Here is a 48,321-nt window from a genome sequence, read left to right on the forward strand (position 1 = left end):
GGTATCTAAGCCCAGTTAACTTTGAACAACAAAATGTCGCTTAATGGAGTGTCCAGTCTGGCTGGAGCAGATCATACCTTACGGGAGCGCTTTCCCACAAGGAGTAATATGTGATTGTAGTAGCAAGGTTTTCTTTTCCTCATGAAGCTCATATTGCGAGAGCAAGCCTAGATAGTGTCGGAATAGAAAGTTACATCGCTGACGAGCACACGGTAAATACTCAGTGGCTTTATTCAAATGCAATTGGCGGCGTCCGTCTGATGGTGGCCGAAAGTGATGCAGAAGATGCGAAACAAATACTTAGTAGCGATTTCTCAGAATCATTGGGAAATGAAGTTGACGTTGATGAAGAAAAAGACGTTTGCCCTAAATGTGGTAGTAAAGATCTATTTGCATTTACAAAAGGTAAACGCCCAGCTTTCTTAGTTTTTATTTTACTGGGTTTTCCACTGTTTTTTTACAAGCATGGTTATAAGTGTAAGCAGTGTGGGGAGTTTAGTGAAAAACTTTAAATCTTTAGATAACAAGGTATTAAAGAGATAATTTGTACTCGTAGTATTTTTACGATGAGTTATGTCGAGTGCTTATACAAGAAGTCAGAGTTACTGCTTGCTTACAAGCAAAGCATTATACGATAGTGAAGGAATAACATTGAATGAGTGAAATTAAAACAATAGAGCAGTTAAAAGAAATTTACGCAGAGCCAAGTGCGAGAGCTAAAAATAAAGCTCTGCCTGTGCTGGATGTTCATGCGATTACATTAATTAATAACTGCCATTTTGCAGTTCTAAGTACCGCTGATTCACAAGGGTATATCGATCTTTCTCCTAAAGGAGGGGAGCCTGGCTTCGTAAAAGTTTTAGATGAATCAACATTGTTGCTCCCTGATAGCTCGGGGAACAATCGTATCGATAGTCTAAAAAATATCATTAGTAACCCCAAGGTAGGGTTGTTATTGATGGTAAATGGTATTGATGAAGTGCTCCGTATTAAAGGAATCGCAAGTATTCACACCGACGCCAACTTGATATCTGCTTGCCCCGATGGAAGTAAAGATCCTAAGGTTGTTATCAAAATAGTCATAGAGAGTATGTATTTTCATTGTGCGAAAGCGGTGATGAGAGGGAAACTTTGGTCTGATGACTATAAAGTAAATCGCTCAATTCTCCCTTCATTAGCTCAAATCTTTAAAGATCAACAAAAGTTAGAAAGTAAAGCGCTTAATCAAGAAGAGATGTTGAAAGACTACCAATCTAGCCTTTAGAACAAGCGTGGTAATATATTGAAAAGATAGCAAAATCAGGTTCGACCGTGCTTTACGGAAGTATGGATTAGGTTTAGTGGGGATGTTACTGTCTCAATAATGTTAGTTCACCAATAAGCAATTGTTAGTCCAAATTTTAAAATGAAAAATGCAGAAAAATTTACTCTAGAAAATTACGTTTTGGCTAGTCCGGGAGTTAGGTGTGTTGGACAAATGATTGATCTTTTTGTCAGTTTTAGCATTTTTACTCTCGTTTTATGGGTCGGCTTAGAAATCGGTATTGAAAAAGAGCTTGTGCGCGCTACAGCAGTAACTGCGACTGTATCGTATTACCTTTTTTCTGATTGTTTACCAAATGGTCAAAGTGTGGGAAAAAAACTTTTGGGCATTGCAGTTATAAGTGCAAGAACGGGTAAAAAGTGCAATATTTTTCAGTCGCTCTTTCGAAATGTTATTACTCCATTCTTCGGTTTTATTGACTCAATTTTCATTCTTGGTAAAAAGAGGCAACGGCTCGGTGATAAGTTAGTGAGAACGGTGGTGGTAGTTCACTAACTTGTTGAAAAAATTGATAGCGCTGAGGACTTGGGTTCAAGTTGGGCTTTGTTTTCGTGGTGAAATAACCTCGTTTAGGTGGTAGCGTTACTCACATACTTAATGTAGCGTTGTAAGAAAATTGGTATTGGAGTCCAAGTTTTATGTCAGAAAAAGAGAAAATATTAGCAGGTGAGCTTTATGACCCAAGTGATGAAGAGTTATTAAAGTTAAGGTTGAGCGCTAGGTTACTAACTGAAAAATTGAATGCCACGTCTGTTGAGCATAAACAAAAGCGAGTTCAAATAACTAAGCGCTTGTTCGGCACAACAGGTGACGATATTCATGTTGAATCTTCTTTCAATTGCGACTACGGATCCAACATTCACGTTGGAGATAATTTTTACGCTAATTTTGGTTGTGTGATTTTGGATGTTGCGGAAGTTAAGTTTGGTGATAACTGTTTACTTGGGCCTCAAGTTGGCATTTATACTGCGACTCATCCCTTAGATCCTATCGAGAGGAACAGTGGTTTAGAGCTAGCAAAGCCCATAAACATTGGTGACAATTGTTGGATAGGTGGCCATGCCGTAATCAACCCTGGCGTAACACTTGGGAACAACGTGGTGGTAGCCTCTGGCGCAGTCGTTACAAAGAGTTTTAGAGACAATGTCGTTGTTGGTGGCAACCCAGCCAGAGTACTGAAGGAAATCGTCACTAAGCGATAATAAAGTATATGGACTATTTTGAGCCTGAGTTTAGGACTTATGATCAACTCACCCCAAGCTTTGATGCGTTCAACGGTTACTTGTTGACGCACTTGAATGTCTAAAATTTGCTTCAATATAGAGTCGTTACACGTGGCGCTTTTACCGTGCGTTGAGCTTGTTTAAAAGTCTCATACGAAATCATTTGTATTACGTGTCTCATACTTTTATTGGATTTTCGTCACCAATAACAAACCAAAAGGCTGACTCCTAAATGTTAGTAACAAAGATTGAAACGGAACGATTAATTCTAAGAGAGCTAGTTGAAGATGATGCAAGCGAATTGTTTGACATCTTCTCAGACCATGAGGTCATGAAATATTGGAACTCTGGCCCTTGGGTTTCAATTGAAGAAGCGCGGACATTTATAGCCAAGAGTACACAGGCCATGAATAGCAATACAGAAGTGACACTAGGCATCTTCCTAAAGAGCAATGGCCAACTTCTGGGTAAGATAATGCTGTTTAATCACGTGAAAGAGTCTAGGCGCGCAGAAATTGGCTTTGGCGTGAGTCGTCATTTCTGGGGTAAAGGCATGGTATTAGAGGCGGGAACTGCATTAATCGAACACGCATTCAAAACACTGAATCTACGTCGAATCGAGGCTGAGATAGATCCAGACAATGCTTCTTCAGGTAAAGTCTTGGAACGGTTAGGTTTTATAAAGGAAGGTTTCCTTAGGCAGCGTTGGGAAGTGAATGGAGTAGTCTCAGATTCAGCTATTTACGGGTTGTTAGCTAAACCCCTGGACAGCGTTTAGTACCCAGCCTTAAAAGCATCTAATAGATCTAGCCTGCTCGTACTCAATACACAGCCTTACACTTGACGGCGAAGTTTCTTGAATTGACTTGGTGGTCACTGAATGTACTATCAAGGATAGGACTTGCTGCAAGGATAGCAGCATGAGCGAGAAATTATTTTGGGTTAATCCCTACCAAACAGAACTTAACTCAAGAGTGACCAATGTAGACGGAAATAAGGTTGAATTGGACCAGACTATCTTCTTTGCAGAGTCTGGAGGCCAAGAGAGTGATAAAGGAACGATTAATGGTATTCCGGTTTTGATTGCTCAAAAGCTAGGTGTTCGACTTATTTACACATTGGAATCCTCTCCCAATTTTACTCTTGGTGACATTGTAACTACGAATATTGATTGGAAGCGTAGATACGCCTTAATGAAGCTACACTTTGCGGCTGAAGTGGTGCTCGAGATGTTTTATCAGCGTCGGGAAGGCATTGTTAAGATAGGCGCGCATATTTCTGAAAATAAGAGTCGCATAGATTTCGAGTGGTCTGAAAGTATTGGCCCGCTATTGAAAGAAATTGAAACTGATGTGCAAGATTTGATTAACTCTGATTCAGTTATTATTAGTGACTTTTCCGATCAAGAGAGCGAAAGAAGGTATTGGAGAGTGGATGGGTTTGCGCAAGTACCTTGCGGTGGCACTCATTTAAAGCGCACATCAGAAGTCGGCCAAATTCAATTAAAACGCAAGAACATCGGTAAAGGCAAAGAAAGGGTAGAGATAACCTTATGCTCGTAAGTCGATAGGGCATTAGAAATAGATTCCTAACACGTGGCATTTTAATTCATGTGAGATTCACATTTGCGATATGATGGTTGAGATTGAGGGCGTGTTGGCTACTTCTTAACGAAAGGTTACAGGGGCGAGAGGATGATATGTCGAAAGTAACATTGAAAGGCTTTATTTTAGTTCCGGAAAAGGATTTAGAATTAGTAAAACATGCGTTAATAACTCACAAAAGGCTCACGTTAGAAGAGCCGGGCTGCCTTACTTTTCTTGTGACTCAAAGCTCGACTAATCCTTTTCGTTTTGATGTCTATGAGGAGTTCGTCGACAAAGCCTCTTTTAAGCAACATCAGGAAAGAGTTCAAGCCTCACATTGGGGAAAAGTAACTGCCAATGTTAAACGTCAATACGAAATCTTTGAATGTGTGCATGACTAATCGAATCGGAGTGATTTAGAGCGTTTACGCTTTGTTTTTTAGGTTGTTCTACGCTCTACTATGTTGCTTTATTCATCTATTAACCTGGCTTAGTGTTCCTGATACTTTGCCGTATTAAATCTAGAAATTTTAATGGAAGTGTTATGTTTAGAGTTGTGTATGAATGGCGTGTGCCAAGTGAAAAAATGGATGAGTTTCAAAATATATGGCGTTCGACGACAGATTCAATTCATCAGTCAGTAGATGGGGCGCTTGGTAGTTTTATGCTTCGTTCTTACGATGTACCGGAAAAGGTTTGAACTATTGCCAAGTGGCGAACACGTGAAGACTGGGAGCGGTTTTGGGGAACTAGTAACCCAGAAAAAATGAAGAAGATGAGTGAAATTGCAGAGCGTATTTCAGTTGAACCATTCGATGAAATTGAAGATAGAACTAAGTAGGGCAATAGAAACGTTAAAGTGATGCCTAATGAACAGTTTGACGGACAATATGAAAGACAACCTTAATCAAGGAATAGGGTTATGCAGATTTTAATTGTTGGAGGTAGTAAGGGGCTAGGAAGGTTCTTGGCTACGAACTTACAGGGTACAGAAATTTATGCGGTTTCTAGATCAAAGCTAGTTGAGGAGGGAGTCGCTTCTGTTTGTATTGACGTTGATCCCGGTAAAAAGCCAGATTATACGTGCTTCAAAGGTGTAGAGTTTGACATCATAGTTTATTTGGCGTCGATGTGGGGAGAGTCTTCAGAATTGACAACAAGCGAACTGATTGAGTTTATGAATGTTGGTCCGATTGGGTATCTTAATTTAGTCAATGAGCTTAACGCTTTAGGTTCACTTAACGATAAATGCAATATTGTATCTATTGGCTCTACAGCAGAGCTTTCAGAAAGTAGTGAATACCCTGCATTCGCCCTCAGTAAAAGATTACTCAAAGATATTTCTAGCCAGCTGCAAAACGTTTATCGTGATTACCGCTTTACTCACTTTACAATAGGTGGGATCGGGCATGCTGAAGAGGAACGTATTGAGTATTCGAGTGTTTTGGAGATTATAAATATGCTAACCAAGCTTGATCCAAACACATACCTTTCAAATATGCATATAAAGTCCAAGCTAGGAATGTAGCTCTCAAGCTGTATTACGTACCTGCTTCTATGGTTTGACATCATGTGCATTCTTTTTATTGAGCTATGGTTATAACTCCAATGAAAGGAGTTTACTTATGTCATACATTGATGGGTTTGTCGCTGCAGTGCCGACAGCGAATAAAGAAAAGTATATCGCACACGCAAAAATAGCAGCAGAAATGTTCAGGGAGTTTGGGGCCTTAAAGGTTGTTGAGACGTGGGGGAGTGAAGTACCAGATGGTGAGATCACATCATTTCCCATGGCAGTTAACGCTGAAAGCAACGAAACCGTTGTGTTTTCGTGGGTAGTGTGGCCTTCAAAAGAAGTTCGGGACTCAGGGTGGCAGCGGATCATGGGTGATCCTCGAATGAGTCCAGACAATAACCCAATGCCCTTTGATGGAAAGCGTCTCATTTATGGCGGATTTGATGTTATTTTGGAGCAGTAAAATACCAAAGAATCTCAACTCGATTCGTGACACTTGGTGTTTTAATCAGTATTACGCTTCTGATGTACGTTCAATAGAGTATTCCGCGATAAGTGTTGATAAAACTCCATTTGGAGGCTTAGAGTAAAAATGGAAGAGATAAGTTATTCACTGATTGTCGTATCAGCTATCGCTGCCATCGCTAGCCCCGGACCTGCGACTCTTGCGATAGCAGGCACGTCAATGAACCACGGTCGACGCTTTGGTGGGTATTTGGCTGCAGGTGTTTTAACGGGGTCTTTATTTTGGTCAACCTCAGCCGCTTTTGGTCTCGCAACCATACTCTATAGCAATGTTTGGCTTTTTGAAATTCTTAGATATTGTGGGGCATTTTATCTTTTATATTTGGCTTTAAAGTCCGTACATTCTGCCTGCAACATCGAGCAGCTAAAGTTACCCAAAATATACGTAACGACAAAGAAGGGTAACTACTTAACCGGAGTGTTAATTCACTTAACTAACCCAAAGGCTATTCTGTTTTTCGGTGCGCTTTATTCGATAGGGGTTCCTCCTACGGCCAGTCCGTTGGAATTGTTGTCGGTCATTTTTGTTGTGGGGCTGGTTAGTGCTTTGGTTTTCTTTGGCTATGCTTTTCTTTTCGCGCATAAAAAGGTCAGACAAACCTATCTAAGATCCAAAGCAGTTTTTGAAGGCGTGTTCGCGTTATTTTTTGGTGTAGCAAATATTAAGTTGCTGCTTAGTGAGGCAGGAAAATGAAGCACAAAAGGCTTGAAGAAATAAGAATAGATAATCTATCTTATTTGACGGTCTATTAAGTATACTAAGTAGCCGATATGTTAACTTCCATAAGAGCTTCTGGCTGGAAAAAGCTTATAACCAAACGATGCTAAATATTATCATTCAAAGGGCTAACAAAGGCCCATAATTTAATTCGTATCACTGTTCATGATTGTGCTCTTCGTGCAGTGCTGTAGTATTAGTAACGTGTTGTTAATACTAAATATAACCAATTGAAACCTGGACGTTGCATTACTTGTAGTTCGATGAAATGTTATCCCGCAAGACGTTAATTTGGAGAAAAGAATGGATTCAAACTCACTATTATTATTTGTTGTCGCTTGTCTCGCTATCAACATGATTCCTGGACCTGATGTAATTTATATTGTTTCCAATACAATGAAAGGTAAATTATCTGCTGGGCTGAAAGCGGCTCTGGGGCTTGGTGTTGGTTACTTTTTTCATACACTAGCGGCATGTTTAGGTTTGTCAGCAATAATTCTGAGTTCATCTTTGGCTTTTAGCGTTGTTAAATGGTTAGGGGCCGCTTACCTAGTTTATTTAGGTGTTCAGTCATTACTGTCTATGTGGCGTGGAGAAAGTAAAATCGTTGAAAACAAAAATGTTGATAATAATAAAAATGTGTTTGTTCAGGGGGTTATCGTCAGCATCTTGAATCCAAAAGTAGCGCTATTCTTTCTCTCGTTTCTGCCTCAATTTATTGATACGTCTGCAAGCTCAACATCAATGCAATTATTAGTACTTGGCTTGCTGTTCAGCGTACTTGCGACGACATGTAACGTTTTGTACGCCTCTGTGGGTAATTGGGTATTTAGTCGTCCACACTCTCAGCGTTATTCAAGAACTCTTGAAGGTGTTTCAGGTATTCTACTTATCAGTCTAGCGAGTAAAGTGGCATTTAGTGATCGTTAGATACAGGGCATTTTATTCTCGTGATTATTATATGGCTAATGTTTGCTCAATCTATACGCTAAATGAGTGCTATTGCATAGGTTGAGTCACAAATTTCAAAAATACCAATAAGTGAACGTATTTATTTATAGTATGGTTGGCGCGATTTTATCGTAGCTAGGTTAATAACATGAAAAATAAAGTAATTCTGTGTTCCGCATTCCTTTTGGGTTTGTCAGGTTGTGCTTCTGTTCCTACTGTTGATTCGACAGTATCAAATCAAATGAAATCATTTTAAGCACCTCAAAAGGGGAACGCAGGGATTTACATTTACCGAGAAGATGCTTTTGTCGGAGCAGCGCTTAAAAAGTATGTTTACGTCGATGGGGAATGTATTGGTGAAACCGCTCCTGGTGTATTCTTCTACCATGAGGTCGAAGGCAATAAAGAACATCAAGTAAGTACAGAGTCTGAGTTTTCTGAAAATCACTTAACTATCTTAACGGAAGAGGGCCGTAATTATTTCGTTAATCAATACATTAAAATGGGTGTATTTGTTGGTGGTGCGGGCGTAGAACTCGTAGACGAAAGCAAAGGTAAAGCAGAAGTACTAAAAGTCGACATGGCAGAAAAAGGAAACTGTTCTTCGATCTAGTTTTACAAACAGACCGCTTTTTAGATTAAAAAACACATTATCAATGTAACCCAACGCTTGATGAGATCCATTCAGCGTTGGGTTTTGTATTTTTGGCAAACAGTATACCTATTTTAGACCGCATGATTTGCCACCTCCTAGCTTGAGCCAATTTATCGTTCAAAGTATCTACTTGTGAAACGTGAATTTTCGAGAGGATATCGTAGGGAGCAATCCTACAAACGCGATTAACTGATATGCCATTCCATCATTAACCTTGTCGAGTGTATTGCTAAACTAGGTAGCGGTGTGTTTCCTCTCATTAAACAAATAATAGGTATATCAGTTTTAGCTTCTATGCCTTTACATCATGCACTCGGAGCGCAATTTAAAATCAAAGGGCTAACACCAATATTAGAGAAAAATCTTGAAAGTCACCTTACACCACTAACGAAACTCTCTGTTTCAAACATTACCTCAAATCGACTAACGCAGATGGTTAATAATGCGTTAAACCCTTATGGCTACTATCATTCCGAGCTCAATGTTCAGAGATCAGAGAATGCTCTCATCACGCTTGAGGTTGACGCGGGGGAGGTTATGTTGGTCAAAAAATCTAATATTGCTGTGTCGGGAGAGGCCAGTAACGATCAAGATTTCATCGAACTAATTAATCAAGCTCAGCTTAAACAAGGGCAGCCGTTGCTTCATTCTGAGTACGACACGCTAAAACGAAACTTGATTTCATTGGCTCAGCAAAAAGGTTACTTGGATGGGCGTTTTATTGAATCGTCTTTGGAAGTCATTCCCAGTTTGAATCAAGCCCATGTGAATCTGCATTTCTCTAGTGGTTCTCGCTACCAATTTGGAGAGCTGTCTGTTCTTACATCGGGTATCGAAACGGCACGAATAGAAGCGATGAGAACATTTGAGCGGGGCGACGATTTTGATACTTTGAAATTGAGTCAATATCAGGCCGATCTTTCCAGTACTGATTGGTTTCGCAGTGTGATTGTGAAAGCGGATTTCGAGGAGATATCCGATGGTCATAAGGTGCCGATAGAAGTGCTCGCAGAGCCGAAGTCACGCAATATTGTGCAAGTCGGTGGAGGGTATTCGACAGACTTGGGATTACGCGCTTCGCTGAACTGGACCAAGCCTTGGTACAACGCACGTGGACACAGTTTTGAGGCACAAGCGTACGCTTCCAAACCGGAACAATCGCTATTACTTGGTTACAAAATTCCCACCCAAAATGTTCTAACCGATTACTACGGGATTCAGTTTGAATCTAAGCATGTCGACTATCGAGACACATCGAGTTTTTCTAATGATTTATCGTTTGAAAAACACTGGCAGTTAGACAGTGATTGGCAAAGCACCATGCACGTTCGTTATTTGCAAGAAAGTTATCGACAAGCGTCGGAGAATAACGAATCACAGTTGTTATTACCGGGGGTGACATTTTCACTGCTTGATCGCAAGAACGATCAATTAGAAGTAAAGCTCCGTCACGTCTACTCATTGGAATACTCAGAACCCATTTTTTTCTCCGATTCTCGTTTGCTGCGTATTGAGGGCAATAGTGTTCTGTCATGGGATATTAGTGAAAAACACAAGTTTCACTTTCGTTCTAATGTCGGTATTAATGTCGCTGACACTTTGAGCGATATTCCATCCTCGTTACGCTTCTTTGCGGGAGGTGATGGCAATCTTCGTGGTTATGGTTATGAGTCTATCTCTCCGAGAGATGAAAATGGCGATTTAACGGGTGCTCGTTACATGTTTACTGCTGGGCTGGAATATCAATATCAGGTCTACCGCCAATTGTGGCTTGGGGCATTTTATGATGTTGGTGATGCCTTCAACGATAGGGTGGATTGGAAAAGCGGTACAGGGCTGAGTTTGATATGGAATTCAAAATACGTGCCTGTCAAAGTGGACTTTGCTTATGGTTTAGATGCTCCGCAAGGAGACCAATTCCGCGTTCACTTTTCGCTAGGCACGCAGTTTTAGCGGGCATTAAAAAGGCTCTCATTCTTGCAGATAGAGAGCCTTTTTAAGCCTTGATTGTTTAGAGTTCGAACTCACCATTCAGTTTCTTGAATATCCAGTTAGGTGCCTTATGCCATCCACCATAGTTTGGATTCTTAGTATGGATCTCATTCATTGATTGCCACTGAGTTTGGCCTTGTTCATCTCGAGATACTCGCCAAAACAGTTCATCTTGTTGCCGAGTTAAGTAGTGCATGACATGTTCTGCAAAGGCTCTGCTTTGGACCAACACACCAAATTCCATATTGAGGAAATCCGATCTTGGGTCGAAGTTTGATGAGCCGATATAAGTCAGCCGATCATCGAGTATCACCGTCTTGTTGTGATAATAAGTATCTGCATGGAAGTAATGGTCATCATTTTTCGCTTGGTTTTTGTACTATAGTATATGAACGCCCTTATCCAACAAGGTTTGGCGATGCTCCTCGTAATAAGCCGGAATAAAGCCAGAATCATTAGAGGCAGACGAGTTCGTCATTAACGTGATGTCCGCTTTTTGCTCCATCAAGGTATCAATAAAGGCAAATTCACCATCACTCGGTACCACGTAAGGCGTTGATATCACTGCTTTGGATGCAGTGGTTATTTGTTGCCAAACTTGGTGTTCTGCACGTTTTCTAAAGTAGGGTTTGTTGTTTGCTAACTTGTTTAATGAGTCGAAAACGGGGGTGACTTGCGCAGCGATGAAGTCGGGACTGGTCAGTTGCTTAACTTGTTTTTCAACTTCCGCCAGAATGATGCTTTTGTCTTTCTCACCTTTATTAAGCGCTTTAGTAAACGCGGAATAGTTTGGGGTAACGTTAACGATGTTTTCTATCGGCGTAACATGCTCGCTGTCCCAAAGCTGTTGGTAGTTCTGGTCGAACGCTCGAATAATGCTGCCTTTGAACAAGACATCCATATCGAAGAAGTTGGCTTTGCGGCTGTAACCAAAATAGTCGTCGCCAATGTTGCGTCCACCTAGAATCATCCATTGATGGTCGACGTTGAAGTACTTCTCGTGTAGACGATTGTCCAAACGTTGCTGATGAGTAGAGAAGTTGACGGCGCGACCAATCCAACCTGACTTACGTGAATCAAACGGATTGAATAAACGGATTTTAATGTTGTCGTGAGCGCTGAGATCAGCAAGCCATTTTTCGTTAAACACCAATAAATCATCGAGAGTGAGTCGAACTTGCACGCCTCGATCTGCTGCTTGTTTGAGTTCATTGAGTAGCATCAAACCAAGCGTGTCACTTTCCCAAGAAAAATAAGTCATATCGATGCTTTGCTGAGCGTTTCTTACCAGTTCAACGCGACGAGCAAAGGCTTCTGGAGCGGTAGGAATTAAGTAAACTTCGGCTTGATGCTGAGTAGTTTGCCAATTGGCTTCAAAATCCGGTTCAACTTGAGGGTAGGGCTGGGCACAGCCAACCAATAGCACGCTGAAGATAAAGAGTAGCAGGGCACGAAGGGCGTTAGGAAACATGAGTAAACCTTCCTAATTATGTTCAAGGAATAAGGATGAAAAAAGCCAGTGAACTGGCTTTTAGGTATTTGGTAACGAGCTATTAGTGACTGAAGATAACGTTACATGTGACTCAGAATCAGCCCAAGTTCCTCGAGACCGTTGAGGCGACCTTGGCGCAGTTTTGGATCGATGCCTGAGTGATGAGCATTGTCCCAGTCTTGTGTGGATTGAATACCGCCATCGTTATCGATCAGCAATACTCGGTCAGTCGCGCTGTTGTATTGGAAGTCCTCAAATAAACGTTCGCTAAACCACATACGAGAGAGCTCGTTCATCATTGCTTTGTCTTTGCTACCTGGACGAACACTTGAACCATCAAGCTTTAATGCTTTATTAAACACAAATGGTAATTCCGATGCATTGCAAGCGCCGACAATACAACTGATGCTTTTGAGTAAATCGCCAACGTCGAGATCGCCATTTTCACCTTTGGTATTGTAAGTCCATACGTTGAATCCAGGTTTGTAGTCAAAGTAGTAGAAGCTTGGCGTTGCCCCTGTTGCTTCTTCAGTTGAAACTTTATGACGGTTTGGACCCGTGAAGAGCAAATCATGCAACGTGGTTTTGAATTGCTGCATGTTTTTGGTCGCACCATTTAGTTCGCTTTCATCGTTGGGGAAGAAGTCAGCCAGAGCAAGTAACTCCGTTGTTGAATCGGAGTTCCCCAAACCGAAGAACAACTTAGTCATCGCCTCATAAGCGGTGCTAGGCAGCAGTTCCAATAAGTCAGAAAGATCGAGTTCAATCGAAGCTGAATCGTTGAGTAATGAACGATATTCGGTGCGTAAACGGTTTAAGTTCGTTTCCGATTCTAGCCACTCCACCATGTATTCGACGATTAAGTTTTCGTCACCACTTTCAATGATTTCTGGCGCTTCTTGGCTCAAGATTTCAATAATAGTTGGGATCAAAAATGTCAGGCTCGGCAGCATGCCTAGAGTATTGCTTTCTGCACTGTTTGAGCCAATTACCGTCGGTACGATCCATTCACTCTCAATCGCTTGTTCAGTAAAGTGATAGCCTGGTACTTCTTTCACTAGAAACGCTGGTGGGCGATGCTCGATGTAAGGCGCAAATGGCATCAACGTAGCTAATGGGCTGTTGTCTCGTGTTGGACTTATAACCGGAATATTCGCAGCGGTCAGTACCCAGTTCTTAAGACGTTGAATAGGATCAAGCATCTCGCTCTGTACCTTCATGACCTCTTCAAGTGGTAGTAGCGTTAGATCTTCAACACTTTGCTCTGGCCTTTGGCTCTTGGCAACATCGTAACTTTTATATTCAAAGCCGTACGCGTTGCTTTGCATGATGGCACGCTGAAAGTGCTCACCTGCGATTGCAGCATCGCCTTTTGATTGCTGTAAAATTCCCACCGACATGGCACCCGCACCTTGCCCCATGAGTGTCACGTTTTGCGGATTGCCGCCGAATGCATCTATGTTTTGTTGAACCCATTCAAGCGCGTGTTTTTGATCGCCTAGGCCAAAGTTACCGCCCTCAGGGTTGTCCAAACCATCGACCCAAACACTGCCCAGCAAGCCCAAACGATAGTTAAAAGTAACAGCAATAAACGGGTTACCATCGTCAGCACCTTGTGCAACCACCATATCACCATGAATCAGCGGTTCTGAGCCCGCGCCGTATTCAAAGTCTCCACCGTGAATAAAGACATAAACTGGCAAATCTGCGTACGCTTCTGTCCCGGCTGGTCGCCAAATGTTTAGATTCAAACAATCTTCTGACTGCGTTTGTGTGGTGGTTTTTAACTGCGGACACGCATCACCGAACTGAGTCGCATCAATATCGCCTTCAAGTGGGGCCACAATGCTGTGTTGAAAGCGGTCTGCTTGCGCAAATTGGATACCTTTGAACGCCTCTACCGCTGCCAGTTTTTCATCCGCATCAAGGGGTGTGATGACAAGGGACTCTTTAGTGGCTTGAATGGTCGCATCACCAATTTCCAAAGAGATTTGCTCTGGCGGTAACGGTTGTAATGGCTCCGGATCGTAAGGAACGCTAGGTTTACTTGAATCATCACCACAAGCCGCTAAGGCAAGAGTGATGGTAATGGCTAAAGTTGAGCGATTGAGTAAAGTCATTGTTATGTCCAAAAAGTCATTTGGTGCGTACACCGAAAATGTTAAACGGCATCTAACAAGCGACGTCCTGACGCTTTGGCATTAATCCGTGAATGGTTGGATGGCTTGTTGAATTGATGGCTCAAATGGTAGGACATCGGCGACAGTTTCAGTAATCGCCTTTGTAGGATGCAGTCCTACCATCGTATAGGGGCGGGCTCTTCCTGAGAGCTAGAAACGGTAACCAAGATTTAAGGTCACTGACTCTCGAGTTTCCCCTTTGTTATAGAGAAAGGTCAGGTTGTAGTTTTTGCCGATTTGCTTATTGAAACCAGTCAAAAACGCCCATTGATTAAGATCTACACCAATGTCGTAATCGAATTCGATATCACCGCTTTTTACATGCCCGTCCATTCGAGCGTCCAGTCCTTGATATTCTGCTCCGACAAAGAACTGCGTGCGATAATCGACAAGTTGATAACCCAACATCGGCTGTACAGTAACAATACCATCGCCCCAATCATCTAAGCCCTTTAAGCGAGTTTGCGAATAGGTACCAGTGACAGAAGCAAAGAATTCTTTATAGCCAACCGAAAGGGTTGTACCTATACCACGAAGGTCATATTCCAAATGCAGCGGCACGTCTAGGCGTCCGCGACTACAAAGTGCAGATAAACCATCGCAAAACTTATCACCTAATCCTGGCAGTTTATCGTTCAGCTTATCTTTTATGTACTGGCCACCTTCACCCGTGTAGGCGGCATCAACATTGGCATCGACATTAACTTTTCCGATGTAACCAAATACATTCCAAAATGGCAGGATGTTTACATCGCCACGAAGCGTCATGCTCTCAGCACTCACGATGCCGACACTGTCTTCGGGATCAAACAGTTCATTAAGGCCGATGCCTTCAATCGTGAAATCATTAAATGGAATATTCATATCTTGATTTCGATACGCTAGCGATACACCAAACGGCAGAGGCAAATCGATACCTTGACGACGAACCATATCACCCATTAAAGGAAAAACGCGGTCTAGCTTAACACTGGCTTCTTGCATGCGTGGATCAGAGACCTCATTCAAGCGTTTTTCGTCTAGTACTTGCACGCCAAGCTTATCTTCATAAATCGCTACCGGTTTTACGCTGCTCATCATTTCGAGGGGGTTATTTTTCTTTGAACCAACTATCTTGGTGTTTTTACTGGCAATCGCAATTTTGCCTGATGTTAACTTCTGGAAGAGGATCTCTTGATCGTAAGAATCCACTTGGTAGTTGTGATGTGTGAACGGTTTATCGTTGGTAATGACCATACGTTTCGGTTCACCATTAACCAACTCAATATCAACGCTTAAAAAGCGGAAGTAGGCGATATCTTGAGGAAGACCGTATTTTGAGTAATTAAAACTGATGATCACATTACCGTTCTGATCCTCTTTGGCTCTTACTGATGACGGATCAAAACTCTCTGCGTAGTTTCGAAGGCGGTATTCTGTTCGTGTGAAAGCTTCGATCTCATCAAGTACTTTTTCATTTTCATCGAGTTGTTCAGGGTTGTACTTGATACGCAGATCAATGTTGCCTTTGTTATCGGTGTTCTTAACCAAGTAGACGGACGAATCGCGAACGCTATCACCGATTTTAACACTTCGGTGGGCATGCTCTACCAAATGCTCGCCTTGAACTAGAGAGCTGATGGCCAGTTTTGGTAAATCATGACTGATACCGTATTTGTCGAACAGCGCTCGGCCTTGCTCGATTACTTCGTTGTAGGTCGTCGTCTCTTCAGCGGCGAAGCCAAAAGTGGGGGTAGTAAGCATTAGTGCGCTCGCGAGCACAGTAAGAGAAGACGTCTTGCCGGCGCGTAATTCAAAAAAACTCATGACAGTTTCCACTCTGAATAGTCTCAAACCTTCGAGACTCAGACAGTTAATGTGTCACTGAACTTCTTGTTCAGTTAGATAGATATGTTTGCTGTGATTGACGTTGTGAATGCATGGTTTTCGATTGCATTTCGTGAATCAATGAGAGGATTTTATGAGGTGAAGAGAGATTCCGTTAATCGCTTTTGATGGATACTATCCTCGCTTTATGGGTGAGGCAGGAATAGGGTAGTGAACAAAGCAAAAAGCCCCGCAGAGCAAAAGCAATGCGGGGCTTTAGTTTCAAGAACGGAGGTGACGCTTAGACCGTAACGCGAACACGAAACAGATCAGTAAACAACTTGGCAATCATCAAAATGATCATAATGTTTACCAGCATCAGCAAGGGCGTTTCAATTCGATATGCTGGGGTTAAATTGAGCGCTCCTGATGTCAAGACAACCAATAAGTTAATACCTAGAATTCTGTGTACCATCAGCTTTGGTGTGGAAAATATCTTCCAAATTACGATGATGTTGATGAAGTAGAATAGCCCAAGCTGCCAAAGCTCGGTCATCATTGGCATTAGGAAAATGTATTGCAATAGAATCACCGTGCCAGTGCCTATCACACCAAAAAATGCATCTTTAATAATGCTTGGTGGCATAGTAGGAACGATTGAAGAGAACACGCCAGCTAGCATCGGAAAAATGAAACCTCCGGGTACGGGCAGATAAATCCAGATCAACAAAGAAGTGACGAACATGGATACACCTTGCAATACCTTTCTGCCGTCTTCATTCAAATGCTGGATAAACGTTCGATGCTCGTGATGCCAAACTGTGTTTTTCTCTCTTTGCATGACACAAGCAACGTGACCAATGAGCGAAGTACTTGGATTTCTAATATCAAAGCTTTGAAGTTGCTGCGTTAGCGTTGGCCAATCGATCTCACGACTTTGCGATTTATCTGCTTGTTCTAGCAATCGGTCTTGGATTTGTGCCATCTCATTTAAACGCGCACGCCATAGCTGACGATGTTCTTTCAAGTGGTAGCTGCCAGTAAGTGGTAAGCCGACCAGTTGGAACAACTTTTCTATATTGGCGCTGTTGGTCTCAAGAGCTTCAATATCTATATCATTGGGCGATTTCATAGCGTTAAGCATCGCCTCTCTGCTGGTCTCAAAACGTTGAATGAAGTTTTGTTCTGTACTGACTGGCCAGACTAATCGGTACACAACAGAAAACGTGATCACACCAAGAATCGTCTCTTGCATGCGAAGAACAGCGAAGTGGAACGTTGCTTGACTATCAAATCCTCCCATACATGCGATGATGGAGCACACAGCAAAACCGATAGAGAACACATAACCATACTTTTCGTCGCTCGACATAAAAATGCACGCACCTAAAAACAAGGTGAAGAAGGTGAGAAACAAAAAGCGATCTTGAGAAAACGTCGTGATGAGGAAAAAGGCATAACCGATGCCAAGGAGGGTTCCTAATAAGCGATTATGACCTTTGTTTATCGAGTGAGCGAAGCTTTCATTTAATGCCATTACCGCGACTGCGATCGCTGCCCAATACGGTTTCTCCCATTGAAACCATAAGGCAAGACAGATCGCGATAACGATAGAGAGCGCAGCTTTGATCGCTTCTTTGGTAGAGGCGCTGAACATAACAATCACCGAATTATTTAATGATTTTGATAGAAGCCGTCATACCCACGCGAAGTTGCAGATCGTCTGGCAGTTCATCCAGTTTTACTTTGATGGGAATACGTTGAGCCAACCGAATCCACTGGAAGTTCGGATTGACATTTGGCAGGAGGTCGTTGCCTGTGCTGCCATCTTGCTTTGCAATTCCGTAGCCGATGCTTTTGATTTCACCTTTTAGTTGCACATCGTTGTGCATCATCAAGGTTACATAAGCGATGTCTTCAGGATTGACGCCTACCAGATCTGTCTCTTTGAAGTAACCCTCTATCCAGAAGCTGTCTTCATCAATTAAGGCTACGACAGGAGAGTTAGCGACCACTTGAGAACCGACGCGTAAGTTCAAATTAGTGATGTAACCATTCGTTGGAGCATAAACTTTGGTGTAATCAAGGTTCAGTTTGGCTTCTTCAACATTGGCTTTCGCAATCTCTACGTTGGCAACCGCCGTTTCTACCGCATTGTTTAGGTTGTTCAATGTCAGTACCGGTACGGCTCCAGGTGTGCGCTTTTCTAACTTAAGTGCGCGTTGCTCTTCGTTTTTTGCTTTTGCTAACAGAGCGACCGCCTGCTTTTGAGTCGCCAACGCTTTGTGGTATGCCGCTTTGTAGATGCTAGGGTCGATTTCAAACAGTAAATCGCCTTGTTTCACTTGCGAGTTGTCTTCGACATACACGTTAATGACTTGTCCTGTCACACGCGGTGTGATTGAGACAATGTATGCACTGACTTGACCGTCTCGTGTCCAAGGACTGCTTGAGTACGACTGGTAATAGCTGAAAATCACACTGCCAGCGGCACAAAGCAGTAGCAATGTGATGAGATAACGTTTAATCACGGGGTTTGCCTCAAAAGATGGTAATGAATCGACCAATAACGCCAGTAAAAATCACAATTAGGCTCAGCTCTGCGAGTGCAGGAAATGCAACGTATTTGTGGATACCCAGTTTTGTAGCAATGGTTCCGACCAAAATGGTGAGCATGTAAGCCAATGCAATAACCAGCAACAAGGGTGGGAAGTAAACTTCGCCCCACACAAGTTCATGTGGCATTGAGTTCATGGTGTTTTTCTCTATTAACTTGATGAATGGAAAGATAAGGCAAATGATGGCATCCGTGATAATCGCTTTTGGAGGATCTAATCCATCAAACGAAAGGTGTTATGCGCTATATAGAGGGAATGATGCAACCAACCCGCTTTTTGGAGAGCGATAACAAAAATAAAATTATTTTCCGATTTATCTCGTGTCTATTTCAGAACACTAAGTTATTAAATTTTCGACAATTATTGTTCAATGTTTGCGTTTTAATATGCGAAGTGATGGTTTCGTCCTTCAAATAGGATTACGAGTTGTGAGTTTTTGTTCCTAATATTCGCTTCGAAGCAAACGAGATGCTTTTTAAATTAAATAATCCAACAAATATAAGTGACAGATTATTCGTTAGATTATTTGAGTTTTATATTTATTAGTAAGAGTAAAATTGTCATGGAAATTATTTCTAACCTTTTTGACATGGCACCATTTGTTGCTCTCTTTATTACGCTCTCTCTCGGTTATATGGTTGGTAAAATTACCATTGGTCGATTTGTTCTTGGCGGTGTTGCCGGAACATTATTAATGGGTGTAATTATTGGGCAATTTGGTGTTCATATTGATCCCGGCGTAAAAAGCATTTTCTTTGCGCTCTTTATTTACGCAGTAGGGTATCAAGGTGGTGCGCAGTTCTTCAAAGCATTGAACTTTAGAACCATCAACATTCTACTTTCTGCCGTGGTTATGACGGTTTCAGGTCTGCTTTGTGTGTTAGCGGCAGCTTGGATGTTTGATCTAGACAGAGGTACGGCAGCAGGTCTTGCAGCTGGTGGTTTGACTCAATCGGCAATCATCGGTACAGCGGGTGATGCGATCGCACGTCTTGGTGGTGTGACAGAAGAAGCGAAACACCTAATGCAGACCAACGTCGCAGTAGGCTACGCAGTTACGTACATCTTTGGTTCGCTTGGTCCAATTCTTATGGTGACATGGGTATTCCCAACACTGATGAAGTGGGATATCCGAGCAGAAGCGATTGCTCTGGAAGAGAAAAACTCAAATGGTAAGCGCGATCTTGCGCCGGGTGAATTCAACGCAGTAACCGCGCTGGTTACACGAGCATTTAAAGTGAGCAAAGATGGCGGACTAGCAGGCAAAACCCTAGCTCAGTTAAACCAACACGCTCTAGCTGCTTGTATTGAATTGATTCAACGTGATGGCAAAGTGCTAAAAGTGGACAAATTCACAGCACTGAAAGAAGGGGATGTCATTGTTGTAACTGGTCGTCGTAATGCGGTACATCAGCTGCAAGATGGTTTGGCTGACAACGAGATTGCACTTCCAGAAGGCTATGAAGTTATTGAAGAAAACCGTCAACTGATCGCAGACAACCGCAAACTGATTGGTAAGTCGCTGCAAGAGATCAAAGAGGCTTCGAACCAAGGTTCAATGCGCGGCATTTATGTGACGGATTACATTCGTGAAGGCAGCTCTATCGAAATGACGCCGGATCTTGTGGTGAAGAAAAACGATGTCATCCAGCTTACAGGTACAGCAAAAGACATTAGTCGCGTTGAGAAAAACATCGGTCAACGCATGGGCTCTGCAACCATGACGGACTTCATTGTGCTTGGCATGGGTATGGTGCTTGGTCTATTGATTGGTCTTATCAGCTTTAAGATTGCAGGCATTCCCGTCACCATCGGTTCTGGTGCTGGTTGTTTGATCTCAGGTTTGATCGTCGGTTGGTTGCGTAGCCGCAATCCCCACGTTGCTCAATTCCCAGAAGGTGCGGCGAACTTCATTCGAGATTTCGGTTTGGCAGCATTTGTGGGCATTGTTGGCCTAGAGGCAGGCCCTCAAGCAGTCGACACAATCAAAGAACACGGTATGTCTCTGTTGTTCCTTGGTATGGCTGTGACCATTATTCCTCAGTTTATTTCGTTCTTCTTCTCATACTTTGTATTGAAGATTAAGAACCCAATTGAAGCACTTGGTTGTGTTACAGGTGGACGAAGTGCGAACCCAGCATTCGCGGCTTTAATGGAAAAAACAGGCAACGCAACGCCAGTATTCTCATTCACCGTGACTTATGCAGTGGCTAATGTACTGCTTACCCTATGGGGTCCAATTATTGTCGGCATTATTACTTTAAACGCAGGCATGTAATTTAAATAAATTTGAACACGCTTATCGCCTAATTAAATAGGTGGTAGGGGAAGTATTATCCAAATTTCATTAAATAATAGATTCAGGTAAATATTATGACTACGCAAAACACAACAATTGATTTTTCAAAATTTGCAGATTTAAGCCCATTTGAATTAAAAGATAAACTTATTGAAGTGGCACAAACTGTTCCTGACCGCGCTTTATTAGATGCTGGTCGTGGTAACCCTAACTTTCTAGCGACACTACCTCGTAAAGCGTTTATTCGTTTGGGTGAATTTGCAGTATTGGAAGCTGAGCGCACTTACTCATACCTAGATGGTGGCTTCGGTGGCATTCCTGATGGTGTGGGCATTGTTGAGCGCTTCGACACGTTTGCAAACGACAATAAGAAAGACCAAGGCGTGCAGTTCTTAGAAAAGTCGTTGAGCTACGCAAAAGACCGTTTGGGTCTAGAGAAACAAGCTTTCTTGAATGAGCTGGTTAACGCATACCTTGCATGTAACTACCCAGTGCCACCACGCATGTTGACGAACATCGAAACCGTTGTGAAGCAATACATTGCAGAAGAGATGTACGGTCCAATGCCAATGACGACAGACTTCGATCTGTTTGCAACTGAAGGCGGTACGGCGTCTATGACGTACACCTTCCAAACTATGTTCAACAACGGTTTGTTGAAGAAAGGTGACAAGGTAGCGCTAATCACTCCAATCTTTACGCCGTACCTAGAGATTCCAGAACTGAGTGAATACGAACTGGAGATCGTTGAGCTACGTTTGGATGAGACAACATGGCAACTGCCGATGTCTGAAATCGAAAAGCTTGCAGATACAGACATCAAACTGCTTTGTGTCGTGAACCCAGCAAACCCTGCGTCTGTGAAGTTCTCGGATGAAACTCTGGATAACCTATCAAACTTCGTGAACAACGAACGTAGCGACCTGTTCATTGTGACTGACGATGTATACGGCACATTTACGGACGACTTTGTCTCACTGTTCGCGAAACTGCCATACAACACGCTTTGTGTTTACTCGTTCTCGAAGTACTTCGGTGCAACAGGCTGGCGTTTAGGCTCGATTGCGATTCAACACAACAACGTGTTTGACGATGCAATGCGCAGCCTTCCTGAAGCGCGTCAACTTGAGTTGGACGATCGTTACAAAACACTGACTCCGGAACCTCGTGAGATCAAATTTATTGACCGTATCGTAGCAGACAGCCGCAGCGTAGCGCTTAACCACACAGCAGGTTTGTCTCTTCCTCAACAAGTTCAAATGGCGCTGTTCTCTTTGAACTGCTTGATGGACTCGGAACAAAACTACAAAGAAGCATGTAAACGCATCATCCGCGAGCGTTACAAAACTCTGTACAAAAACATGGGTGTAGAAATTGAAGAAAACAAAGATCGTGTGGACTACTACACACTGCTTGAGCTCGACACTTTGGGCGGCAAATTGTACGGACCAGCCTTCGTTGAATGGTTCAAAGCGAGCGAGAAGGGCAAAGACTTCCTGTTCCGCCTTGCACATGAAACCGGCGTTATCCTGCTTCCAGGCCAAGGCTTCGATGTAGTGCACGCATCAGTTCGAGTTTCGTTAGCAAACCTTACTCACCACGAATACGAGCTTATCGGTCGTGCAACACGCAAAGTGTTGGATGAGTACTTTGCTGAGTTCCACGGCTAATTAATCCAGCCTGATTAAGAATAAGCCTCGGCGTTGTCGAGGCTATTCCGACCAAATAAGCACAGTGCGCGATATTGTGTTTATTTAGTCGCCAAGCTAACAAACTTCTCAATTAAGAGTGACTTATGAAAAGCATTATTTCTATTCAATCTCATGTGGTTTATGGCCACGCCGGAAACAGTTCTGCAGTCTTCCCAATGCAGAGAATGGGCCTCGAAGTATGGCCAATTCACACGGTTCAGTTTTCAAATCACACTCAGTACCAGCAAGGTTGGACTGGACAGAAGTTTGGGGCAGATGAAATTCATTCTCTAATGAGAGGCTTAGATAACATTGAGAAGTTAGGCGAATGTGGCGCGATACTGTCCGGTTATCAAGGCAGCGCAGAGCAATGTCGAGCGGTGGCCGAAGCGGTAAGTTTAGTCAAATCGCGTAACCACAGCGCGCTTTATGTGTGTGACCCAGTTATGGGTGATCCAGACAAAGGTTGCATTGTGGCAGACGGTGTCAAAGAAGCGATAAGCCATAGCTTGTTGCCCATCGCTGATGTGATTGTTCCTAACCAGTTTGAACTGAGCGAGTTAACAGGTGTGAAAATTGACTCTCTTTATGATGCGGTCACTGCATGTAAAAAAGCCCTAGAGCTGGGACCGAAAATGGTATTGGTGAAACACCTGCATGCACTAACAGATGACGCCTTCAGTATGATTTTAGCCACGCCGAAAGCAAGCTATTTGGCCCAACGCCCTAGTGTTGAATTTGCTATGCAGCCAGTCGGTGTCGGTGATTTGATTTCTGCGATTTTTACTTCTTGTTTGGTGAAGAAGATGTCTCCTGTCGCAGCCTTTCGTCATACACATAACGCCGTTTACGGTGTATTGGAGATCACCAAAGGCTATGGCACATGGGAGCTACAGACGATCAATGCCCAATACGAATTTGTCGAACCGACGCATGAGTTCAACGTCGTGAAAATTGCTTAGCGCAGTACCTAATTAACGGAGAAGCGTAAAGTTAGCATATAGAAACTTGGCATAATTGCTTTGATGGATCGCATCCTACAATCGCGATTATGGGGTTTAGCCGTGCCTAGCTATAGTAACTCCACACAACGAAACGGACTTCATTTTGACCCAATTAACTTCAAACTGAGTCTCTGGTCATACGCCAGAGAACATTAAATGAGACTGATTATGAATCGTTTAATTTCCTCTGGTGTGACGGTTGCACTTTCGCTGCTGATAGTAGCTTGTAGTTCACCTCATACGCTGGATGTTCGTGTTTCTCAAAGCAACTATAAAGATGTCGAGATCGCGAGTTCGACACCAAATGAGCCACTTCGAATGTGGGCCAATGAAGCGCCGGATTTTCTCTACTCAGCGCACAATCAAACCACACCGATCAAAGTAGAGGGTGAACAGCTCAATATTTTGGCCTTATCGGGTGGTGGCGTAAACGGCGCATACGGGGCCGGCGTTTTGATGGGGCTACAGGAAAAGGGGGAGCTAAAAGATTATGCCATCATTACTGGAGTCAGTGCTGGTGCCCTAATCGCTCCTTTTGTTTTCATTGGCGGTGATGCGATGCCAAAGATGAAAGAAGTCATGCTCAACATCAATGATAAGAATATTTTGGGTAAGAAGAACTTCTTAAATACCCTGTTTAAGGACGCGTTTACCGATGGTGAGAACCTCTATGATTTCATCGCAGACGCTTACCCTGAGCCCATGATTGAGGCGATGGCGCAGCAACACCGCAATGGTAAACGCCTCTTTATTGGCAGTACCCATTTTGATTCAGGCGAACTGGTGGTTTGGAATATTGGTGCGATTGCGAACAGTGATTTAACGGACAAATCTGAACTGATTTACAAGGTGCTTGCTGCGAGCGCATCGATCCCTGGTGTTTTCCCTCCACAATTTATCGATGTTGAACATGATGGAGAAACACTTGAGGAGTTACACGTAGATGGCGGTCTCGCAGCGCAGGTGTTCTTTAATCCGTCTAACTTCAACTATCAACAAATCTCAGATGCTTTGGGGTTAGAAAAAGCGCCTCAGCTGGATGTGATTCGCAATGGTGCGTTAAAAGCGCCGTATCGTCCACTAAAAGACAAAGGTTTGGACTTGGTATCGAAAAGTGTCTCAAGCCTTACGCTAGCGCAAACTCGTGGTGATCTCTATCGAATGAAATACATCAGTGAAATCAACGATATCGAGATGCAGTTTACCTACATTGATCAAGATTTCAGATACGCCAAAGTAACGAAAGATATGTTCGATCACCGCTACTTGCTGACGATTTACGAATATGGATTCAAAAAAGCCACCCAAGGGCAACTTTGGGTAACTGAACTCCCTTAATACAGGAAAACGATACAATGAAAAAAGCCGTTCTTACACTCATGATGCTTACCGCTTCCGCGACTGCATTCGCCCAAAGTGGTGCCCATCTTGACCAGCAAAAAGTGGATAGTGATATGCAGCAACTGTCTGCAATCAAAGAAGAAGGTGCAGCCTTTATTATGATTGACGAGAACTCGAGTTACGTGGCGGTCGAGTTCGTGGGAAAGTGGGAAGAGATCAACAACTATGTGTCACACAAAGAAGCGAAACAACGTAAATTGGAAAAAGTGAACAAGCAGTTCGTGTACTCTCAGGTCGGTGAAACGTTGGAGTCACTTGAGCAAAAAGTCGTTGACCACATTTACGCTGATCAACCTAAATATTTCAGTGTCGATGTCTACCGCGATTACCATGGTGACTCAGGAGAATTCAACTATTTAGCTCGTGTCGTTGAGTACAACTAAGTTAGAGAAAACCTACTGAAGCTAGTAGGTTTTTTTGTGTCGTCGAGAAGGAATTCAAACGCAGATTGTTTCCGTTACCAAGTAGCAATTCTACGATCTTGTGGTAATTTAATTAGATAACTCTAAAAAGTAAGCACAACCTATGAATTTTAGTTTTGAACAACTTCTCGCGTTCGTAACCGTTTATGAACAGCTTTCGTTTAGTAAGGCGGCGGTCAAACTCAATAAGCACCGAACCACAATAGGGCAGGTGATTACCAATCTTGAAGACCAACTGGCGGTCAACCTGTTTGAGCGAGTGGGGCGCTCGGTAGAACCGACAGAAGATGGTCATCTTCTTTACCACTATGCTAAGCAAACCATCGAACAAGCACGTACTTTCGATAAAGTCGCATTAAGTCTAGCTTACGGTGGGTTAGAGAATGTTAGTATCGCCTATTCAAGCGCTATACCACACCGTTTTCTTGTATTGCTTCGTATTCAATTAGCAGCAGATTTTCCGATGATGCGAGTTAACTTTCTTGTTCGTAATCGCAACGAAATTAAAGAGGGTTTACAGAATGGTGAGTATCAATTCGGTATTGTCAATGTACATGATAGTCGAGCAATACATAGTCTGGATGCGACGTTTTTAGGTCATTTTGAATTTGTTCCTTTCGTCCAGAAAGGTGGTGAACTCGCTTCTGTGGCACCAGATCGAGTATTGACAGCCTTGAGGAATAGTAAACAATTTGTACTGCGGTCTCTTATTGAAGAGGGAATGGGCGAAAAAGTCATCGTAAGTTCGAACCATGAAGAGGTCGACCAATTGGCCCTTGTAGTGAAAATGGTTGAAGCAGGTTTAGGATGGGCGATTCTCCCCAGAACGTTTGCCCATTCGGAGTTTTCTAATAATCATATAGAGCCAGTGGAAGCTTCTGAATTATTGGAAGGTTTTAAGTTTGGTTTTGGCCTATGGTGCCAACCCTCTAAGCAAGTCGGTGATGTAAAAAATTCAATCATGAAGGTCGTTACAGAATACCGAGAGAAAATAATCCGCGATATGACTTAGCGGCGACATGTATCTTGCTCATCCCTATCAACAACAAGACTCAATGTGAGTCTTGTTTTTTTGTGTCTGAAAAACGTTATCTTTCTAGCGAAGACTAATGTCTATTGGAAGGATATGACCCTCTATATGAGAGTATGGAATCCATACTTTTTGGCTTAATCTAATCTCGCTCAATGGGTAAGCCCAGAGCAAAAAGTGTTTTTACCATATGTCCGCTGCAAGGACGCAGATTTTCAGCCGGGTTTAGTTACCCGGCTTTTTTTATAGTAATAGAAAATGTCAGCTGTCACCCCAAGCTCTCTGTTACAACTGGCTTGTTACTTCGCTTAGCAATCCAGTACGCAACGCTACCCCAAAGCACGGTGAGTGCCCAAAGGGCCGTCCAATGTGGAGCGACTTGTTGCCAGGTTGCCCCCATTTGGTTTAGCGCTAAGAAAGCTTTTATCGCCCAAGTGCTTGGGCTTAAATCAGCAATCCATAATAAGGGAGTAGGTATGGCTTCAATCGGCCAAATAAAACCAGCCAAGAAAATGAGCGGCATAGAGCTCACTAGGACGACTAAGGTGACAAGTTCACGCCGAGGTAATAAGTAACCTAGCCAGAAGCCTAGTCCGCAACAACCTAAAAAGAACGGTAACAACATAGCCAGCAATTCTCCCGCGTTGGCGATATGGTTTACGTTTAAGCGTTCGAAGCTAAAACCAAAATAATAGGCGCCGAGTAAATAATAAATTGCCACAAATACTAACGTTCTCACAAGCAGCAGCGATCCCGTTGATACTTGTGACCAATAGCCACGACCATGACGCTGTGTTCCCGTTTGCAATCCAACCGCCATGATCAACGTTTGTTGTAAAATCAGAACAAATACTGCCGGCACTACGTATTCGATGTAACCCATGGTTGGGTTGAACGTCGGTTTCATATTAAGCTTAATAGCAGAGTAATTATGGCTAGCCATACTCATGGGCACACCATCTATCACCATTTTACTGACTTTCACTTGGGCCCCTAATGTGCCTCCCGCTTGGGCCAATCCTTCTACCACGGTTCCGTACACGAGAAAATACGAGGCGTCCGCAGCGTAGGCCAGAGTCGGGCTTTTACCTAGCATTAGGTCTTTGTAAAAGTGTTCTGGTATGACTAAAAAACCGGTGATCTCTCGTTGTAAAAATGCTTGCTTTGCATCGGCAATCGTATGAAGTCGAGTGACTACGTTGACTTGCGGAGTGGCATCAACCATACGTTCTAGCTTTAAACTCGTCTGACTACCATCTAGATTAACAATCGCGATTGGTTGTTCACGAGGCGTTTGTTGTGCATAAGGCAAAGGGTATAAAAACGAGTAAAATACGACACCACCAAACACGGTCAACGTAACGACTGGATTGGTTAGAACGGCCTTAAGTTCCGCTTTAATCAGTTGCCACAATGTCATACCGCCTCCTTCGCTTGGCGTGTTGATGAAGCTGTTCGATGTTTACCCATCAAGGCTGCGGTAATGAGCAGAGGCATAACGTAACCAATCATAGGCCATAGCGAGCTTAAAGATTGTGCGGCCGATGCTCCATAGCTTGCTTGACTCACTTGTACTTCAATGTAATGGGTAATCGGCAATAATGAACGCCATGCATAAGCGAGCGTGTTCATGTCAGAAACTGGGAATGTAATTCCCATGAACGCGAAACTTGGAGCCGTAAACGCGCCAGCAAAACTCATCGCACGTGCAGGATCCATCGACAAGAAGAAGAACAACGCTCCCATAATGATACAGGCGATAACCGTCGCCAATTGTGCTAGTAGCATAACCACAAAACTGCCTTCCATTGGCCAATCAAGCACGGAATAAAACCAGTACAAGAACAACGCACCTTGCGCCATAAAGACCGGAATGTACTGACTTAATAGGGTAGTGAGCCTGGCGTATGGCTTTTCGCCCAAAAATGCAAAGCCATTCTTTCCACCATAAATGCGAAAGTGCGCGGCAAGAATCAAAATAGTGCTTACTACAATACATATTTGCCAAATGGCTGGCACGATAGCCGTTACCAAAAATTGTGCGTAGTTATTGTTACGGTTAAATAATGCGGTTATTTGTGTCGACACTGGTACAGCCTGTCCAGCCGCTGCTAACGTTGTGGTGTTACCCTTAGCCAAGTTTCCCATTACTTCAACCTGAGCGTCGAAATAGCCTTGTGCTTGCGCAACGGCAGAGTTGATCAGTTTCGCTACCAAAATGTACTGACTGTTGTAAAAGACAGAAAGTTGAGGTTGGCGGTGCTGGAGAATATCTTGGTCGAACTTAGATGGGATGACCGCGTAAGCATAGATATCGCCTTCAATCATCGCATTTTTTGCTTCGCTTGCACTGGTGTAGTGATAGTTAACAGCCAGGCTCGACGACGCATCCAAAGATTGAATGAGCTTTCGAGAAAGTTGGGAATGTTGTAGATCAACCACACCGATTGGCAGATCCCGGGCAATGCCCGCAGAGAACACTCCCCAAATCATCATCGCGAGCAAAATCGGTATCCAAGTAAGGCACGAAAGCAACCACTTGTCTCGTCGTAAGATATGCCGCTGTGAAATCTTAATCGTCATAGCATTAACCTAGTGGTTGTGATTAAAGTTCAACGACAACACTCATTCCCATACGCAGTTCAGGTTCGGGTTGAGCTGGACGAGCTTCTACTTCAAAGGTACGAAGATCAAAACCTTGAGAAGCATCGGTTGCTCTCCAAGTTGCAAAGTCACCCATAACGGCAACATGCGTTACTTTGAACTCAACATTTTTATTTAAGGCAGGCAAATAGGCATCAAAGGTTGCTCCTTTTTTAAAGTGTTGAAGGTAATCTTCACGCACATTCAGTGTCGCCCAGGCATCTTCTGTATCTATCACAGTAACTACTGGGAAGCCCTGAGGTGCTAATTCACCACTTTGAAGCAGAACTTGAGAGACTTCGCCGTCGAACCAGCTGTAGATCTGAGTATCTTTCGCATACGCTTCTACTTCGGCTACGGCACCTGATGCCATGCGCGCTTTTTCCGCCGCAGCCACTTTGGTTTCACTTCTAGCGCCTTCTTTTGCCATTTCATACATTTGAAACGCAGCACTTTCTGTGTATTTCGCTGCTTGCCATTGAGTTAAAGCTTCATCGCGTTTTTGTTCTGCAACCACGCCATCGTTATAAAGGTTATTCACACGATTGTAGGTTTTTTCCATTAAATTCGCAGCGGCTTTGGCTTTCATCCACTGATCTTTTGCTGCTTGGATTTGTTGCTCACGTGCGCCTTTCTCAGCTTCTTGAGCTAAGGCGTCCGCCGCTTTTTCACCTGCTTTTGCTTGTTCTAACTTCGCTTCAATTTCAGGACTATGAAGGGTAAAAATAAGCTGACCTTTCTCTACATCGTCGCCTTTACGGACCATGACCTCGTCAATACGGCCTGGAACTTTTGAGGAAATGCTGTACTGCTGGGCTTCAATCAATCCTTGTAAGCGGATCGGTTCTGGTTGATAGGCTTGGTAAAATTGGTAGCCAACCCAAGAGACAACACCCAAAGCACAAAGTGAGAGTAAAACGGGTTTTAGTGATTTAGCTGCCATGATTTATTTCACCTCTTTGGATGTTGAAGCAGGGATATAAGCGGTATTTTGATATTGTTCGAAGCTGTTCATTTCACTGCTCAATGCGAGTAGCTTGGTTAAAGATATTAAATAGCGGAAACGCGCCGCTGAACGTTGTGTTTCTATACTCGCGACATAAAGTTGTGCATCCACAACATCCAGAGAAGACGACAGACCCTGAGTAAATGCTTTTTCACGCAAGCGCAGATTTTCGTTAGCGAGTTCAATGCTAGATGCGAGCCCTTGTACTTCATCAATGGCTTGCTGAGCCTCCAAGTATGTCTTTTGGACTAACAGCGATAAGTCTTGTTTGGCTTGGGACTTTAATGAGTCGACCTGCGAGACGACGCTTTGAGCGGCTTTGACTTTTTCGCTTCGCCCTGATGATTCAATCAGTGGAATGCTGACACCAACACCAACTAACCAGTCAGGCTTCATTTGGCTTGCGAGAGAATCGTCTTCATACAAGCTGTAGTCGCCGTAAAGATAAACTTCAGGGTAGTATTTCCCTTTTTCTGCTTTGATTAAGCTAGAGGCTTGTTTGTGTTTAGCGCTCAGAAGTTCTAACCCCGGATAGGTAAGCAGCGTTTGATCGACAAAAGCGCTAAGAGGGGGAAGACTGTCGTTGATAAACAAAGATTCAGCGGGCTCTACGGCATCATCTTGCGCGAGTAATTTACCTAATGCAGCCTGAGCGATACTCAAATCGCTGGCTGCTTTACGTGTTTCTACAGATGCTTTATCTAAAGAAGCCTCGGCTTGCAGGCGCTCAACGTGCGCGATTTGTCCTTGCTCTTCAAGCTTAATGGCAAAATCTCGATGCTTTTTTAGCCCAGCTTCAACCGCTTGCCGCGTTGCGAGTACTTCCTTTGCCAGTACGACAGAAAAGTAGTACTTCGATAAATCTTCAAAACGCGCTTGTTGTTCCATTAAAAGCTGACTTTTCGCCTCATCCGTTTTGCCTTCTGCTGCTGATTGAGCCGCAGAAATTCTACCACCAGTAAAAATTGGCCAAATGGCACGAATAGACGAAGAGAAAATATCGCGCTCGGTTATGGTCGAAGTGGTATTAGCTAAGGCACCAAAAATAGGCTGAAAAGCAGGAGGTACGTTAATGTGTGCTCCTGTGCTGTCTAGAATCTGTTTTCCCGACAGCGTGATATCGGTATCTAAACGCGTGTAATTCGCGCCAATGGTAACTTGAGGTAAGTTGAGATTGCTGGTGGCACTCTCTTGGTATTGGTAGTTCTCGACGTTTGAGCGTTGAGCTTTAAGAGAATAGTTGTTTTCTAGCAATAGCTGCCATGCGGTATCAAAAGTGATCGGTGCCGCATGACAGGCAAGGGAAATCGAGCTGCTAAGTAAGCCCAGTATCCAAAACTTTCCTGTTTTTTTCATAATGGCTGCTTTGTCGTAGAGTATTAGCTCTAATATAAAGGATTCGTAACTGCGTGTTAAGTAGGAGGGAAAATTGGGCAGTAGTATGCGCCCAGTTATATTTGTGCTGGGCGCGGGAGATGTTACAAATTTATTTCGTATATGGACAGTGAAACTCCGCTCTCCACTCGAGCTGACGAGAACCTCGCATCGTATTCAATAGATCTTTTCCACTCATTTGAGGGAACGATAACAGGACTTTGAGATCAGAAGTACCGCCTCCGTTTTTTTCATAAGCCCTGACGTGTGTAAATGTTGAATACATATTCTCTGACAGCATCGCCTTATTCAGGCATATTCCAAAGGTATCGCGTTCCATGTTTGGTGTTCCTTCTAACTATAAATGCACCTCTGTTTATAGTTTTCCAGTTTTCAGATGGTGTCTAAGTGTTTGTCATATAGTCAGTATTTGTGTTTTGTTTTATTTTTGTCCAAACCACTGACATCAATGTTGAGCTTTTAATAGACTTCCAGCTTCACTGCTTTCAAACCGAAACTCTCATTGGTTTCGTTGATTAAAAATTATACGTTGTAAAGTCTAAAAACGCCTCAAAAACCGCTAAAATCGATGTGATCGCGATCATGATTTTAAGGGCAATTTATGTATGGAATTGAGTATCAGAGAGGAATGCTAAATTTGGTGAATGGTTGTAATTTTATGTTTCAGCTCGTCGATTAATTAACCGTAAACTCTGCGGTTTGTTTGCCTTCCTCACAGATTTATCACCGCGACAACGTCATGCTGTTAACTGAGTGTTAACGTTACGCTCAAGAGTGAATCACAAGGATGTATCAATGAGTTGGAAAACCATCAGCTTTCGTAAGCGGATGCTCATTATCATGACGCTATCGGGGTTGATAGAGCTGTTATTGCTTGTCGCCGCGGGGTTCACTTATCTCAAAATCAATCAAGAGCAAGAAATGGGAGAAAAAGCACTGGGTGTTGCCCGTTTTTTAGCGGACTCAGCGGTTGTTCGTGAAATGATCGAAACCCAAAACCCCCAGCCATACCAACTTCGCTTTCGAGAATTAACCGAAGCTATAGGTGCTGCATTCATCGTTATTGGCGACCATAAGGGAGTACGCTTAATCCACCCTGTTGATGAGCGGTTGGGCAAGCCAATGAGAGGTGGCGACAATCGTCGAGCGCTAGAACGGGGGTTGTCTTATGTTTCGACGGCACAGGGCTCGTTAGGTTATTCAGTTCGTGGTAAAGCTGCGATTTTTGACGAGCAAGGGAACATCATTGGTGTGGTTTCAGTTGGCTATTTGCTCGACCGACTGCAAGACCGCATCGAACCATTTTTGGCCTTTTTGATTTTAATGGTCATCGTAGTTGTCGTCGCTAATGCCATTGTATCTAATTATGCGTCGAGAAAGTTTCAGCGCGCCATTTTAGGCTTTGAACCTGAAGAGATAGGGCGGTTGTACGGCGAATTAGAAGTGACGATGAGCACCATCAAAGAGGGCGTGTTAAGCATTGATGCCCAAGGGATACTTCGCTCGATAAATCGTAGTGCCTGCCAGATTCTCGGTATTGATAGAGAATCAGCGCTCAATAAACCTTTGACTGACACGCTGCGTGATAGCGATCTATATACAGTATTAGAAAGCGGGCAGGAAGATCATGATATTGAAATATTCCTTAATCATAAGCGCCTGATTGCAAATCGCTCTCCAATTTATGTTGATGGAAAAATCGTGGGGGCGGTATCGAGTTTCCGTTTAAGGGATGAAATTAATGATCTAACCGAGCAGCTATCACAAACCAAGGAATATGCAGATTTGTTACGTTCGCAAACCCATGAACATCGAAATAAGCTCAACACCATTAGTGGGCTAGTACAAATGGGTGAGCTTGATGCGGTGCAAAAGTTAATTGGACAAGAAACCGCACACTATCAAGCAATGATTGAGTTTTTAAGAGATACCGTTAAGGACCCGCTAATTGCAGGTATGTTGCTTGGAAAAACTGAACGTGCTCGCGAGTTAGGCTTACAACTGGTGGTTGAGGAAGGCAGTCGTCTGGAGCCCCTACCTGAGTGGCTAAATTCGGAAGACCTTGTCACAATTTTGGGTAATTTGATTGATAACGCTTTCGATGCCACGTTAACTTCAATTCGCGATGAATCAAATGTTGCGTCAGAACGCAGAAACATTGATGTGTCCGTTAGCGATTACGGAAATGAAGTGATACTTGAGGTGATAGATCATGGTTGTGGCCTCCCAAAAACAATGGATCCACAAACATTATTTACAAAAGGCGTTTCAACGAAATCTCGTCAAAATCGAGGTGTTGGGTTGCACCTTGTCAATCAGCTTGCTACTCGATATCACGGCCATGTTGAGATGATACCCAATACAAATTATGGGACAAGAATAACGGTGTACTTACCCAAGGAAGAACAATTATGAGTATGGCGACTCGCGTAATGATCATTGAAGATGATCTGGCTATTGCTGAGCTGCACCACAAATACTTAAGCCAACTGACAGGTTTGGAAGTGGTTGGAATTGCGACCACGAGAATGGAAGCAGAAATGCAACTCGACATTCTTAAGCCAGATTTACTATTGATGGATGTCTATCTTCCCGATGGCACAGGGCTTGAGATACTAAATACACTGCGTGCAAGTAACCAAACGTGTGATGTCATTTTGATTACAGCCGCAAGGGATGTCGATACATTACAACAGGCGATGAGGGGTGGCGTTGTCGATTACTTGTTAAAACCAGTGATGTTTCCACGCTTAGATGCCGCACTGAAAAAGTATGTGTCCCAACGCCAACAACTAGACATCGTAGAGAGTTTGGATCAGAACCTCGTTGATAAAATGCTGCAGTCTCACGCCAATCAAGACAACTTGCCGAACCGATTACCAAAAGGGATTGATGGTGTAACCCTAGACAAGATCAGGGAGTTGTTCCCAAATGGCAGTGCGCTGACCGCTGATGAGGCAGGCGAAAAGATCGGCGCGAGCCGAACAACGGCGAGGCGCTATTTGGAGTATCTTATCAGCACTGGTGAACTAGAGGCTGATTTAAACTATGGCTCTGTTGGTAGGCCAGAAAGGTGCTATAAAAAAGTGACACGGTAGCGTTTATATTGATGCTCTATGCAAAATAAAAAGCGATGGCTTATTGTAGAAACCATCGCTTTACAAATTACTGCTGTTCCGCTCTAAGAGGTTAGAAGTTGTATTCTAACTTCGCTTCGATAGAGCGCTCAGCGCCAAACCAACAGTTATTTTTGTCGTAACAAGAATAGTATTCTTTATCGAATAGATTGCTTGCAGAAAGCGTGACGCTAGCCCCTTTCATTGATTCAGATACCGTTGAGAAATCGTAACTTGCTGCCAAATCAAACAAGGTGTAGTCCGGTACTTTTTGACTATTCTGTGCATCAATTTGTGCTTCCCCGACATAGCGAACGCCAGCACTGGTACGAAGGCCTGAAAGATTTCCTTCAAAGAAGTAATTGGCCCATAGAGAGGCCGTTTGCTCAGGTACCCAAACCGGCGTTTTACCTTCTTGGTTGTAATAACTGTCCTCGGTAATCTCCATATCGGTATATGTATAGCCTAGAGTGAAATCAGCTTGTGCTGTGGCTTGCCATTTTGCCTCAAGTTCAATACCTTGTGATACCACTTCGCCCGCTTGATAGTTCGGTGCATAAGGATTATTCGGATCGGTCAAGATCGCGTTTTTCTTCGTAATATGGAAGAGTGCTAAGTTACCTGAGATATCACCAGATAATGGGGCGTATTTAAAGCCTAACTCCCATTGATGACCGGTTGATGGCTCAAATGCTTTACCAGAAGAGTCGGCACCCGCAATTGGCTCGAAACTTTCCGAGTAAGTAAGGTATGGCGAGAGACCAAAGTCTAGCTCATACAAACCACCGACTCGGAAAGATACGTTGGTATCGTCTAACTCTTCCTTGCTGTTGGATACTGTTCCTAGATAATCGCTAACGGCGTCTGTATTTGAATCGTATTTATCCCAACGAAGACCTGCAATCATTACAAGTTGGTCGTAACGAACTTGATCTTGGAAATAAACGCCAATCTGCTTCGTTTTGATATCTAAGTTTTGTTTGTATTGGAAATTCAGTGCATTACGATCAATGCTGTTGTGGTCAGGATTAAAAATGTCCTGAGTTAGCGAATACCCAAGCGTGTCTTTGTATTTTACATCTGAATCTAGATACTGATAATCAAGCCCGAACAATAAGTTATGTTCAAAATTTCCTGTTTTAACGTAGCCAGATAGTTGGTTGTCAATCACAAAGGATTTGGACTTTTCATCGGTTAAATAGGCATTTCGACCAACGGTACGGTTATCCGCTTCAAGTGCACCGTTATATGTGTTTTCCTGATAGGCATCGGCGGTCATGTAGCGGGCATTCTGTAGAAATTGCCAATTGTTGTTAAAGTCGTGTTGGACTTTGTAACCCATCATCAGAACTTCGCGTTCGTAAGTGTTCCAGTCCTCATCCCCCAAATAAGTGCTTGGTGACATCGAGCCAAGTGGGTTTTTAATCACTGAGCCAGACGCAGGCACAGTCGTGTAGATACCTGCTGATGGATCATTTTGATAGTAAACATTCACGTTCACTAATGTGCTTTCTGTCGCTTGCCAATTGAAAGATGGGGCGAGTACATAACGTTCGTCTTCAGACGTATCGGCTTGACCATCTCGCTGTTTAGCTAGGCCTACAATACGGTAATCCACATTAGAATCACCAATTTGTCCTGTGGTGTCGAACGTCAGTTCTTTTAGGCTGTTAGTCCCAGTACTAATCGAGACAGAGTGCGAGGGTGTTGACTGAGGCGCCTTGGCGATAATGTTGACCATACCTCCTGGTGGAATATTGCCGTAAAGAACAGACGTTGGCCCTTTAAAAACCTCGATTTGCTCAAGAGCAACGGAATCGACCTGAGGTTGAAGGTTCCAACCGTTGTACAGCAAAGGAAGACCATCATAAAAGTTGGTGTAGTTAATAAAACCACGAATATTGAATAGGTCAAGTCGGGAAACGGCACCGCCACGCAATTCTGTATTTACGCCAGGCGCGTAACGCAATGCTTCGCTCACCGAGTTTACGCCGCGCAGGTCCATGTCATCTTTAGTGATTACCGTGATCGCTTGCGGTGTTTCCTCCGGTTCTAAAACGGTTTTAGTTGCGGTGTTTCGGTATGTTTCTCCTAGCACCGTAATCGTTTCGTGTTGGGATACGCTCTCAGTCGCATTGGCGTGGCCAGCGAGCAATGCGGATACGACGATAGCAACCGCTGAACGATGAAATCGAATCGGACTTTCCATATTTATAAATTCCACTACTTTTTCTATTTATTGATAATGATTGTTATTTGTATTCTATATTCAAAGAAATAGGAAAAGTTAACAATTTGGTGCAAAACACTAATCTTTGGAACTTATTCTTCTGTTCTTAGGTTTTAAAGATAGCGAGTCGTTTGGCTCGACAGGAATCCAATACTGCATTTGTGCTTGTTCGCTATCAACATCATAACCTTCTGGATAAAGCTCTAACTCATAACCATCGATAGCATGATAATTAGAGTAGGGTAGCCAATGTAAAATAAACCATTCCAGCGTTGAGGCGAGCTCTGATGCTTTGCCTATGTGTGTAATGACGGCGTAGGTTTGCTCAGGAACAGCCAAGAGGTCTAACCCCGAGTTGGAAGAGTTCGTTGATCTTGGTGCGTTTGCTGTTGGACTGCACTCATAACCTGCCCAATACTCAAGTTGTTGGTTGTTTGAATACGCTTGAGTCACATCAATCACGCCAAAGTAACTACTTTCCGAATTGTTAAGGTTTTCAGATGAATAAAGACGTGACCAAAGTGACGGTACTTTGGATTGGAAATCGGGCGCAGCGGAAAACAATCCGTGAATAGGTTCATGATAACCAGCAAGTTCAAAAGCCGGTTTTGTTTCTATTCGAACTTCAATAAAGCGCTGATGTTTTTTCTCTTCTTTTGGTGTCTTACGCAGCGTCAAAGGTTGTCTCAACCCGGAGAGCTGTTGCGTTTTTCGATATTCACGGGGGCTTTTTGAAAACATATTCCTGAACGCTCGGCTAAATGCGTGTTCAGATGTAAATCCCATTTCTATCGCTATATCTAACGAGCGGTCAGAAGTATGGATTAAGCGCTCAGCCGCAAGGCTAAGTTTAAGCTCTCTGATATAGTGAGCGACGGATACGCCAGTGTGTTGTTGAAATACGCGTTGCAGTTGCCAGCGAGACCAACAACTTGCTTTCGATATTTCATCTACGCTCAGAGTGCTGTCTAAGTTGGTGTGAATGTAGTCAAGCACCGATTGTATTCGGTTTATGGGATGTGGGTTAATGGCGCTTGATTTCATGGCGTTCTACTTTCACATTAATAGTGATTTCATTATCTTTAATTGAGTATCATTATCAATAGCATGATGAAATAAAAAGTAAGTAACACAGATCACGATAAAACTGTAATGGATTGCAAGGATGAGTAATTATTGCCCACATTAGAGTTTTTGCTTAAATTTTGGAGCGTTCAGATGAAACTTTTTTTATCAATAAAATACAATCGCTTATGACGTTTTGTGCAACTTATTTAAACGTTTGCACTGGCAAGTGTTGATGTAAATCAAATAGTCGTAGACAATATTGCCCCGTGTCGGACTCTCCTCCAGCGAGTACAGTGTGTACTTTTGAGACATAAGTGACTTAAATGACCTCAATACGTCGTGTTTTCAAGAATCGGAAATGCAACTTCTTGAGGTTCTTTGGGCCCATAGACTTTACCTATCAACGTAATAGGTAAGACCAATTTTCTATTTTGAGGTGCCATTGATAGGGTTGGCTCATTCTCTAGCCGTATCCGGGCACACAATAAGTACCTCGTTTTTAAGGGAAAGATGATGGTAATACCAGAAAACAGCAGCATCGTTATTTTTGGTGCTTCAGGTGACCTTACGTACCGTAAGCTCATTCCTGCTTTATACCACCTCTACGCGAACAAGCAGCTTCCAGAGAATTTTGCCATTCTGGGTGTAAGTCGCACTGAATACAGTGATGAGTCTTACCGCGCGAAGCTGAAAAAATCGCTTCAGGAAATGGAAAAGACTGAGCCAGAAACGCTTGATGCATTTATTAACCATCTGCACTACCAAGCAATTAATACTTCTGACACACAAGATTACGGTAAGCTATCTTCTCGCTTAGACCAACTTGCGGACGAATATCAATTCGAGCAACGCAATACGCTTTTTTACTTAGCAACCCCACCAAGTTTATACAGTGTGATCCCTGCAAGTCTTGCAGCACATGGTCTTAACAGTGAAGAGGATGGCTGGAAACGCCTGATCATTGAGAAACCATTCGGCTATGATCTTGAATCGGCGCGTATTCTGGACAAAGAAATTCACGAGCACTTCCAAGAGCATCAAATCTACCGAATTGACCATTACTTAGGTAAAGAAACGGTACAAAACCTGCTTGTGCTTCGTTTCTCTAATGCGATGTTTGAGCCGCTTTGGAACCGTAACTTCATTGATTACGTTGAAATCACAGGCGCAGAATTCCTTGGCGTAGAGGAGCGTGGTGGTTACTACGACAACTCTGGCGCTGTGCGCGACATGTTCCAAAACCACTTGCTACAAGTATTAGCAATGGTAGGTATGGAACCACCAGCGCAAATCAATGCAGACTCGATGCGCGATGAAGTGGTAAAAGTGCTTCAATGCTTAAAGCCATTAGACGAAAACGCTCTGCGCAATGACCTAGTATTAGGCCAATACACGGCGTCTGAAGTTCGTGGGCAAAGCCTACGCGGCTACCGTGAAGAGCCGGGAGTTGCAGACGATTCTCGTACAGAGACTTACATCGGTTTGAAAGCGTACATCAACAACTGGCGTTGGAATGGCGTGCCATTTTACGTGCGTACTGGTAAGCGTCTTCCAACACGCGTTACTGAGGTGGTTATCCACTTTAAACAAACACCGCATCCTGTGTTTGGTCAAAACGCACCAGAAAACAAGCTGATCATTCGTATTCAACCAGACGAAGGCATTCAAATGAGCTTTGGCTTGAAAGAGCCAGGCGCAGGCTTTGAAGCGAAGGAAGTGAAAATGAACTTCCATTACGCTGACCTGCAAGAAACGCAAATGCTAACGGCATACGAGCGTCTTCTACTTGATGCTTTGAATGGTGATGCTACGCTATTTGCACGTAGTGATGCGGTGGAAGCGTGCTGGCAATACGTACAGCCAATCTTAGATTTTAAGCAAGATCCACAATCCCTCTTCGGGTACGCATGCGGCACTTGGGGACCTAAAGAGTCAGATGACTTGTTACAGCGTGATGGCCGTGCTTGGCGTTTCCCATGTAAAAACTTAACAGATACGGATTACTGTGAACTATGATCAACCATAAGATCTACCAAACAGCAGAACAGGTAGTTGAAAGCCTAGCTAACGATATGAAAGCGTTTAGCGAAATGGGCAGACCTGTTCACATCTCTCTTTCTGGCGGCAGCACTCCTAAAATGCTGTTTAAACTACTGGCTTCAGAGGCTTACGCAACCTCCATTCAATGGGAAAACCTCCACTTTTGGTGGGGTGACGAACGTTGTGTTGCCCCTGACGACGCAGAAAGCAACTACGGTGAAGCGAACACGTTGTTGTTTAGCCAAGTAAATATTCCTGCAGAAAACATTCACCGCATCCGTGGCGAAGATGAGCCTAAAGCAGAAGCCGAGCGCTTTGCAAAAGAGATGGCAGAGGTAATCCCGAATGAAAACGGCACACCTGTGTTTGACTGGATCTTATTAGGCGTTGGTGCAGATGGTCATACAGCTTCTCTGTTCCCTGGCCAAACGAATTATGATGATGCGAACCTATCTCTTGTGGCGTCGCATCCTGAATCGGGCCAACTTCGTGTGTCGAAAACCGCACGCGTATTAGAAGCAGCGAAACGCATTAGTTACTTAGTGCTTGGTGCAGGAAAAGCGGACATTGTTGAAGAAATTAACAGTTCACCAGCACACGCACTGCCATACCCAGCGGCTAAGATTCAAGCGAAATCGGGCCTAACGGAATGGTATTTAGATTTAGACGCGGCAGCAAAAATTGCTTAAGACGCTGCTCGTCGATGAAATAAAATTGGAGAGAAACAATGAAAGGTGATATCGGTGTAATTGGCCTAGCAGTAATGGGTCAAAACCTTATCCTAAACATGAATGATCACGGCTTTAAAGTGGTTGCTCACAACCGTACTGCTGCTAAAGTAGACGAGTTCCTGGAAGGTCCAGCAAAAGGCACGAACATCATCGGTGCATACTCTCTAGAAGAACTAGTAGAGAAGCTAGAAACGCCGCGTAAAGTAATGTTGATGGTTCGCGCTGGTGACGTTGTAGACAAGTTCATCGAAGCGCTAGTACCTCTGCTAGACAAAGGCGACATCATTATTGACGGTGGTAACACTAACTACCCAGATACAAACCGTCGTGTTGCTGCACTACGTGAAAAAGGTATCCACTTCATCGGTACTGGTGTATCTGGTGGTGAAGAAGGTGCGCGCTTCGGTCCATCTATCATGCCTGGCGGTGCTGCTGAAGCATGGGAAGCGGTTAAGCCTATCTTCCAAGGTATCGCTGCGAAAACTGACGCTGGTGAGCCATGTTGTGACTGGGTTGGTAACGACGGTGCTGGTCACTTCGTTAAGATGGTACACAACGGTATCGAATACGGTGACATGCAGCTTATCACAGAAGCTTACCAGTTCATGAAAGACGGTCTTGGTATGTCTGCAGACGAGATGCAAGCAGTATTCGCTGATTGGAACAAGACTGAACTAGACAGCTACCTTGTTGAAATCACGGCTGACATCCTTGGCTACAAAGATGAAGACGGTGAGCCTCTCGTTGAGAAGATCCTAGACACAGCAGGCCAAAAAGGTACTGGTAAATGGACTGGTATTAACGCACTAGACCTAGGTATTCCACTAACACTTATCTCTGAGTCTGTATTCTCTCGTTGTCTATCTGCACTGAAAGACCAACGTGTTGAAGCTGAATCTCTATTCGGTAAGACAATCACTCCTGTTGAAGGCGACAAGCAAGAGTGGGTTGATGCACTACGTCAAGCGCTACTAGCTTCTAAGATCATCTCTTACGCTCAAGGCTTCATGCTAATGCGCGAAGCATCGAACGAGAACGGTTGGGACCTAAACTACGGTAACGTAGCCCTAATGTGGCGTGGTGGTTGTATCATCCGCTCTGCGTTCCTAGGCAACATCCGTGATGCGTACGAAGCGAACCCAGACATCGCATTCCTAGGTTCTGATGAGTACTTCAAAAATATCCTACAAGGCAGCCTAGCAGCATGGCGTAAAGTAGCAGCGAAGTCTCTAGAGTCTGGTATCCCAATGCCATGTACGATTTCTGCGCTATCTTTCCTAGACGGTTACACAACAGCTCGTCTACCAGCGAACCTGCTTCAAGCTCAACGTGACTACTTCGGTGCTCACACTTATGAGCGTATTGACCGTCCACGTGGTGAATTCTTCCACACTAACTGGACTGGTACAGGCGGCGACACAGCGTCTACAACTTACGACGTGTAATCGTTTTAAGTAAACCGACTAAATATAAAGATATAAAGGGATGCCCAAGTGGCATCCTTTTTTGTGTCTGTAAGATATTGGTAGATTTAAAAGTTACATTAAACGTTGATTCGTCACGCACTTCTCAGAAATGGGAGAGCATGCATTTGCTAGCAGTTTAATATTTCTCTTCGAAGAGTGAAGCTAAGCCGCTCTCTGCCGTCTCCTCAACTATAAGGTAATAGAAATGACACAACAGAAGCATCCATTTCACACAGCTTTCGTGTTGCTTATGTTCATATTACTGATTACTTACTCCATCTATCGCCTTTATCATCATTTCGTTTTCGAATCTCTACCGCTTCAGCTCAGTAGTGGTTTTCAAGTGGTCTACATTGATGCGTCATATGTTTTAAGTATCGCAAGCTTACTCTTGTGCCCTACATTATTGGTCTATATTTTATTTGATCGAATGACTCAGTTAGTCAAAGTGCCGATTAAAGTGATAACTATAACAGTTGTCTTGTCCCTTATCGTTGCTATTCCAGGTCAAGTTTTTGAATTTGGGCGATTGAAATATATTGCAGAAAATAATGGTTACTCAGCGTGTCCACCTTTCACAATTGCATCAAGCGGAATGTTTGTAGAAGCTATGGTAAAAGAAGAAAAATACTGTATAGAACCAGAAATTAATCGTATTGGTATGTATGGTTATTTTCACGAACTCGAACGGATTGATAACTATATCAAGTCACACGGAAATGACATCCAATAGAAAAGAGCGCCTAGGCGCTCTTTTCAGTGGTCGTTTTCTTGTTTTGATAAAACCTGTCTTTTAGGTAGAGAATTGCACTGACCACAAGAGCCACTAAAGAAACAGTAAATAGGGCGTACATGCTGATAATCCATGCGAATGTGGCCGTCAAGAATGCAATGAAGGAAAACATCCTGCTGAAAGACATCACATGGCCAAGTTTGTTACTTTTCATAAACGCCTCCCGAAGCTAAGTGGGGATAGACAATTGTGGTCATATGCCACACTTTTAATTGTCTGCTCTTTTGGGGCGTTTCACACAAAAAAGTGGCTAAAGATTTCTCAAAAAAGGTGAAATATTGAACCGGTAGACAAATCGTTAAACTGAGTTGCACAGATATGACTTCGGTTGTCTATCACTTCAAAGTTTTTAACTACGCAGATTAAGGGCATGTAGCGTTATTATTATCGTATTCGAACTCTACGATACACAATTGCAAGTGAACCTACACTCGTAAGCTCATCCCTGTCGTCAGTTACAGTAAAAGCTTTTTTCTCTTTTTAACAATACCTTAGTAATTACGGGCAACTAAATCCGTTTTTCGATCGAAACTCAGATTGCACAAAAGGTGAAAAAGAGTGCTAGGTAAGCCTTTAAACTACGCCTATAATTATCGCCCACATGGAGGATGTTTATTATATGAACATCCTTTATTTTTTGAAACTAGCAACAAGGATCCAGTAAAACATGTTTTTCTGGTTTTGTTTACGTCGACCAAGAAGGTAATTAACACAGCAAATTGAGGTTCTAAGATGACTCTTAACAAGTACTTTGTTTTCATTCCAGCAGAATTGGAACAGGAAATGCACAAGGACAATCAAGTGATCTCTGAGAAGGAAACTCAACGTCAGGCATTAGTAAAACAGGCACAACAACAAGGCGGCCTGTAAGCTAGGTTTCAAAGAGAAAGAGCACCGCAACGGTGCTCTTTTTATATCTGAGGTCGTAGAATTAACTTAATATGCCAAGGCTTTTCAATTTTCTGTAAATGGTATTTCGGCTCACACCAAGCATACGAGACGTTTTGCTAATGTTCCCCTGGTTGGCTTGATATGTTTTGAGCAACTTATCTTCGACGGTTGCACGCAGTTCTGAAGTTGGTTCAGCCGATGCTGCTCCTTCTTGAGCTTGGCTTAGTTTCTTACTTAGGTGGGCTGGGACGTGTGTGAGTTCCAATATTTCTTCACCTTGCGCCATTAAGGCGGATACTTTGATTAAACTATCGAGTTCACGCAAATTTCCTGGCCATGAGTAAGACAGCATCAGAGAAAGTAGGTGAGGGCAAAGCTGTTGTTCAGATTCGGCGTGACGCCGATGAATGTTCTCAATCAGTTGTCGTTTATCTTCACGCTCCTCAAAGCGAGGTAGCTCAATGATCAAGCCATTAAGGCGATAATACAAATCTTGGCGGAACAATCCTTCGCTGACCAAATGTTCCAGATCTTTATGCGTGGCTGCAATGATTTGTGTATCGACTTGAATACTTTGGTTTGAACCCACGGGAAGCACGGTTTTATCTTGCAATACATGGAGCAACCGGCTTTGAGCTTCCAAGGGTAAATCTGCGATTTCATCCAGAAACAAAATCCCTTTGTGTGCTTGGCGAATTTTTCCCTGATAGCCTTTGCTGTTTGCTCCAGTAAAGGCACCGGCTACGTAGCCAAATAATTCAGATTCAACCAGATCTTTTGGTAGCGCTCCGCAGTTGACGGAAACTAACGGTCCCGTTTTTCTCTGGCTGTTTTTATGGAGTGCTTTTACAAACTCGTTTTTGCCAACACCAGTCTCCCCGAGAATCAACAAACTGATGTCTTTATCGATGACGCGATTAGCTTGCTGCCAACAGTGCTCAACAGCGGAGTCGCCATAATGAAGATCATTGGACGCCACTACAGCACGAGACTTGACCTTGCTATCTTTATCAGTAAGCGGTTTTGTTTTGAAAACGAAAGGGTGCTCATTTCCCCGAGTGGATAGAATGTCGTCTAAGGATTGCCCAATGATACTTTTTTGCGCAAAAAGTTGAGAGGCTACTTGATTGTGAGCCAAAACTTGTCCGTCTTCATTTGCAATGATAATTCCTTGCCAACCACTATTCAGTAAGCCTTTTTCGCACGCTAAATCCACACGAATATGCCCTTGAGGAATCAAGTTAAGTAGTTGATTCTCGACTTGCTGGACCATGTTTTGTACTAGTACTTGCGTTGAGAAGTCATGTCTCTTTTGCTCGCTCGTAATATCTAATACGCCGATGAGGTTACCAAGATGATCGAAAATAGGATTAGCCGAACAGCTAATAAAACGATGGTGTTGGATAAAGTGCTGATCACCAATAACAGAAACGGGCTTTGCTTCAACCAAAGCTGTACCAATCGCGTTGGTGCCTTTGACCTTTTCTTGCCAGCATGCTCCAGAGCTTAGCGAGATTTCCGTTAACTTCTCACGAAATCTAGGCTGTCCCCAACTGCCGATGATGACACCATCTGAATCCGTCAAAATTAAGCGACTGTCGCTATGAGCAAATAGCTGATTAAACAAAGGGAGTGCAAATTGAGTAACTGCCTCTAGCAAAAAATTGAGTTGGTGACGCCTATCTTGGAGCGTTGCTGGCGTTACTCGAATATCTTCAGGGCGTCGACGCTGTTTTAAACCCGCTTGTTCACTTCTGACCCATGAAGTTGAAAGCCAATTGTTATCGCTAATATGTTGAAGTTCCATGACTGTACCATTTTGTCACAGTGAGGGTGTGCCATTTTGGAACACTTGAACATTGGTGTTCACACCATACATCCGCTCAAACGTCGCTCACTTGGTTTGTTATCGCTTGGTAATCATAGTTTTACATTTAATTAACAACAAGTGTGGTGTAGTTGGCGTGTGACTTGCGTAATGCTCTTTGTGAACAGTGCGATACGACACTGCAATAACACATTGAACGAGAAACAAAAGGAAGAGTTATGATCTATGCACAGCCAGGTAGTGAAAATGCCATTGTTAACTTTAAATCGCATTACGATAACTTTATCGGTGGGGAATGGGTAAAACCAACGGGTGGTGAGTACTTTGACAATATCTCACCAATCAACGGACAAGCGTATTGTAAAGTTGCTCGCTCTGGCGAGGACGATATTAATTTAGCACTGGATGCCGCGCACAACATCAGAGCAAAATGGGCCAAAACCAGCGTGACAGAACGTTCGAACATCTTGCTGAAAATTGCTGACCGTATTGAGCAGCATCTAGAAGAGCTTGCTGTTGCAGAAACTTGGGAAAACGGCAAACCAGTTCGCGAAACCTTGGCGGCAGATTTACCTTTAGTAGTGGATCACTTCCGTTACTTCGCTGGCTGTATTCGCGCACAAGAAGGCAGTGCGGCAGAACTGGATGAGCACACCGCAAGCTACCACTTCCCAGAACCGATTGGTGTGGTTGGTCAAATTATTCCGTGGAACTTCCCAATGTTGATGGCGGCTTGGAAACTAGCACCGGCACTAGCGGCGGGTTGCTGTGTGGTATTGAAGCCAGCAGAGCAAACCCCAACATCCATTCTGGTTCTGATGGAAAAAATCGGTGACCTTCTTCCTCCTGGTGTCATCAACGTTGTAAACGGATATGGTTCTGAAGCGGGTCAAGCATTAGCAACCAGCAACCGCATTGCGAAACTCGCGTTTACCGGGTCTACGCAAGTTGGCAACCACATTCTGAAATGTGCAGCAGACAACTTGATCCCATCGACAGTTGAGTTAGGTGGTAAATCTCCAAACATCTACTTCTCAGATATCTTCGATTACGAAGATGAGTATCTTGATAAGTGTATCGAAGGTACGTTACTTGGTTTCTTCAACCAAGGTGAAGTTTGTACTTGTCCATCTCGCGTACTGGTTCATGAAGCGATTTATGACAAGTTTGTAGAGAAACTGACGGAACGTGCACAGCTGATTAAACAAGGTAATCCGCTCGATACCGATACTCAAGTTGGTGCTCAGGCTTCTCAAGAACAGTTTGATAAGATTTTAAGTTACCTGGAAATCGGCCGTGAAGAAGGCGCAAAAGTGGTCTTTGGTGGTGGAGTGTCAGAACAGCCAGAGTCTATCAACCAGGGGTACTACATTCAGCCAACCATGTTGGAAGGCCACAACAAGATGCGAATCTTCCAAGAAGAAATTTTTGGCCCAGTGATCGCTATCACCAAATTCAAAGATGAGGCTGAAGCGTTGGAAATCGCAAACGACACTGAATATGGCTTAGGCGCAGGTGTTTGGACACGTGATGCGAACGTTGCATATCGTATGGGCCGTAATATTGAAGCTGGCCGGATCTGGATTAACTGTTACCACGCTTACCCTGCACACGCAGCGTTCGGTGGTTACAAAAAATCGGGTATCGGGCGCGAAACGCACAAGATGATGCTGGATCACTACCAGAATACTAAGAACTTGCTGATTAGCTACAGCATCGACCCGTTAGGCTTCTTCTAGTGAAACTAAGTAATTAATAAAGAAAAAGCAGTATGAATCAAAACCCCGAATCTTCGGGGTTTTTTATTAGCGTGAGCTTGTCGGCTGAAGGTTAACTTAGATGTTTAACCTACTTATATTGTGATATCAGGAACGTTGAATTATCGCCACTTTTCGTTCCATAAGCTTTTCTACGGCGGCGTTTTGCTTGTCAATATTGAGTTGCGGATCAAAGTCCAAAACGCGATTGCAAGATTCGAGACTGGCAAATTGATTTAAACATTCACCAAGCTCTCTTTTAGAGCTTGTTCGCGTCATACTGCTTTCTGATGAGGAGAGTAGGGTGACTTTACGGCCATGAAACGTTCCTTGCGGCACTGCATCACTTTGCTGCGCTTGTTGAACGTCATGAACCGATGAATTGGTGTATGTGGATTGGATGTCATTGGACATAAAGACACCTAAACTCTCAAGTCTAAAGTTTGTGGCATCGGTGGTGCCTCATCAATGGTTACATGAGAAGACAATAACGCTTCCCACGACTCGCTGTGCGTCAGCAATTCTGCTAAAGCTGTTTCAAAATATTCGTAATCCAGTCGCCTAATGTTAATGAGTCGGTTTAAACATAGGACATGTCGGTGGTTATCCAAACTAAAAAATAACTGGTGCTCAGGCCAGTGATAATTAAAGGCCAAGAAAGAGCGATAGAGATCGGAATTTACAATTTGAAGGCCAACAATCTCAGCTTCGAGCTGCAGAGTTGTCGATTCAGGATGAAAGATGATATGCACCCTTAGATTATCATCAAAGGCTAAGCTTACTTCATTTTCCGTTAGATGCAGTGCAGGCAAGCCTATTTGATGAGCAAACTTTAGCAAAATCTCATGGCTTTGTTGCGTAATTCAGACGAGAAACCAAACCTCCTAAAGTTGACCGACTTTTATACAATATACTGAGTTTCAG

The 48,321-nt window shown here is 43.4% G+C and carries 43 protein-coding genes and 2 pseudogenes; 28 read left to right on the forward strand and 17 right to left on the reverse strand.

The features are described 5' to 3' along the window. Nucleotides 1-110: 110 nt before the first annotated feature. The 14 genes and pseudogenes from R7E78_RS20055 to R7E78_RS20120 all read left to right on the forward strand — a co-directional run bounded on the left by R7E78_RS20055 (nt 111) and on the right by R7E78_RS20120 (nt 10,451). Nucleotides 111-512, forward strand: a complete 402-nt coding sequence (locus R7E78_RS20055) for a DUF2007 domain-containing protein (protein WP_005377076.1) — start codon at nt 111-113, stop codon at nt 510-512. A gap of 143 nt (nt 513-655) precedes the next feature. Beyond that, complete coding sequence (locus tag R7E78_RS20060) at nt 656-1,264, forward strand: pyridoxamine 5'-phosphate oxidase family protein (RefSeq protein WP_318058178.1); 609 nt, start codon at nt 656-658, stop codon at nt 1,262-1,264. Between the two features lie 141 nt (nt 1,265-1,405). Next, nucleotides 1,406-1,819, forward strand: a complete 414-nt coding sequence (locus R7E78_RS20065; protein ID WP_031778951.1) for an RDD family protein — start codon at nt 1,406-1,408, stop codon at nt 1,817-1,819. A 143-nt stretch (nt 1,820-1,962) separates the two neighbouring features. Beyond that, entirely contained in the window at nt 1,963-2,526 is a 564-nt protein-coding gene (locus R7E78_RS20070; protein ID WP_262640630.1) for a sugar O-acetyltransferase, read from the forward strand. A 253-nt stretch (nt 2,527-2,779) separates the two neighbouring features. Next, nucleotides 2,780-3,325, forward strand: coding sequence for a GNAT family N-acetyltransferase (locus tag R7E78_RS20075; RefSeq protein ID WP_064368477.1), 546 nt, complete (start codon nt 2,780-2,782; stop codon nt 3,323-3,325). Nucleotides 3,326-3,467: 142 nt separating this feature from the next. Then, complete coding sequence (locus R7E78_RS20080; RefSeq protein WP_005377082.1) at nt 3,468-4,109, forward strand: alanine--tRNA ligase-related protein; 642 nt, start codon at nt 3,468-3,470, stop codon at nt 4,107-4,109. 137 nt (nt 4,110-4,246) lie between these two features. Next, nucleotides 4,247-4,534 carry a putative quinol monooxygenase gene (locus R7E78_RS20085; protein WP_005377083.1) on the forward strand — a complete coding sequence of 96 codons (288 nt, stop codon included), beginning with the start codon at nt 4,247-4,249 and terminating at the stop codon, nt 4,532-4,534. A gap of 143 nt (nt 4,535-4,677) precedes the next feature. Next, nucleotides 4,678-4,833 carry a hypothetical protein gene (locus tag R7E78_RS20090; RefSeq protein ID WP_262640629.1) on the forward strand — a complete coding sequence of 52 codons (156 nt, stop codon included), beginning with the start codon at nt 4,678-4,680 and terminating at the stop codon, nt 4,831-4,833. 222 nt (nt 4,834-5,055) lie between these two features. Then, nucleotides 5,056-5,661 carry a hypothetical protein gene (locus tag R7E78_RS20095; protein WP_053306983.1) on the forward strand — a complete coding sequence of 202 codons (606 nt, stop codon included), beginning with the start codon at nt 5,056-5,058 and terminating at the stop codon, nt 5,659-5,661. Between the two features lie 97 nt (nt 5,662-5,758). Beyond that, on the forward strand, nt 5,759-6,112 hold the full coding sequence (locus R7E78_RS20100) for a DUF1428 domain-containing protein (RefSeq protein ID WP_017821465.1): 354 nt from the start codon (nt 5,759-5,761) through the stop codon (nt 6,110-6,112). Nucleotides 6,113-6,241: 129 nt separating this feature from the next. Further along, nucleotides 6,242-6,868 carry a LysE family translocator gene (locus R7E78_RS20105; RefSeq protein ID WP_262640628.1) on the forward strand — a complete coding sequence of 209 codons (627 nt, stop codon included), beginning with the start codon at nt 6,242-6,244 and terminating at the stop codon, nt 6,866-6,868. A gap of 327 nt (nt 6,869-7,195) precedes the next feature. Beyond that, on the forward strand, nt 7,196-7,822 hold the full coding sequence (locus tag R7E78_RS20110) for a LysE family translocator (protein ID WP_171344952.1): 627 nt from the start codon (nt 7,196-7,198) through the stop codon (nt 7,820-7,822). A gap of 169 nt (nt 7,823-7,991) precedes the next feature. After that, a pseudogene (locus R7E78_RS20115) lies at nt 7,992-8,456 on the forward strand (DUF2846 domain-containing protein). A 336-nt stretch (nt 8,457-8,792) separates the two neighbouring features. After that, nucleotides 8,793-10,451 (forward strand): autotransporter assembly complex protein TamA, encoded by a 1,659-nt coding sequence (locus R7E78_RS20120; RefSeq protein WP_216600601.1) that lies wholly within the window; start codon nt 8,793-8,795, stop codon nt 10,449-10,451. A gap of 58 nt (nt 10,452-10,509) precedes the next feature. On the opposite strand, the pseudogene R7E78_RS20125 reads toward R7E78_RS20120, so the two are convergent. The 6 genes and pseudogenes from R7E78_RS20125 to R7E78_RS20150 all read right to left on the reverse strand — a co-directional run bounded on the left by R7E78_RS20125 (nt 10,510) and on the right by R7E78_RS20150 (nt 18,722). Further along, nucleotides 10,510-11,961 (reverse strand): annotated as a pseudogene (locus R7E78_RS20125) (phospholipase D family protein). Nucleotides 11,962-12,062: 101 nt separating this feature from the next. Further along, on the reverse strand, nt 12,063-14,102 hold the full coding sequence (locus tag R7E78_RS20130; RefSeq protein WP_262640627.1) for a carboxylesterase family protein: 2,040 nt from the start codon (nt 14,100-14,102) through the stop codon (nt 12,063-12,065). A 210-nt stretch (nt 14,103-14,312) separates the two neighbouring features. After that, nucleotides 14,313-15,968 (reverse strand): hypothetical protein, encoded by a 1,656-nt coding sequence (locus R7E78_RS20135; RefSeq protein ID WP_005377103.1) that lies wholly within the window; start codon nt 15,966-15,968, stop codon nt 14,313-14,315. A 301-nt stretch (nt 15,969-16,269) separates the two neighbouring features. Next, nucleotides 16,270-17,625: an FUSC family protein gene (locus R7E78_RS20140; RefSeq protein ID WP_262640626.1), complete on the reverse strand. Its 1,356-nt coding sequence runs from the start codon at nt 17,623-17,625 to the stop codon at nt 16,270-16,272. Nucleotides 17,626-17,638: 13 nt separating this feature from the next. Beyond that, nucleotides 17,639-18,499: an HlyD family secretion protein gene (locus tag R7E78_RS20145; RefSeq protein WP_262640625.1), complete on the reverse strand. Its 861-nt coding sequence runs from the start codon at nt 18,497-18,499 to the stop codon at nt 17,639-17,641. A 10-nt stretch (nt 18,500-18,509) separates the two neighbouring features. Continuing rightward, complete coding sequence (locus R7E78_RS20150) at nt 18,510-18,722, reverse strand: DUF1656 domain-containing protein (RefSeq protein WP_033005140.1); 213 nt, start codon at nt 18,720-18,722, stop codon at nt 18,510-18,512. A gap of 426 nt (nt 18,723-19,148) precedes the next feature. On the opposite strand from R7E78_RS20150, the gene aspT reads away from it, so the two are divergent. The 6 genes from aspT to R7E78_RS20180 all read left to right on the forward strand — a co-directional run bounded on the left by aspT (nt 19,149) and on the right by R7E78_RS20180 (nt 26,415). Then, a complete protein-coding gene (aspT, locus tag R7E78_RS20155; protein ID WP_262640624.1) occupies nt 19,149-20,864 on the forward strand; it encodes an aspartate-alanine antiporter in 1,716 nt (571 codons plus the stop codon). Between the two features lie 95 nt (nt 20,865-20,959). After that, nucleotides 20,960-22,555, forward strand: coding sequence for a bifunctional aspartate transaminase/aspartate 4-decarboxylase (locus tag R7E78_RS20160; protein ID WP_262640623.1), 1,596 nt, complete (start codon nt 20,960-20,962; stop codon nt 22,553-22,555). Between the two features lie 125 nt (nt 22,556-22,680). Next, complete coding sequence (gene pdxY / locus R7E78_RS20165) at nt 22,681-23,538, forward strand: pyridoxal kinase PdxY (protein WP_005377109.1); 858 nt, start codon at nt 22,681-22,683, stop codon at nt 23,536-23,538. 210 nt (nt 23,539-23,748) lie between these two features. Then, nucleotides 23,749-24,918, forward strand: a complete 1,170-nt coding sequence (locus R7E78_RS20170; protein ID WP_115386040.1) for a patatin-like phospholipase family protein — start codon at nt 23,749-23,751, stop codon at nt 24,916-24,918. A 17-nt stretch (nt 24,919-24,935) separates the two neighbouring features. Beyond that, complete coding sequence (locus R7E78_RS20175; protein WP_047102715.1) at nt 24,936-25,364, forward strand: hypothetical protein; 429 nt, start codon at nt 24,936-24,938, stop codon at nt 25,362-25,364. Between the two features lie 142 nt (nt 25,365-25,506). Beyond that, nucleotides 25,507-26,415, forward strand: a complete 909-nt coding sequence (locus R7E78_RS20180) for a LysR family transcriptional regulator (protein WP_017821360.1) — start codon at nt 25,507-25,509, stop codon at nt 26,413-26,415. A gap of 286 nt (nt 26,416-26,701) precedes the next feature. Here the strand turns inward: R7E78_RS20180 and R7E78_RS20185 are convergent, their stop codons facing one another. From R7E78_RS20185 to R7E78_RS20205, 5 genes are all read right to left on the reverse strand, one after another. After that, nucleotides 26,702-27,853: an ABC transporter permease gene (locus tag R7E78_RS20185; RefSeq protein WP_047009844.1), complete on the reverse strand. Its 1,152-nt coding sequence runs from the start codon at nt 27,851-27,853 to the stop codon at nt 26,702-26,704. Beyond that, nucleotides 27,850-29,016, reverse strand: a complete 1,167-nt coding sequence (locus R7E78_RS20190; protein ID WP_225452410.1) for an ABC transporter permease — start codon at nt 29,014-29,016, stop codon at nt 27,850-27,852. The genes R7E78_RS20185 and R7E78_RS20190 overlap by 4 nt, the downstream gene beginning before the upstream one ends. Nucleotides 29,017-29,038: 22 nt before the next feature. After that, nucleotides 29,039-30,019, reverse strand: a complete 981-nt coding sequence (locus R7E78_RS20195; protein ID WP_054867010.1) for an HlyD family secretion protein — start codon at nt 30,017-30,019, stop codon at nt 29,039-29,041. Between the two features lie 3 nt (nt 30,020-30,022). Beyond that, the gene (locus R7E78_RS20200) at nt 30,023-31,438 is read right to left on the reverse strand and encodes a TolC family protein (RefSeq protein ID WP_053306992.1); all 1,416 of its coding nucleotides are present in this window, start codon (nt 31,436-31,438) and stop codon (nt 30,023-30,025) included. 130 nt (nt 31,439-31,568) lie between these two features. Further along, the gene (locus R7E78_RS20205) at nt 31,569-31,796 is read right to left on the reverse strand and encodes a hypothetical protein (protein WP_005377125.1); all 228 of its coding nucleotides are present in this window, start codon (nt 31,794-31,796) and stop codon (nt 31,569-31,571) included. 476 nt (nt 31,797-32,272) lie between these two features. Here R7E78_RS20205 and R7E78_RS20210 point away from each other — a divergent pair, with 476 nt between their 5' ends. Beyond that, the gene (locus tag R7E78_RS20210) at nt 32,273-33,892 is read left to right on the forward strand and encodes a sensor histidine kinase (RefSeq protein ID WP_104975367.1); all 1,620 of its coding nucleotides are present in this window, start codon (nt 32,273-32,275) and stop codon (nt 33,890-33,892) included. Further along, nucleotides 33,889-34,575 carry a response regulator gene (locus tag R7E78_RS20215; RefSeq protein WP_005377133.1) on the forward strand — a complete coding sequence of 229 codons (687 nt, stop codon included), beginning with the start codon at nt 33,889-33,891 and terminating at the stop codon, nt 34,573-34,575. Before R7E78_RS20210 ends, R7E78_RS20215 begins: the two co-directional genes overlap by 4 nt. Nucleotides 34,576-34,666: 91 nt before the next feature. On the opposite strand, the gene R7E78_RS20220 is transcribed toward R7E78_RS20215, so the two are convergent. Both R7E78_RS20220 and R7E78_RS20225 read right to left on the reverse strand, forming a co-directional pair. Next, complete coding sequence (locus tag R7E78_RS20220) at nt 34,667-36,802, reverse strand: TonB-dependent siderophore receptor (protein WP_213968878.1); 2,136 nt, start codon at nt 36,800-36,802, stop codon at nt 34,667-34,669. 99 nt (nt 36,803-36,901) lie between these two features. Beyond that, nucleotides 36,902-37,867 (reverse strand): helix-turn-helix domain-containing protein, encoded by a 966-nt coding sequence (locus R7E78_RS20225; protein WP_137282067.1) that lies wholly within the window; start codon nt 37,865-37,867, stop codon nt 36,902-36,904. Nucleotides 37,868-38,404: 537 nt separating this feature from the next. Between R7E78_RS20225 and zwf the strand changes: the two genes are divergently transcribed. From zwf to R7E78_RS20245, 4 genes are all read left to right on the forward strand, one after another. Next, entirely contained in the window at nt 38,405-39,907 is a 1,503-nt protein-coding gene (gene zwf / locus R7E78_RS20230; protein WP_017634563.1) for a glucose-6-phosphate dehydrogenase, read from the forward strand. Next, nucleotides 39,904-40,620: a 6-phosphogluconolactonase gene (gene pgl / locus R7E78_RS20235; RefSeq protein ID WP_005387158.1), complete on the forward strand. Its 717-nt coding sequence runs from the start codon at nt 39,904-39,906 to the stop codon at nt 40,618-40,620. Before zwf ends, pgl begins: the two co-directional genes overlap by 4 nt. A 38-nt stretch (nt 40,621-40,658) precedes the next feature. Then, nucleotides 40,659-42,107 (forward strand): decarboxylating NADP(+)-dependent phosphogluconate dehydrogenase, encoded by a 1,449-nt coding sequence (gene gnd, locus R7E78_RS20240; RefSeq protein WP_005377160.1) that lies wholly within the window; start codon nt 40,659-40,661, stop codon nt 42,105-42,107. A gap of 226 nt (nt 42,108-42,333) precedes the next feature. Further along, the gene (locus tag R7E78_RS20245) at nt 42,334-42,861 is read left to right on the forward strand and encodes a hypothetical protein (RefSeq protein WP_047102710.1); all 528 of its coding nucleotides are present in this window, start codon (nt 42,334-42,336) and stop codon (nt 42,859-42,861) included. Nucleotides 42,862-42,871: 10 nt separating this feature from the next. Here R7E78_RS20245 and R7E78_RS20250 read toward each other — a convergent pair whose 3' ends face one another. Then, nucleotides 42,872-43,075, reverse strand: coding sequence for a hypothetical protein (locus R7E78_RS20250; protein ID WP_318058179.1), 204 nt, complete (start codon nt 43,073-43,075; stop codon nt 42,872-42,874). 578 nt (nt 43,076-43,653) lie between these two features. Between R7E78_RS20250 and R7E78_RS20255 the strand changes: the two genes are divergently transcribed. Continuing rightward, entirely contained in the window at nt 43,654-43,791 is a 138-nt protein-coding gene (locus R7E78_RS20255) for a hypothetical protein (RefSeq protein ID WP_005377165.1), read from the forward strand. A 61-nt stretch (nt 43,792-43,852) separates the two neighbouring features. Here the strand turns inward: R7E78_RS20255 and R7E78_RS20260 are convergent, their stop codons facing one another. Next, a complete protein-coding gene (locus R7E78_RS20260) occupies nt 43,853-45,619 on the reverse strand; it encodes a sigma-54-dependent Fis family transcriptional regulator (protein ID WP_318058180.1) in 1,767 nt (588 codons plus the stop codon). 239 nt (nt 45,620-45,858) lie between these two features. On the opposite strand from R7E78_RS20260, the gene R7E78_RS20265 reads away from it, so the two are divergent. After that, on the forward strand, nt 45,859-47,379 hold the full coding sequence (locus tag R7E78_RS20265) for an aldehyde dehydrogenase family protein (RefSeq protein ID WP_318058181.1): 1,521 nt from the start codon (nt 45,859-45,861) through the stop codon (nt 47,377-47,379). Nucleotides 47,380-47,505: 126 nt separating this feature from the next. Here R7E78_RS20265 and exsE2 read toward each other — a convergent pair whose 3' ends face one another. After that, nucleotides 47,506-47,811, reverse strand: coding sequence for a T3SS regulon translocated regulator ExsE2 (gene exsE2, locus R7E78_RS20270; protein ID WP_005377171.1), 306 nt, complete (start codon nt 47,809-47,811; stop codon nt 47,506-47,508). A gap of 8 nt (nt 47,812-47,819) precedes the next feature. After that, entirely contained in the window at nt 47,820-48,260 is a 441-nt protein-coding gene (exsC, locus tag R7E78_RS20275; RefSeq protein ID WP_318058182.1) for a type III secretion system regulatory chaperone ExsC, read from the reverse strand. Nucleotides 48,261-48,321 lie beyond the last annotated feature (61 nt).

This window comes from Vibrio sp. YT-19(2023) (assembly GCF_033337395.1).

Coding starts and splice junctions, on each gene's coding strand:
- R7E78_RS20250 (WP_318058179.1), bottom strand. CDS start 43,075: ATGAAAAGTAACAAACTTGGCCATGTGATGTCTTTCAGCAGGATGTTT.
- R7E78_RS20140 (WP_262640626.1), bottom strand. CDS start 17,625: ATGTTCAGCGCCTCTACCAAAGAAGCGATCAAAGCTGCGCTCTCTATC.
- R7E78_RS20085 (WP_005377083.1), top strand. CDS start 4,247: ATGTCGAAAGTAACATTGAAAGGCTTTATTTTAGTTCCGGAAAAGGAT.
- zwf (WP_017634563.1), top strand. CDS start 38,405: ATGGTAATACCAGAAAACAGCAGCATCGTTATTTTTGGTGCTTCAGGT.
- R7E78_RS20065 (WP_031778951.1), top strand. CDS start 1,406: ATGAAAAATGCAGAAAAATTTACTCTAGAAAATTACGTTTTGGCTAGT.
- R7E78_RS20080 (WP_005377082.1), top strand. CDS start 3,468: ATGAGCGAGAAATTATTTTGGGTTAATCCCTACCAAACAGAACTTAAC.
- R7E78_RS20060 (WP_318058178.1), top strand. CDS start 656: ATGAGTGAAATTAAAACAATAGAGCAGTTAAAAGAAATTTACGCAGAG.
- R7E78_RS20185 (WP_047009844.1), bottom strand. CDS start 27,853: ATGACATTGTGGCAACTGATTAAAGCGGAACTTAAGGCCGTTCTAACC.
- R7E78_RS20090 (WP_262640629.1), top strand. CDS start 4,678: ATGTTTAGAGTTGTGTATGAATGGCGTGTGCCAAGTGAAAAAATGGAT.
- R7E78_RS20160 (WP_262640623.1), top strand. CDS start 20,960: ATGACTACGCAAAACACAACAATTGATTTTTCAAAATTTGCAGATTTA.
- R7E78_RS20075 (WP_064368477.1), top strand. CDS start 2,780: ATGTTAGTAACAAAGATTGAAACGGAACGATTAATTCTAAGAGAGCTA.
- R7E78_RS20190 (WP_225452410.1), bottom strand. CDS start 29,016: ATGACGATTAAGATTTCACAGCGGCATATCTTACGACGAGACAAGTGG.
- R7E78_RS20210 (WP_104975367.1), top strand. CDS start 32,273: ATGAGTTGGAAAACCATCAGCTTTCGTAAGCGGATGCTCATTATCATG.
- R7E78_RS20105 (WP_262640628.1), top strand. CDS start 6,242: ATGGAAGAGATAAGTTATTCACTGATTGTCGTATCAGCTATCGCTGCC.
- R7E78_RS20130 (WP_262640627.1), bottom strand. CDS start 14,102: ATGACTTTACTCAATCGCTCAACTTTAGCCATTACCATCACTCTTGCC.
- R7E78_RS20225 (WP_137282067.1), bottom strand. CDS start 37,867: ATGAAATCAAGCGCCATTAACCCACATCCCATAAACCGAATACAATCG.
- R7E78_RS20220 (WP_213968878.1), bottom strand. CDS start 36,802: ATGGAAAGTCCGATTCGATTTCATCGTTCAGCGGTTGCTATCGTCGTA.
- R7E78_RS20255 (WP_005377165.1), top strand. CDS start 43,654: ATGACTCTTAACAAGTACTTTGTTTTCATTCCAGCAGAATTGGAACAG.
- pdxY (WP_005377109.1), top strand. CDS start 22,681: ATGAAAAGCATTATTTCTATTCAATCTCATGTGGTTTATGGCCACGCC.
- pgl (WP_005387158.1), top strand. CDS start 39,904: ATGATCAACCATAAGATCTACCAAACAGCAGAACAGGTAGTTGAAAGC.
- R7E78_RS20150 (WP_033005140.1), bottom strand. CDS start 18,722: ATGAACTCAATGCCACATGAACTTGTGTGGGGCGAAGTTTACTTCCCA.
- R7E78_RS20260 (WP_318058180.1), bottom strand. CDS start 45,619: ATGGAACTTCAACATATTAGCGATAACAATTGGCTTTCAACTTCATGG.
- R7E78_RS20100 (WP_017821465.1), top strand. CDS start 5,759: ATGTCATACATTGATGGGTTTGTCGCTGCAGTGCCGACAGCGAATAAA.
- R7E78_RS20175 (WP_047102715.1), top strand. CDS start 24,936: ATGAAAAAAGCCGTTCTTACACTCATGATGCTTACCGCTTCCGCGACT.
- R7E78_RS20170 (WP_115386040.1), top strand. CDS start 23,749: ATGAATCGTTTAATTTCCTCTGGTGTGACGGTTGCACTTTCGCTGCTG.
- R7E78_RS20120 (WP_216600601.1), top strand. CDS start 8,793: ATGCCTTTACATCATGCACTCGGAGCGCAATTTAAAATCAAAGGGCTA.
- R7E78_RS20180 (WP_017821360.1), top strand. CDS start 25,507: ATGAATTTTAGTTTTGAACAACTTCTCGCGTTCGTAACCGTTTATGAA.
- R7E78_RS20070 (WP_262640630.1), top strand. CDS start 1,963: ATGTCAGAAAAAGAGAAAATATTAGCAGGTGAGCTTTATGACCCAAGT.
- gnd (WP_005377160.1), top strand. CDS start 40,659: ATGAAAGGTGATATCGGTGTAATTGGCCTAGCAGTAATGGGTCAAAAC.
- R7E78_RS20095 (WP_053306983.1), top strand. CDS start 5,056: ATGCAGATTTTAATTGTTGGAGGTAGTAAGGGGCTAGGAAGGTTCTTG.
- aspT (WP_262640624.1), top strand. CDS start 19,149: ATGGAAATTATTTCTAACCTTTTTGACATGGCACCATTTGTTGCTCTC.
- R7E78_RS20195 (WP_054867010.1), bottom strand. CDS start 30,019: ATGGCAGCTAAATCACTAAAACCCGTTTTACTCTCACTTTGTGCTTTG.
- R7E78_RS20215 (WP_005377133.1), top strand. CDS start 33,889: ATGAGTATGGCGACTCGCGTAATGATCATTGAAGATGATCTGGCTATT.
- exsE2 (WP_005377171.1), bottom strand. CDS start 47,811: ATGTCCAATGACATCCAATCCACATACACCAATTCATCGGTTCATGAC.
- R7E78_RS20200 (WP_053306992.1), bottom strand. CDS start 31,438: ATGAAAAAAACAGGAAAGTTTTGGATACTGGGCTTACTTAGCAGCTCG.
- R7E78_RS20135 (WP_005377103.1), bottom strand. CDS start 15,968: ATGAGTTTTTTTGAATTACGCGCCGGCAAGACGTCTTCTCTTACTGTG.
- R7E78_RS20110 (WP_171344952.1), top strand. CDS start 7,196: ATGGATTCAAACTCACTATTATTATTTGTTGTCGCTTGTCTCGCTATC.
- R7E78_RS20245 (WP_047102710.1), top strand. CDS start 42,334: ATGACACAACAGAAGCATCCATTTCACACAGCTTTCGTGTTGCTTATG.
- R7E78_RS20265 (WP_318058181.1), top strand. CDS start 45,859: ATGATCTATGCACAGCCAGGTAGTGAAAATGCCATTGTTAACTTTAAA.
- R7E78_RS20205 (WP_005377125.1), bottom strand. CDS start 31,796: ATGGAACGCGATACCTTTGGAATATGCCTGAATAAGGCGATGCTGTCA.